The organism is Chondromyces apiculatus DSM 436, assembly GCF_000601485.1.
Classification (GTDB): Bacteria; Myxococcota_A; Polyangia; order Polyangiales; family Polyangiaceae; genus Chondromyces; species Chondromyces apiculatus.
Map to the genome: position 1 here is coordinate 57672 of NZ_ASRX01000031.1, position 57671 is coordinate 115342.

42 protein-coding genes and 1 pseudogene (2 of these 43 cut by a window edge) are annotated in these 57671 nt (G+C 70.3%); 17 read left to right on the forward strand and 26 right to left on the reverse strand.

Features of this window, described 5'->3' with window-relative positions; genetic code table 11:
- A protein-coding gene (locus CAP_RS20850) for an AgmX/PglI C-terminal domain-containing protein (protein WP_044243832.1) crosses the window boundary here: on the forward strand, positions 1-1710 show its 3' portion. 360 nt of this gene lie to the left of the window's left edge; 1710 of the gene's 2070 nt are visible here — the last part of the coding sequence; its start codon lies beyond the left edge, outside the window; its stop codon occupies positions 1708-1710.
- 156 nt (positions 1711-1866) lie between these two features.
- Here CAP_RS20850 and CAP_RS20855 read toward each other — a convergent pair whose 3' ends face one another.
- From CAP_RS20855 to CAP_RS20870, 4 genes are all read right to left on the reverse strand, one after another.
- Complete coding sequence (locus tag CAP_RS20855; RefSeq protein WP_044243834.1) at positions 1867-2091, reverse strand: hypothetical protein; 225 nt, start codon at positions 2089-2091, stop codon at positions 1867-1869.
- Between the two features lie 75 nt (positions 2092-2166).
- Positions 2167-2706, reverse strand: coding sequence for a hypothetical protein (locus CAP_RS20860; RefSeq protein WP_156040992.1), 540 nt, complete (start codon positions 2704-2706; stop codon positions 2167-2169).
- A gap of 66 nt (positions 2707-2772) precedes the next feature.
- Positions 2773-3393 carry an SAM-dependent methyltransferase gene (locus tag CAP_RS20865; protein WP_044243838.1) on the reverse strand — a complete coding sequence of 207 codons (621 nt, stop codon included), beginning with the start codon at positions 3391-3393 and terminating at the stop codon, positions 2773-2775.
- Between the two features lie 51 nt (positions 3394-3444).
- On the reverse strand, positions 3445-4638 hold the full coding sequence (locus CAP_RS20870) for a M57 family metalloprotease (protein ID WP_197041280.1): 1194 nt from the start codon (positions 4636-4638) through the stop codon (positions 3445-3447).
- A gap of 476 nt (positions 4639-5114) precedes the next feature.
- On the opposite strand from CAP_RS20870, the gene CAP_RS20875 reads away from it, so the two are divergent.
- Positions 5115-5906: a class I SAM-dependent methyltransferase gene (locus CAP_RS20875; RefSeq protein ID WP_044243841.1), complete on the forward strand. Its 792-nt coding sequence runs from the start codon at positions 5115-5117 to the stop codon at positions 5904-5906.
- Positions 5907-6187: 281 nt separating this feature from the next.
- On the opposite strand, the gene CAP_RS20880 is transcribed toward CAP_RS20875, so the two are convergent.
- From CAP_RS20880 to CAP_RS20890, 3 genes are all read right to left on the reverse strand, one after another.
- A complete protein-coding gene (locus CAP_RS20880) occupies positions 6188-7372 on the reverse strand; it encodes a two-component system sensor histidine kinase NtrB (RefSeq protein ID WP_052375591.1) in 1185 nt (394 codons plus the stop codon).
- A 431-nt stretch (positions 7373-7803) separates the two neighbouring features.
- Entirely contained in the window at positions 7804-9021 is a 1218-nt protein-coding gene (locus tag CAP_RS20885) for a putative porin (protein WP_044243843.1), read from the reverse strand.
- A gap of 67 nt (positions 9022-9088) precedes the next feature.
- Positions 9089-9991 (reverse strand): SMP-30/gluconolactonase/LRE family protein, encoded by a 903-nt coding sequence (locus CAP_RS20890; RefSeq protein WP_044243844.1) that lies wholly within the window; start codon positions 9989-9991, stop codon positions 9089-9091.
- Positions 9992-10163: 172 nt separating this feature from the next.
- On the opposite strand from CAP_RS20890, the gene CAP_RS20895 reads away from it, so the two are divergent.
- Complete coding sequence (locus CAP_RS20895) at positions 10164-11135, forward strand: hypothetical protein (protein WP_044243846.1); 972 nt, start codon at positions 10164-10166, stop codon at positions 11133-11135.
- 56 nt (positions 11136-11191) lie between these two features.
- Here CAP_RS20895 and CAP_RS20900 read toward each other — a convergent pair whose 3' ends face one another.
- The 4 genes from CAP_RS20900 to pyk all read right to left on the reverse strand — a co-directional run bounded on the left by CAP_RS20900 (position 11192) and on the right by pyk (position 16923).
- Positions 11192-12208: an SIMPL domain-containing protein gene (locus tag CAP_RS20900; RefSeq protein ID WP_052375592.1), complete on the reverse strand. Its 1017-nt coding sequence runs from the start codon at positions 12206-12208 to the stop codon at positions 11192-11194.
- 58 nt (positions 12209-12266) lie between these two features.
- The gene (locus tag CAP_RS20905) at positions 12267-13298 is read right to left on the reverse strand and encodes a hypothetical protein (RefSeq protein ID WP_044243849.1); all 1032 of its coding nucleotides are present in this window, start codon (positions 13296-13298) and stop codon (positions 12267-12269) included.
- 74 nt (positions 13299-13372) lie between these two features.
- Positions 13373-15244, reverse strand: coding sequence for a serine/threonine-protein kinase (locus CAP_RS45145; protein ID WP_156040994.1), 1872 nt, complete (start codon positions 15242-15244; stop codon positions 13373-13375).
- Between the two features lie 251 nt (positions 15245-15495).
- Positions 15496-16923: a pyruvate kinase gene (gene pyk / locus CAP_RS20915; RefSeq protein ID WP_044243851.1), complete on the reverse strand. Its 1428-nt coding sequence runs from the start codon at positions 16921-16923 to the stop codon at positions 15496-15498.
- Between the two features lie 373 nt (positions 16924-17296).
- On the opposite strand from pyk, the gene CAP_RS20920 reads away from it, so the two are divergent.
- Both CAP_RS20920 and lysA read left to right on the forward strand, forming a co-directional pair.
- Complete coding sequence (locus tag CAP_RS20920; RefSeq protein ID WP_052375594.1) at positions 17297-18235, forward strand: hypothetical protein; 939 nt, start codon at positions 17297-17299, stop codon at positions 18233-18235.
- A 44-nt stretch (positions 18236-18279) separates the two neighbouring features.
- Positions 18280-19587: a diaminopimelate decarboxylase gene (gene lysA / locus CAP_RS20925; RefSeq protein WP_044243853.1), complete on the forward strand. Its 1308-nt coding sequence runs from the start codon at positions 18280-18282 to the stop codon at positions 19585-19587.
- 748 nt (positions 19588-20335) lie between these two features.
- On the opposite strand, the pseudogene pnp reads toward lysA, so the two are convergent.
- Together pnp and rpsO are read right to left on the reverse strand one after the other, a co-directional pair.
- Positions 20336-22429: pseudogene (gene pnp / locus CAP_RS20930) on the reverse strand (polyribonucleotide nucleotidyltransferase); the annotation flags it as partial.
- A gap of 487 nt (positions 22430-22916) precedes the next feature.
- Entirely contained in the window at positions 22917-23183 is a 267-nt protein-coding gene (rpsO, locus tag CAP_RS20935) for a 30S ribosomal protein S15 (RefSeq protein ID WP_044243856.1), read from the reverse strand.
- A gap of 306 nt (positions 23184-23489) precedes the next feature.
- On the opposite strand from rpsO, the gene CAP_RS45150 reads away from it, so the two are divergent.
- Positions 23490-25124, forward strand: a complete 1635-nt coding sequence (locus tag CAP_RS45150; RefSeq protein ID WP_052375595.1) for a serine/threonine-protein kinase — start codon at positions 23490-23492, stop codon at positions 25122-25124.
- 35 nt (positions 25125-25159) lie between these two features.
- Here the strand turns inward: CAP_RS45150 and ruvX are convergent, their stop codons facing one another.
- Entirely contained in the window at positions 25160-25570 is a 411-nt protein-coding gene (ruvX, locus tag CAP_RS20945) for a Holliday junction resolvase RuvX (protein ID WP_231511596.1), read from the reverse strand.
- Positions 25571-25806: 236 nt separating this feature from the next.
- Here ruvX and hisS point away from each other — a divergent pair, with 236 nt between their 5' ends.
- The 3 genes from hisS (at position 25807) to CAP_RS20960 (ending at position 29791) form a co-directional block, all read left to right on the forward strand.
- Positions 25807-27075 (forward strand): histidine--tRNA ligase, encoded by a 1269-nt coding sequence (gene hisS, locus CAP_RS20950; protein WP_231511597.1) that lies wholly within the window; start codon positions 25807-25809, stop codon positions 27073-27075.
- A gap of 107 nt (positions 27076-27182) precedes the next feature.
- Positions 27183-28949: a hypothetical protein gene (locus CAP_RS20955; protein WP_044243930.1), complete on the forward strand. Its 1767-nt coding sequence runs from the start codon at positions 27183-27185 to the stop codon at positions 28947-28949.
- Positions 28946-29791 (forward strand): exodeoxyribonuclease III, encoded by an 846-nt coding sequence (locus CAP_RS20960; protein ID WP_081865102.1) that lies wholly within the window; start codon positions 28946-28948, stop codon positions 29789-29791. Before CAP_RS20955 ends, CAP_RS20960 begins: the two co-directional genes overlap by 4 nt.
- A gap of 47 nt (positions 29792-29838) precedes the next feature.
- Here CAP_RS20960 and CAP_RS20965 read toward each other — a convergent pair whose 3' ends face one another.
- The 4 genes from CAP_RS20965 to CAP_RS20980 form a co-directional block, all read right to left on the reverse strand.
- Positions 29839-31560 carry a hybrid sensor histidine kinase/response regulator gene (locus CAP_RS20965; RefSeq protein ID WP_231511598.1) on the reverse strand — a complete coding sequence of 574 codons (1722 nt, stop codon included), beginning with the start codon at positions 31558-31560 and terminating at the stop codon, positions 29839-29841.
- 93 nt (positions 31561-31653) lie between these two features.
- Positions 31654-33960 (reverse strand): tetratricopeptide repeat protein, encoded by a 2307-nt coding sequence (locus tag CAP_RS20970; protein WP_052375597.1) that lies wholly within the window; start codon positions 33958-33960, stop codon positions 31654-31656.
- 140 nt (positions 33961-34100) lie between these two features.
- Positions 34101-35324 (reverse strand): glycoside hydrolase family 18 protein, encoded by a 1224-nt coding sequence (locus CAP_RS20975; protein WP_156040995.1) that lies wholly within the window; start codon positions 35322-35324, stop codon positions 34101-34103.
- A 103-nt stretch (positions 35325-35427) separates the two neighbouring features.
- Positions 35428-36381 (reverse strand): LysR family transcriptional regulator, encoded by a 954-nt coding sequence (locus CAP_RS20980; protein ID WP_044243864.1) that lies wholly within the window; start codon positions 36379-36381, stop codon positions 35428-35430.
- Between the two features lie 139 nt (positions 36382-36520).
- Between CAP_RS20980 and CAP_RS20985 the strand changes: the two genes are divergently transcribed.
- Together CAP_RS20985 and CAP_RS20990 are read left to right on the forward strand one after the other, a co-directional pair.
- A complete protein-coding gene (locus CAP_RS20985) occupies positions 36521-37759 on the forward strand; it encodes a Bcr/CflA family multidrug efflux MFS transporter (RefSeq protein ID WP_081865104.1) in 1239 nt (412 codons plus the stop codon).
- A gap of 197 nt (positions 37760-37956) precedes the next feature.
- Positions 37957-38739, forward strand: a complete 783-nt coding sequence (locus CAP_RS20990) for a class I SAM-dependent methyltransferase (protein WP_044243866.1) — start codon at positions 37957-37959, stop codon at positions 38737-38739.
- Between the two features lie 93 nt (positions 38740-38832).
- Here CAP_RS20990 and CAP_RS20995 read toward each other — a convergent pair whose 3' ends face one another.
- A complete protein-coding gene (locus CAP_RS20995) occupies positions 38833-39750 on the reverse strand; it encodes a hypothetical protein (RefSeq protein WP_052375599.1) in 918 nt (305 codons plus the stop codon).
- Positions 39747-41144, reverse strand: a complete 1398-nt coding sequence (locus CAP_RS21000) for an aminotransferase class III-fold pyridoxal phosphate-dependent enzyme (protein ID WP_044243868.1) — start codon at positions 41142-41144, stop codon at positions 39747-39749. The genes CAP_RS20995 and CAP_RS21000 overlap by 4 nt, the downstream gene beginning before the upstream one ends.
- A gap of 177 nt (positions 41145-41321) precedes the next feature.
- Here CAP_RS21000 and CAP_RS45155 point away from each other — a divergent pair, with 177 nt between their 5' ends.
- A complete protein-coding gene (locus CAP_RS45155; protein WP_197041281.1) occupies positions 41322-43283 on the forward strand; it encodes a serine/threonine-protein kinase in 1962 nt (653 codons plus the stop codon).
- A gap of 39 nt (positions 43284-43322) precedes the next feature.
- Here the strand turns inward: CAP_RS45155 and CAP_RS21010 are convergent, their stop codons facing one another.
- Entirely contained in the window at positions 43323-44132 is an 810-nt protein-coding gene (locus CAP_RS21010; protein ID WP_063748728.1) for a sensor histidine kinase, read from the reverse strand.
- 140 nt (positions 44133-44272) lie between these two features.
- Between CAP_RS21010 and CAP_RS53825 the strand changes: the two genes are divergently transcribed.
- Positions 44273-44500: a hypothetical protein gene (locus CAP_RS53825; RefSeq protein ID WP_231511599.1), complete on the forward strand. Its 228-nt coding sequence runs from the start codon at positions 44273-44275 to the stop codon at positions 44498-44500.
- A gap of 117 nt (positions 44501-44617) precedes the next feature.
- Here CAP_RS53825 and lon read toward each other — a convergent pair whose 3' ends face one another.
- The 5 genes from lon to CAP_RS45165 all read right to left on the reverse strand — a co-directional run bounded on the left by lon (position 44618) and on the right by CAP_RS45165 (position 52384).
- Positions 44618-47041 (reverse strand): endopeptidase La, encoded by a 2424-nt coding sequence (lon, locus tag CAP_RS21015; RefSeq protein ID WP_044243870.1) that lies wholly within the window; start codon positions 47039-47041, stop codon positions 44618-44620.
- A gap of 232 nt (positions 47042-47273) precedes the next feature.
- Positions 47274-48035, reverse strand: coding sequence for a nuclear transport factor 2 family protein (locus CAP_RS21020; protein ID WP_156040998.1), 762 nt, complete (start codon positions 48033-48035; stop codon positions 47274-47276).
- 142 nt (positions 48036-48177) lie between these two features.
- On the reverse strand, positions 48178-49482 hold the full coding sequence (locus CAP_RS45160) for a PAS domain-containing protein (RefSeq protein WP_052375601.1): 1305 nt from the start codon (positions 49480-49482) through the stop codon (positions 48178-48180).
- A gap of 103 nt (positions 49483-49585) precedes the next feature.
- Complete coding sequence (locus CAP_RS21030; RefSeq protein ID WP_052375602.1) at positions 49586-50884, reverse strand: PAS domain S-box protein; 1299 nt, start codon at positions 50882-50884, stop codon at positions 49586-49588.
- Positions 50885-51043: 159 nt separating this feature from the next.
- Positions 51044-52384: a PAS domain-containing protein gene (locus CAP_RS45165; RefSeq protein ID WP_052375603.1), complete on the reverse strand. Its 1341-nt coding sequence runs from the start codon at positions 52382-52384 to the stop codon at positions 51044-51046.
- Positions 52385-52610: 226 nt separating this feature from the next.
- On the opposite strand from CAP_RS45165, the gene CAP_RS53830 reads away from it, so the two are divergent.
- The 4 genes from CAP_RS53830 to CAP_RS45175 all read left to right on the forward strand — a co-directional run.
- Positions 52611-55148 (forward strand): tetratricopeptide repeat protein, encoded by a 2538-nt coding sequence (locus tag CAP_RS53830; protein ID WP_052375604.1) that lies wholly within the window; start codon positions 52611-52613, stop codon positions 55146-55148.
- On the forward strand, positions 55138-55806 hold the full coding sequence (gene pgsA / locus CAP_RS21045) for a CDP-diacylglycerol--glycerol-3-phosphate 3-phosphatidyltransferase (protein ID WP_044243875.1): 669 nt from the start codon (positions 55138-55140) through the stop codon (positions 55804-55806). The genes CAP_RS53830 and pgsA overlap by 11 nt, the downstream gene beginning before the upstream one ends.
- Before the next feature lie 48 nt (positions 55807-55854).
- Positions 55855-56178 (forward strand): hypothetical protein, encoded by a 324-nt coding sequence (locus CAP_RS21050; RefSeq protein WP_044243878.1) that lies wholly within the window; start codon positions 55855-55857, stop codon positions 56176-56178.
- Positions 56179-56354: 176 nt separating this feature from the next.
- Positions 56355-57671: the beginning of a DUF4215 domain-containing protein gene (locus CAP_RS45175; protein ID WP_052375605.1), read on the forward strand. It continues 1926 nt past the right edge of the window; only the first 1317 of its 3243 coding nucleotides appear in the window; the start codon lies at positions 56355-56357; the stop codon falls past the right edge of the window.

Genomic DNA, 57671 nt, shown 5'->3' on the forward strand with positions numbered 1-57671 from the left:
ACGAACCCCTTCGCGGCCGCCCCCAGCGCGAACCCGTTCGGCCCCGCTGCGCCCGCAGCCAACCCGTTCGGCGGCAATCCCTTCGGCGGCGCGCCGGCGAGCCCGTTCGCGTCGGCGAACCCCTTCGCCGCGGGCGGCGCGGATCCCTTCGGCATGGCGAACCCCTTCGCGGCGGCGCCCCCGGCCGATGAGGTCCCCCACGACGCCCCCGAGGGCTCGTACACGTACACGCTCGTCAAGGCGGGCCCCGACGTCCCCAACGAGGAAGTCGAGACCAACGCGGCGACCGTCGAGGTGATGATCCTCTGGGATCAGGCTGTCCTCAACGTGCAGCACCTGACGCCTCCCCGCTCGTTCTACGTCGGCGAGGAGGAGAGCAAGACCTTCAAGTGCGACTACTTCGTCCCCTCCGAGAAGCTCGGGACGACGCGCGCGCCCATCGTGCTCGCGGATCGTGGCGGCTCGGTCAGCGTGGTGCTCCTGCCCCGCGCGACGGGCACCATCGAGCTCCCCGGCCAGCCGAAGCTCACGCTCCAGCAGGCGATCGACACCGGCAAGGCGCAGCCCTGCTCCGAGCTGTCCGGCGCCTACCAGGTCGCGCTCCCCAGCGGCAGCAAGGCGCGCGTCGAACTCGACAGCCTCGTCTTCCAGGTGACGACGGGCAACGCGGGCCGCGTCGTGGCTGGCCACTTCACCGTCGACACCCAGGGCCTGCTCTACCAGGGCCTGTCCTTCGCGGTGCACGCGGGCCTGCTCCTCGCGATGGCGTTCTTCATGCCGCCGCTCGGTGGCACGGAGGACGGCGGCATCTCGGCCGATCAGCAGTACCTCATCCAGCAGTACCTGCAGGCCGCTGCCGAGAAGGAGATGGAGGAGAAGGAGACCGAGCAGGTCGCCGAGAACTCCGCCGACAACAAGGAAGGCGGCACCGGTACCCGCGCGAAGGGTGAAGAGGGTTCCATGGGCAACCCGAACACCAAGGCGACCGGCAACCGCTACGGCGTGAAGGGCCCTGCCGACAACCCCGATCCCCACATCGCGCGCCAGGCAGCGCTGCGTGACGCGTCGGAGTTCGGCATGATCGGTCTGCTCAACAGCGGCGCCGGCGGCGATCCCAACGCCCCGACCGCGCCCTGGGGACGCGACGACTCGCTAGGCAGCGACGCCCTCAGCGCGCGCGGCAACATGTGGGGCGGCGAGATCGGCGACTCCTTCGGCGCCGGTGGCCTCGGCCTCTCCGGCATCGGTGAAGGCGGCGGTGGTCGCGGCGAGGGTATCGGCCTCGGCAACATCGGCACCATCGGCCACGGCGCCGGCACCGGCACGGGCCAGGGCTTCGGTTCGGGCCACGGCCGCCTCGGCGGCTCTCACCGCACCAAGCCCCCGCAGGTGCGCATGGGCGCCACCAGCGTGAGCGGCCGCCTGCCCCCCGAGGTCATCCAGCGCATCGTGCGCCAGAACTTCGGCCGCTTCCGCCTCTGCTACGAGAACGGCCTGCGCAACAACCCGAACCTGCAGGGCCGCGTCGGCGTGCGCTTCGTCATCGGCCGTGACGGCGCGGTGTCGAACGTGGGCAACGGCGGCTCGGACATGGCGGACGGGAGCGTCGTCTCCTGCGTGGTGCGTGCCTTCTACGGTCTGTCGTTCCCGCAGCCCGAAGGCGGCATCGTCACCGTCGTGTACCCGATCATGTTCAGCCCTGGTAGCTGACGCACGCGATGGCGGGGGCCCGCGCCCCCGCCGCCCCGTCGAGCCCCGCTCGACGGCCCCCCTCCCCGACACGCTCAGCTCCTCTCCGGAACCAACGCGCTCCGATGTGCACGCGCGACGTCGCTCGCCGCGCGCGGACGTCTCACAGCGCGCGGTTCACGTGATGCCCATCGGGCCCCCGCCCGCGTCCACGAAGCGATCGGCGATGTCGACGAGCAGGGTCTCATCCGCCTGCTTCTTGTCCTTCACCGTGACGTCCGTCTCTCGCGGCTTCAGCACGAACGTGCCGACCACGACCCCGTCGCGACGCACCTCGTGCGTCCCTCCGGGCGGTGCGGTGCTGACTTCGTAGACCTTCCCATCCCGCGCTTTGATCTGCATGGGAAAGGGATAGCACAGGCCGCGGCGCCGGGCGGCTCGGCGCCGGGCGGCTCGGCTACGCGGCGCCGCGCAGGCTCACTGGGCGTTGCGGATCGCCTCCGGCAGCCGGTGCATGGCGCCATGCACCGCCCCCTCCAGGGCGCCGCGCTCCACGCTGGCGAGCGCCGAGCCCTCCTCCTCGGCGCGCACGCGCCCCTCGACGATCACGAGGAGCGCTCCCCGCTCATCCCGCACCGCGGCGGAGACCGCGCACGACGCCCGCAGCGTGCGGCCCTCGCGGACGCTCTCCAGCCGGGTCACGGCCGCCGAGACCTTGTAGCCGCGGCGCAGACGTTCCTTGCCCCAGTCGATGGCCCGGAGCTCTGTCTCGGCCGACTGACGCAGGAGATCGGTGAGGTCCGGCAGGTGCGTGGCCGCCGGGTCCACCATGGTGTTCACCTCGGCCAGCGTGACCTGAGGTGAGGAAGCCCCCGCCGCGACCGGGCCCAGCGCAGCCGCCCGGGGGGCAGCGACGCTCGGCGCTGGGAGCGCGAGGGCAGAGACGACGAGAAGGGCTGCCGCGGGCGTGAACGCGCGAGCGCTCCGCAAACGCGGCGCCGCATGGAATCGATCCACAAGGCGCATGCTCGGCGGGTATCAGGCGCTCCTCGGCCGGGCCAAGAAGCCCGCGCTGCGTGGGCCTCAGCCGGGCGTGACGGCGCGCGGGGCGAGCACGCAGAACAGCGCGCGCGGCGCCGGATCGCGCTGACCCAGGTACACCGTCTCGTCGATCGACTGCACCTCGAAGTGGTTGCCGAACAGGCTCTGGATCTGAGCGGCGTCGAACTGGTAGGGCCCCAGATCCCCCGGCTGCCGGGTACTGAAGCATTTCAGGAAGAAGTGGCCCCCCGGCGCGGTGAGCCCGTGCACCACGCGCACGTACTCACCGCGTCGCTCCGGAGGCAGCACGTGGAAGCAGCCGCGATCGAAGATCACCTCGAACGGCCCCTCGATCTGGCTGTTCAGGATGTCATCCTGGACGAAGCGCACCGACAGACCGCGCTCCCGCGCCAGCGCCTCCGCCTTGTCCACCGCGGAGGTCGACAGGTCCGAACCGGTCACCTCGAACCCCCGCTCCGCGAGCGAAAGCGCCTGGGTCCCCGGTCCGGTACCGAGATCCAGCGCCTTGCCCGAGGTGATCCCGAGCCGCTTCAGGGCGCTCTCGAGATCACCGTCGAGCTCCGGGTGATACCAGGGCATCTCCGTGACTGCGCCGTCACGGTACAGGGACTCCCACTCGGGAAACTGTCGGCTCTCGCTCATGGAGGCAGCGTACCTCAACGCGCGGTGGTGCGCTGGGGATCGAGCGGTCCGTCAGTTGCAGTTCTTGCCGGCGATGGAGGCGACCTCGGCGACGCAGATGCTGTCCCAGTACGTCGAGCAGCAGTAAGGATCCGCCGCGCAGATGGCCGCCACGACGCCGTTCGAATCGCAGCCGTTGGTCAGCGCCGGCCCCTGGCCGCAGACCCCGTGCGAGCAGGACCCGAGATCGCAGGTGACGCTGCCACAGATGCTGTAGACCTCGTTCACGCAGATGCTGTCCCAGTACGTCGAGCAGCAGTAGGGGTCCGCCGCGCAGACGCTCTGCACGCAGGTCCCGCAGGCGGCCCCGTTGAGCGCGGGCCCCTGCGAGCACTTGTCGTGCCCGCAGGCCGGGGTCGAGCCGGACGCTCCGTAGAGGCTCGCGGCGCCCTGCTGATCCAGGGCGGTGATCACCAGATCACCGGTCTGGCTACCGTTGCACTGCGGGTAGTGCATCACCGACGCCGAGTCGTAGGCGGTGAGCGCGCGCCAGTTGTTGTCCTCGAAGCACGTCCCGGCCTCGGGGCGGGTGTGCTCGTGCCGGAAGCCGAGGGTGTGCCCCAGCTCGTGGCGCAGCACGCCGGTCAGCGTCCACGGGGGGATGCTCCCGAACGAGCTGGAGTCGATGATCACGTTGCGCGATGACCGCGGGTAGTCGGGGAAGAAGGCCCGCGCGAGGTAGGGCTGGCCGGAGCTCGGGTTGACGTCGAAGACCACATTGTTGTTGCTGGACGTACAGCTCCCATCCTGGCCGCTCACGTGGATGAAGTTCACGTTGGCCGCCGCTTCCCAGGCCCCCGCGGCCGCGTTCATCGCGCTCACCACGGTCGCGTAGTTCCCCCCGAAGCTGGTGCTCACGCAGTAGGTGAGGTTCAGCTTCTGCGTGTCGTCCCACCGCGCATCCACGCCCCCGGGGCGGTGCAGGATCAGCCCCCCTTGCTGGACCATCTCCACGTAGAGCTGCTCGAGCTCCCGGATGCTGGCGACGGGCTCGTCACCATTGATGATGTACAGCCCGGTCTCAGGCTCCTGGTAGACGAGATCCATGAATTCGTCGAAGGACATGCCCACTTCGTCGAGGCGCTCCTCGTCCAGCCCCCCCGGGAGGGCGGACCCGGAAGAACACCCCGCCGCGGAGAGGGCGATCAGCAAAGAGATCGCCACGCCAGACATCACGGCACCACGACGCACGAATCCCGATCGCATGCTGCTCATACGTACTGTCCCCATTGAATGCATGGCCATCCCATTGCGACGAGATCCGGCTGATCGCGCCACCGAGAGGTCCGACCTCGTTGTCCCCCGAAACCCGCCGACGCCGCGCGTCGCCGCTCCCTGCGGCGTCCCCGGGAGGGACAAAAAGTCCCACGTCGGGTATCCGCGGATGCACGGAGCGCACAGCCACCGAGCGTCTCGGTAGAGACGTATAAGCAATCGCGCAATCAAATGAAATACGAAATGACGGACGTTGATCTCATCCACCCGACATTTCCCCACGGGTTTCTTCTATCGGCAGTGAAATTTCAATGAATGGCCATCTCTCCAAATGGCCGGCACCGGCCAGAGGCCACCGAATGGCCGGCCAGCGGCCAGACGAATGGACGGCACACACCACACACCACACACCACACGCCCCGCAGCACTGCGAGACACGCGCCCCCGATCGCGTTACACCAGCCGCGATGGGCTCGCCTTCCACTCCCCGGCCAGGACCGCACCCCGCTTCACCCCCGTCCCCCTCGGCGGACCCCCACCTCGACGCCACGCGGGCCTACTACGACGAGTTCGCGGCGCGCTACGAGGACCGGCGCGGGGGGCGTGACCCCGGCGGCTACCACGACCTCCTCGACGACCTGGAGGTCGACTTCGTCGCGCGCTACGGCACCGGCAAGGACGTGCTGGAGGTGGGGTGCGGAACGGGCCTCTTGCTCTCCCGCTTCCAGCAGTTCGCGCGCACCGCCCGCGGCGTCGACCTGTCCCCCGGCATGCTCGAACGCGCGCGGGCCCGGGGCCTCGACGTGCTGGAGGGCAGCGCCACCTCCCTCCCCTTCCCCGACGCGAGCGTCGACGTGGCCTGCTCCTTCAAGGTGCTCGCCCACGTGCAGGACATCAGCGCCGCGCTCACCGAGATGGCCCGCGTGGTGCGGCCGGGGGGTCACGTGCTCGCCGAGTTCTACAACCCCTGGAGCTTCCGCGGCCTCGCCAAGCGGCTCGGCCCCGCCGGCGCCATCAGCGCGCGCACCCGCGAGGACGCGGTGTACACCCGCTTCGACACCCCGGCCCAGGCCGCGCACCACCTGCCCCCTTCCCTGCACCTCGTGGCCGCGCGCGGCGTGCGCATCGTCACCCCCGTCGCGGCCGCCATGCGCCTGCCGATCCTGGGCGAGGTGCTCAGGCGCGCCGAGTGGGCCCTGTGCGATACGCCGCTCAACCGCTTCGGTGGCTTCTGGATCGCCGCCGCCCGCAAGGCGTGAGGCCAGCCGACAGCTCCTCGCCCCCGGCCCCTCACGCCAGGTAAGTCCGAGGGGTCGATTCACCCCGTCCGATGGGTCACCCGACCCCGTCCGCGGCATCGATCCACCCCGTCCGATGGGTCACCCGACCCCGTCCGCGGCATCGATCCACCCCGTCCGATGGGTCACCCGACCCCGTCCGCGGCATCGATCCACCCCGTCCGATGGGTCGACCCACCCTGTCCGATAGGTCGATCCACCCTGTCCGATGGGTCACCCGACCCCGTCAAGTCGGTAAGGAATCATACGTTGGAGGGGCGGGCGCAGGGGAGAAGGACCATGATCGTGGTTCCCTGGCCGGGCTGGCTGTCGACGTGGATCGCGCCGCCGTGACGGCGGACGGTGCCCACCACGGTCGCGAGACCGAGGCCGCGGCTCGCGCGCTTGGTGGTGAAGAAGGGATCGAACATCCGGAGCTGGGTGAGATCGTCCATCCCGCAGCCGGCGTCGGTGACGGTGATGCACACGTACTGACCGGGGCTCAGGGAGTCACCGAAGCGGGCGCGCGCGAGGAAGGCGGCGTCGGCGTCGAGGAAGCCTGTCTCCAGGGTCACCACGCCGCCGACGTCGCCGAGCGCGTCGGCGGCGTTGGCGACGAGGTTCATGATCACCTGCCGGATCTGCACGGCATCGCCCATGAGCGGCAAAGGCGGCGGCGCGAGGTCGTACCGGATGTGCACGTCGCGGGGCAGGCCCACTTCGAGCAAGCGCGGCAGCTCGCGCACGAGCTCCGTCAGATCGAAGCCCTTCTGCTGGAAGCGACCGCGACCTGCGTAGGTCAGCATCTGCTTGCAGAGATCTGCGGCGCGGCGGCCGGCGATCTGGATCCGCTCGATGTCGTCGCACACCGCGGCGCCCTGGGGCACGTCGGTGAGCGCGAGCTCCGCGAAGCTCAGGATGCTCATCAGCAGGTTGTTGAAGTCGTGGGCGACGCCGCCGGCCAGCATCCCCAGGCTCTCCATGCGCTGCGCCTCGTGGATGCGCTCCTCGCGCCCCCGCCGCGCGTCCTCGGCGCGCCGCCGCTCGGTGATGTCGGCGGCGATGGTGGTCACGCCGATGGTCTCACCGCGCGGGCCGTACAGCGGCTCGATGGCGAGGTCGTAGCACCTGCGCTCGCCCTCGATGGTGAGCTCCACGTCCTCGCGCACCGGAGCGCCCGAGGCGAGCACGCCGCGCTTCATCGCCAGGAGCGTCGCAGCGTCGCCTGGCTCCAGCAGCTCCTCGTCGGTGCGGCCGAGCACGGTGTTGGCGATGCCCTCGCCTGGCTCTGCGCGCGTGTAGCGGAGCGCGCTGTCCTGCTCGAGGATCAGCGTCCGCGTGTGCGCGAGGGCATAGGACAGCCGCTCCTCGGTCTCGCGCAGTCGTGCCTCGCTCTGCCGCACCGCCAGCAGCGCGCGGCGAGGCTCCTCGTGTGCCTCGCGGGACAATGGCCCCGGTGCACGTACGCTCGAGAGAACCGTTGCACCAACGATGCTGCTCATGTTTCCCCCCCTGTCTCCCCCTCGCCCCCGCCTCGCAACCTGGAGAACCAGGCAACGCGCCGACAGCGTTCCTCTAGCACACCGAGCCTACAAGAAATGGTGGAGGAGTTTCCATTTAGCGACGACTTGAGAGCACATTCCGGTTGGTCCCCTCAGGCATGACCTGATCACCGGCGGATGCGATCCTAGCTCCGCCCTCCGCGTTCGTCCCCGTCTTTGACGCAGCGATCTGGCGGCGATCATGGCGGCGATCGTGTGAAGAAGTGGGAGCAGCGGCCGTCGGGAGAGGAAGGGCCGACAGGTTCAAGATTCGAGAGTTGCAGAACACTCAGCTCGGAAGAAGCGGCGCCGGGCGCAAGGGGCGTGGGCGATCGGGTTCACTTGCGCGATCCCCGCGCGCCCGGTGGCTGCGGTCGGGGTACGGGCATGTGGAACGTGGCCCGCACGAGCCCGAGCCACGAGTCCGTGGCGTCCGGAGACTCGATGGGCGGGACGTCGTAGCCGGTCCAGTACAGAGCGGCCGAGAGCGCTGCGAAGGGCGTTGCCCACCATCGAACGGCGGCGGAAGCTGCGGTGGCACCTCCGGGTGTGACGTCCCGGGCACCGTATGCGAGGTCGATCCGCTCCAGGCGCCCTGCCACTTCGAGCGCGCCGGGCAGGATCCCCGTTCCTGACGCGGTAGGCCACGTCCCCAGGGTGCGCCAGGCGCCGACGGCCATCCACGCCACCTCCAGCATGGCGCCCGAGGAGAAGACGGGATCCTGGTCGACGCGGGGCGTCTCGGGGTTGCCGTCCGTGTCGCGCGCGCGTGACTCGCGCGCGAACGTGATCTCGGCCGTCGCCTTGACGGGGCCGACCATGCCCACCACGTGCGCCTCCATGATGCGGCGTGGGCCGTACACCGTCTGGGGTCGGTAGAAGATGAAGCCGTCGGCGGTGGTGGCGCGCACACCGGGCCGATCCTCGGCGGACTCGGCGTGGACGCCGCCGCCGACACGCAAGCCGAGGAGCTGCGTGGGATCGGCGTCCGGCAGGGCGCGGCCGAACACGGCATCCAGGCGGGCGTCGATCGCGAAGTCGCTGTTGTCGTTGCCGAGGATGTTGCCGGAGCCGTTGCCGCCGCGCACCCACACCTCGATGGGCAGGCGGGGCGACGGGAGGTGGTGCACCTCCAGGCCCACGTCGCGCGAGGGCCAGAAGGCGCGGGTGACCATGGGGCGCTCGGGGACGGGCAGCATCCACACCACGTCGTCACGCGCGGAGGCGAAGAGCGGTGTCTTGCGCGCGCCCATGCTGATTTCCCACGAATCGCTGGGGCGCAGGCTCGCGTAGGCGTCGAGCAGGACGGGCTTTTCGAGCGCCCACTCGGCCTGACCCACGGCGACGAACCAGGGCGCGAGCTGGGCGCGGGCGCCGAGGCGGAGGCGGGTGACGGAGAAGCCGTCTTCACCCTCCACGCGCGAGGCGGAGTGGAGCTTGGCGTCGACCTCTCCGACGAGCAGCGGGTAGACCTCGGGCTCGAAGGCCGAGGCCGCGCGGGCTCCGGAGAGGACGCAAGGGACGATCAGAGAGGCAGCGAGGAGAGAGGATCGCATAGAGGGAGGTACGCCTCCGTCGCGCGCGAGGCGCAGGGAGCACGTGTCGGTGAACGCGCAGCGCGCGTCAGTCGACGGGGAGGATGTGGAGGGCGTGGTTCACGCCATCGCCCTCGGTGCCGTCGTGATCGGCGACGAAGAGCCTGCGGCGCTTGGCGTCGTAGGCGACGCCCCGGACCTCCTGGAAGTCGCCCATGACCTCCGAGAACTGACCGCCGCCCTGGATCTGCCGGACGCTGCCTTGCTTGCCGCCGCTGTAGAAGGTGCCGTCGGGGCCGACGCAGAGGAGATCGGGGCCCTCGAGCTGCGCGAGGACCTCCAGCGTGGCGCCGTCGCTGGGCGGGGTGCGGAAGACGGTGTCACGGTCCTGGTCACTCACCACGAGATCGTCGCCCACCGCGACGACGCCGACGGGCTTCTGGAAGCCGGTGACGACCTCGGTCTCGGTGCCGGAGAGATCCAGGCGGGCGATGCTGCCGTTCTTCACGCCGTTGAGGGAGACGAAGAAGGTGTCGTAGAGGGTGCCGTCGGGGGCGATGGTGAGCCCGAGGCGGCGGCGCACGGGATCGAGGTTGGGCACCACGCCGGAGGTGCCGTCGGGCTTCGCGAAGACCACGGCGCCATCCGTGCCGTGGCCGAACCGGGTGGCGACCAGCGTGCCGTCTGCGGTCTTGACCACCTGGCCGAGGCCCGGGCCATCGGGGGGCGCTTCCGGCAGCTCGGCGGCGAGCGCGACACCATTCTCCTCGGTCCAGGAGAGGATGCGGTTGTTGTTGTCGTCGGCGATGTAGAGGGTGCCGCTCGCCGCGTCCCAGAACAGGCCGTTGGGATCGCCGTCGAGCGCGATGCGCTGGGCGACCACGGGCTCGTCGGGATCAGGGTTCTCGTCCGCAGCTCCCCCCCCGGAAGAGCCTCCACATGCAGCCACGATCAGGAGAGGCCACAGCCAGCGCGTGTCGAGGTATCGCATGGAGGCCCTCTACCACGCACGGCCACGCCCGGGGATAGGGGTTGAAGGCCCTGCCCGGACAGCCAGACCCGGGAACACCCGGCGTTCGTCGCTTCCTGCCCGCACCGACCCCGGCTAGGGTTGGGACGTTCCCCGTCACCGCCTGCCCAGCGGAGACCGGAAAGGAGCCGTCGTGCGACTCTCGATCCTCGCCTGGCCTCTGCTGACCTGCGCGCTCCTCGGCTGCGGCGCGCGCGCCGACATCGACCTCGGGCCCGGTGCCGAGCAGGACAGCAGCGGACAGGGAGCAGGAGGTCCTGGCCCCGGTCCAGGTCCGGATCCCGACCCCGACCCCGACCCCGACCCCGACCCCGACCCGGAGCCCGATCCCATCCCCGATCCGGAGCCGCCGCTCCAGTGCAACGACACCGGGGTGCCCATCTATGCCCTGACAAGCAGCCAGGAGCTGTACCGGTTCTGGCCCGACCAGCACACGATGGAGAAGGTCGGCGACATCTCGTGCGTGGATGACCTGAGCGGCTCCCCCAACACGATGACGATCAGCCGCGACGGGTACATGCTGGTCAACTACATCACGCACGATGCGCAGGGCGCGATGGTCGGGAGCATCCACCGGGTGGCGCTCGATGATCTGAGCTGCGCGCCGGCGGCGATCACGCTCCCGCCAGAGGCGTCGCAGGTGGCGATGTCCTTCCTGCGGGAAGGCCAGGGAGAGCGCCTGATCATCCTGGGGATGCGCGATACGAACGGCAATCCTTCACCGGTGGGGCTGCTGGAGGTCAACGTGGTGACCGGGGCGCTCACGCCGATCGGCCAGGTGGGCGCGCCGTTCACGGGGATGGACGCCGACATCCGCGCGACCGGCGATGGCCGGATGTTCGGCTTCTTCCGCACCACGCCGATGGAGGTCGCCGAGATCAGCCTGACGAGCGGCAGCATCCTGGGGTCGTTCTCGCTGGCAGGGCTGGCGCAGCCGTCGTCGTGGTCGATGGCGTCGTGGAGCGGCGACTTCTACATGTTCACGGCCGATCCGCAGGGCTCACGCATCAGCTTCTTCCGCCCCTCGGACGGCGCCTTCGTGCGCGACTACTTCGACACCGGGCTCTCCGTGGTGGGCGCCGACGCGCTGACCTGCCTGCCTTGAGCTGAGGGACGGTCGACCGGCGACGCAGGCTTGCAGCAGCGTCGCCGGTCCATGCTTCAGCGGGGCTTGATGGCGTAGACCACCCGGACCTGCATGTTGAAGGAGAGCTCGCCGGAGGAGATGGAGGCGCCGGCGCTCGAGTCCCTGGCCATGGCCATGGCCATCATCGGCACGGGAGGCGGGGGATAGGCGCCGCCGCCGAGGTCCTCGCGGATGGAGACCACCTCGCCGAGGGTGACGCCGCCGAGGCGCGCCAGGGCCTCGGCCCGCGCACGCGCGTCCTTCACCGCCTCGTCACGGGCGCGGGCGGCGACGGTGTCGGTCTTGTCGATGGCGAAGGACACGCCCCAGATGTTGTTGGCGCCGGCAGCCATGGCGGCGTCGATCACGGGGCCGACGCGGGTGAGGTCGCGCATGGTGACCTCGACCGTGTTGCTGACGCGGTAGAAGCCGACGGGCGCCGTCCCGTTCGGCGGCGGCGCGATCGGCCTGGGCGGGCTGGACGGCGCCACGGCGGGCGCCGCTGCCGGGGCGGCCTTCGCAGTCGCGGCTTTCCCCGCGCCAGCCTTGGGCGCCTTGGGGGGGGCCACCGGAGGAGGCGGGGCCACGTCGGGCGCCAGCGCGCTTCCGCCGTCCATCATGGCCGGGGCGCCCGGCATCTCCATGGGCTGCGGGTAGTAAGGCACAGGGCCGGGGTACTGGCGCTCGAAGTTGACGGAGAAGTTGCTGGTGCGGATGTCCTTCTCCGCGACGCCGAGCTGCTTCAGGGCGGTCATGATCGCCGCCATGCGCTCGTTGGCCTGACGGGTCGCCTCGCCGACGGTGGGGGCGTTGATCTCGATGCCGAGGTTGGCGCGGGCGATGTCGGGCGCCGCGGAGGCCTCGCCCTGGCCGATGACGACGATCTGGTGCTCCTCGGCGTTGGGCCCGGCGACCTGCACGACGTGGGGCGCACAGCCCGTGAGCGCGGGGGCGGCGAGGAGGAGGGCGCCTGCCAGGGTCAGGAGGCGACCGAAGCGGCGGCCGGGGCCGGGACCATAAGAAGAGAGTTTGTTCATGGTGGGAGAACGCATGGGTCGGCGGGAGCTTACAGGGTGTCGCGCGACCTCGGGCTCCCGCCGAGGAGATGCGTCAAAACGTGCCGGAGAGGCCGAGGCCGAGGCTGCCGGGGCCGGCCGAGACGGAGGGGGTGAGGGTGGGCCGCGGGGGCAGTGGCGCCTTGCGTTTCCGCACGCTGGTCCGTTCGGGGACGAAGGTGGCCTGGGCGTGGACGATGCCGGCGATGGCGAGGGCGGCCCAGCTCCCGAAGGCGATGCGGTTCACGGTGGTGGCGGTCTGGATCTGGGCGTTGAGCTGGTCGATGTCGACGCTGGCTTCCCCCGAGGCGGTGGGCGGAGAGGTGACGTCGACGCCCTCGTAGCCGGCGACGACGAAGGCCGAGGTGATGGCCGCGACGCCCGCCGCAGCCTGGCTGATCAGCAGCGTCCAGCCGAGGGAGGTGTCGCCGTTGTAGAACTGGCCCACGCCGAAGGGCATGGCCGCGACCCAGCGGGAGCGGTGCTCGACGACGCGCTCCTCGGAGGCGAGGCGCTGGATCTCGCCGATCCAGCGCAGCTCATCCTGGCGGAAGCGCTCCGCGGCGAGGCGCTTCCGCCGCAGCTTCTCGGCCTCGTTCCGGACGTTCTCCTCGATCTGGGCGCGGGTGCGCGCGCGCATGGCGATGAAGCGGTCGATGATCTCCGGCTGGAAGGTGGCCGGGTTGGGGACGTACGCGGGGTTGGCGAGGAGGATCTGCTCGATCATCAGGTCGGCCTCGGCAGGGCGGCCGAGGGCGACGAGCAGGACGACGGAGAAGGCGCGGGCGCGCTCGATGAGATCGACGTCGGTGAGGCGGCAGGTCGTCGCAGGATCGCTCGGGCCCATGCCGCACGGGGGAGCGTTCGCGTCGAGCAGGGTCGCGAAGCGCTTCGCCGCTTCCTCGTAGTGGCCGGTGTCGAAGCGGGTCTTCGCCAGCTCGAACATCTGGATGTCGTCCGCACGCGCGGCGCGGGGGGCCACGAGGGCGAGCGTCACCAGGGCGGATGCGAGGATCCGCCGCACGAGCCTGGGCGCGGCCTGCGCGCGCCGCGTTGAGGCTGCCCCTCCTCCAGGATCAGCGATCATGCGGACGTCGAGCCGTCATGTACCGGACTTTCCACCGGACCGGGGAGATTTCGGCGCGATGGCTGGTAAATGCGTCAGTTCGAGGGCCAAAGAATGGTGTTCGGCTCCCCTGCACGCAAGATCACCTTCGCGGCGCTGGGAGCGGCGTCCGGCGTCGGTGGCGTGAACTGGCACAGGCCACTCCAGCTCTCGTCGGGCAGGATCACCGTCTTCGGGGACGTGCCGGCGAAGCCACTGAGGCCGATGCCCGGGCAGGTGTACTGCGCGTTGGCCGGAGCGCCGGAGAGGGTGACCGTGGCGGGCAAGAGATCCAGCTTGATGACGAAGAGCTGGGGTGTATCGGAGTTCGAGGAGGTGACCACCACCGAGCCGTCGTAGGGCTTGCAGCAGCGGGAGTTGGGCACGCTGACCTGCACCCGGTGGGCGCCCACGTCGAGCAGGTGGGGGCTCTGGCCGAGCCAGCGGAAGTCGTTGCCGTCGAGCTGCATGCGGGCGCCTCCGGGGATGATGGAGAAGCGCACGGGGCGTCGGGTGCCGTCCGAGGTCGGTATGGGCTCGGCTGCGCTCGCGCTCGCGGTGGGGACGTTCAGGCGCATGCCACCCCGGCCGAGGCGCCCGCGGTGCGTCGCGGAGGCGCGCGGGGTCTGCGAGGCGTCCGGCGAGGCGGTGGACTCGTCGTCGCCCTCGTCGTCCGGGAGGGCGGCAGCGGTGGCCGAGGGCCATGGCGCGGTCCGGGCAAGGGAGGGCGGGCCATGGCGAAACTGGCGCGCGATGCCGTAGGCGGCGACGCCGAGCACGGCCGAACCGGCGAGCACGATGGCCACGCGCCGCACGAGCTTCTGGCGGCCCTGCGTGGAGGTGAGGCTGCCGATCTTCTTGATGACGCCGAGATCGTCGGGGGCGAGGGCGAGCGCGCGGTTGAGATCCGCCGCGGCGCCAGGGACGTCGCCGCACCGCCTCGCGGCCTCGGCGCGGCTCACGAGGCGCGGGACGAGACGCCCGGAGTACGCAGCGAGGTACTCCTGTTCGTCGCAGAAGTAGGCGGTGAGCTCCGCGGCAGGGTCGGTGATGCCGAGGGCCGTGAGCTCCTCGCCGATGCTCTCGGCGAGGGCGCCAGGGCCGCCGATGCGCTCGGCGGGGTCGCGCGCGAGCGCGCTGGCGATGATCCGGCTCCAGCGTCCGCCGACGCTGGGGCGCTCCTGATCGGCGGGGGGGTAGACGCCTTCGAGGACGCGGCGCAAGACCTGGGCGGGGTTCTTGCCCTCGAAGGGCAGGTGGCCGACGAGGCACTCGTACATGAGGACGCCGAGGGCGAAGGCGTCGGTGCGCGCGTCGACCTCTCCCCCCTCGATCTGCTCGGGCGCCATGTGCGCCGGAGACCCGAGGACCTGGCCGGTGGAGGTGAGGCCCTGGGCGTCGAGGATCTTGGCGATGCCGAAGTCGGTGAGCTTGATGCGGACGGAGGGGATGCTCAGGCTCGCGGAGCGCTCGGGCGTCGTCTCGCGGTCGCACGGGAGTTCGACGAGCACGTTCTCGGGCTTCACGTCGCGGTGGATGATGCCGGAGGCGTGGGCGTGCTCGAGCGCGCTGCAGAGCTGGAGGACGATGGCCGCGCCGATCTCGGCGGGGAGGTCAGGGTGCTTCTGGAGGAGCTTGCGCAGGGTGCAGCCCCGCAGCAGCTCGGCGACGAGGTAGCGCTCGCCGTCGTCCTCGGTGGCGACGTCGTAGACCTCGACGATGGCAGGGTGACGAAGCTTGGCCGCAGCGCGCGCCTCGGCGACGAAGCGGTTGGCGACCTCGGTGTTCTCGCGCAGGTGCTTGTGGATGACCTTGACGGCGACCTCGCGGCCGAGCCGGGGATCGCGGGCCCGGTAGACGGTGGCCATCCCGCCGTGGCCGATCTCCTCGATCAGCTCGTACTTGTCGATGTTGGGTGCGCCGCGCATGCCGCGCGCCCCGTCAAGGAGCGAGGCCGCGGCGCCGGCGTGGGGCGTGTCCCCGGAAGGCGAGGCAGAGGGGGTGGTGCTGGACGAGGAGGCGCCAGACGAAGAGAGGGACGAGGCAGGGGTCGCGCGGGACGAAGGGTCGCGCGAGGGGGGGTCCGTGTCGGCGACGCTGTGCTGGCGCGCGGCCACCACGGCGGGATCCGGTGTCGACCGGGGTCCCGACCGCGGGGGCTCCTCGCGCGCCTGTACGGTCACTCGACGACCTTGACGCGGATGGTGTTGGTGCTGCCCGCCACGCCGACCGGGGCTCCGAACACCGCCACGAACTTGTCGCCAGGAGACACCATGCCGTTGGAGACGAGGATGGCGCTGGCATTCTCGACCATCTGATCCGCGTCGCGGAAGAGGTCGATGGGGAGCGGGACGACGCCCCAGAGCAGGGCGAGGCGGCGGCGGGTGCCGACGTTGGGTGAGAAGGCGACGATGGGCACAGTCGGGCGCGCCTTGGAGGCGAAGCGCGCGGTGAGGCCATTCTCGGTGAAGGCAACGACGAGGCGGGCGCCGATCTCCTGGGCGATGTCGCAGGCGTTGCGGGCGATGGCCTCGGCGACGCTGGCGCGCTCGCCGGGGCCCTCGCTGAAGCGGTAGCGGTAGAAGCGGCTCTGCTCGGCCTCGGTGATGATGCGGGCCATCATCCGGGCGACGAGGGAGGGGTGGTTGCCGGTGGCGGTCTCCTGCGAGAGCATCACGGCGTCGGTGCCGTCGAACACCGCCGTGGCCACGTCGCTGGACTCGGCGCGGGTGGGGCGGGTGGCGGTGACCATGGACTGGAGCATCTCGGTGGCGACGATGACCGGCTTCTGGTGGGTCCGCGCCAGGCCGAGGATCTCGCGCTGGATGATGGGGACCCGCTCGGGGTTGAACTCGACGCCGAGATCGCCGCGGGCGACCATGACGCCGTCCGTGGCGAGGATGATGGATTCGAGGTTGTCGATGGCCGAGGGGGTCTCGATCTTGGCCACGATGGGCGTGGGGCGCCCCCAGGCCTCGCAGATGTCGCGCACGAGGCGGATGTCGTCGGCCTCGCGCACGAACGAGAGCGCGACGTAGTCGACGCCATGAGAGAGTCCGAAGGCGAGGTCGGCCTTGTCTTTCTCGGTGAGGGTGGCGATGCGGACGCGGCGCGCCGGCAGGCTGACCCCGACGCGATCACGCAGCTTGCCGCCCTGGGTGACGATGGCCTGGACGCGCTCGCCATCGGTCCGGGTGACGGTGACGATGATGCGGCCGTCGTCGATGAGCACGACGTCGCCCTGCTGGAGGTCGAAGGCGAGCCCCTCGTAGAGGATGGGGATCTCGCCCGGAGGCGCCTCCGGGGTGTTCTTGGTGGCCTCCGTCAACCAGATGACGGAGTCGGTCTCGAGCTCCCAGCCGCCGCCGACGAACTTGCCGGCGCGGATCTTGGGGCCGCAGAGATCCTGGAGGATGGCGACGGGCTTGCCGCAGGCATCCGCCGCGGCGCGCACCGTGTTGAGACGTCGGCCATGCTCCTCATGGCTTCCGTGTGAAAAGTTGAGCCTGGCCACGTCCATGCCCGCCCGGATGAGCTGCTCCAGGGCAGGCTGGTCATCGCAAGAAGGGCCTATGGTGCAAACGATCTTCGCCCTGCGTACGAGCACGCGGCGAGCATGACACGAGCCGGGCCCACCACACTAGTACTGCGGTACTGCGTACGGCACTTCAGGGACCTCCGGTCCCTACGCTGTACTGGTGCTGCGTGCCCGAAATCAGGGTTCTGCGGCCCCTGTGTTAGCATCTCCCCCGGTGCTGATGCGCGCAGGATCCAGGCCGTGGAGCGGGAGCGCAGGCCTCGGCGCGGTCCTTTCGTCGGCCCTGCTCGCCGGGTGTGGGTCGCCCGCACCCGCCGGGGACGTGACTCCCGCGTTGACAGCGTCGCCGGGGGCACGCGCGGAAGCACGCGCGGAAGCACGCGCGGAAGCACGCGCGGAAGCACGCGCGGAAGCACGCGCGGAAGCACCTGGTGCGCAGGCTGTGAAGGCACCGGCGCCGCCGCGCATCACGGCCGAGGAGGCCGAGGACGTGCTCTTCCCGGAAGCGCCCTCCGAGGAGCACCGCCATGCGTGCGCGTCTCCCGACGCCGACGCGCGGACGCGCTGCCTGATCGAGCGGCGCTACGCGCAGGATCCGGGGGCGCGGGATCTGGCGCTCGCACTTTATGTGCGCTCCGGCGGGGTGGCCGGGGTGGAGCGCGCCCAGGAGATGGACGGGGGATTTCGCGGCAAGCTCCGCCTGGTGCCGGAGTTGCCGATCGGTCCGTACCGCAAGCACCTGGACTGGGTGACGCGGGCAGCGGCGGATTTCACCTGGTTCTTCGGGGAGATCGGGGCACGCGCAGGCGCGCCGGTGCAGTTCCGGTACGAGCCCGTGGCGTGGCGGTTCTTTCGCTCCGTCGGGCGCACGACGCCGAGCGCCTATGCGCAAGGGTGGACCGTGGCGTACAACGTCTCCGGCTCCCTGCTCCGCTCGGAGATCGGGGCGCGGGAGACGCTGTTCCACGAGATCTTCCACCTGAACGACGGGGCCAAGGGCTGGTCACGCCGGGTGCTCGGAGATCTGTACGACGGGATCGTGGCGCGCTGCCGGCCCGCGGAGGCGGGGAGCAAGCGAGGCGGTGGGGCGCAAGGCGCAGCGGCCGGAGAGACGGCGTGCTTCACGCCCTACGCGCCGACGGCGACGAAGGTGCGGGGTGGGACGTTCTACGCTTTCCAGGCAGACAACGGGGACGCCGTACACGAGTACGCCGCGGAGATCGCGATGCGCTACTACGTCGACACGAGGAAGCACCTCAGGGGAGAGAAGCTCGCTCACGCGCCGTTCCGGTGCGGGCCGAGAGAGAACCAGGAGGCGTGGGGCCTGGTGGTGAAGGAGTTCTTCGGGGGCGTGGATCTGCTGCCTGCCTGCGGGGGGTGACGCCGTCGCTTTACCGGCACGGCGCGCCGCGCTAGCTGAGACGCATGCCGCTCACGCGCAATGAACGCGGCGCCGCCCTGGTCGGTGGCGTGCTCCTGGAGGATCTGTTCGAGCCACCGCCCGGAGGTCACGAGGCAGCTCGGTTCAAGACGCCCGCCTACGTGTACGATCTGGACGGCCTCGCGGCGTCGGCGCGGGATCTCGCGGCCGGGTTCGGCGCCGCGCCGCACCTCGTGGCGTACGCGATGAAGGCGTGCTCGGGCGGTCCGATCCTGCGCGCGCTGCGCGACGCAGGGTGCGGCGCGACGGTGGTGTCGGGCGGGGAGCTCTCCGTGGCGCTCGCTGCCGGGATGGCGCCAGAGCAGATCGTGTTCAACGGGGTGGCGAAGCAGGCCTGGGAGATCGATCTGGCGCTCTCGTGTGGCGCGCAGGGGATCCTGGGGCTTCACCTGGAGAGCGTGGAGGAGATCGCGCTGGTGCAGGCGCGCGCGAGGGCGCTGGGCCGGACGGCCCGGGTGGCGTTCCGGGTGAACCCGGACATCGACGCGGACACGCACCACAAGGTGGCGACGGGGCACGACGAGGCGAAGTTCGGGGTGCCCCTGGAAGACCTGGGGGCAGCCTGGGAGGAGGTCATGCGTGCGCCGGAGATGCGCCTCGTGGGGCTGTCGTGTCACATCGGCTCGCAGCTCACGCGCACCGCGGAGACGCTCCGGTCTGCCGAGCTGCTGCTCGGGGTGGCGGCGGCCCGAGAGGCGTCGGGGTTCAGGTTCGAGTACCTGGATTTCGGGGGAGGGTTCGGGGTCGGGTACGGGTGGGGAGGTGAGACGCCCCCTGCGCCGCGGGTGTTCGCGGAGGTGCTCGCGCAGGCGGTGGCGTCGTCCTCGTTCGCAGGCCGGAGAATCGTCATCGAGCCGGGTCGCTGCGTGGTCGCCGAGCACGGGGTGCTGTGCGCGGGCGTGGTGCTGGTGAAGCGGACGCGGGCCAGCGCGACGCCGAGGCGGTGGCTGGTGCTGGACGCGGGGATGAACGATCTGGTGCGTCCCGCGATGTACGGCGCGCATCACCGGGTGGAGCGGATGGAAGCGGCGTCAGACGGTGCGGGCGAGGGTGAGCCGTTCCGGGTGGTGGGGCCCGTGTGCGAGAGTTCGGACGATTTCGGGGAGCACGTCTTCGGGGGGGCACCGCCGCGGCGGGTGGTGATCCGGGACGCGGGCGCCTACGGGTCCACGATGGCCAGCGAGTACAACGGTCGCCCGCTCCCCGGCGAGATCTTCCTCCGCGGAGGTGAGGTCGTCGCCGCGCGGAAGGCACGCACGCCCGAGGACTGGGTCGCGCTGCAGATGTGCTGATGCAGCAACGCGCCGCTCGGCTGGAACGCTGGCAGGGCTGGTGAGCTTGGAGGAGCGGGTGGCGGGGAGACGTGCTCCCCGCCGTCTTGATCAGGAGCGGCGGTCGCCGACGTGCTCCCCGCCGTCTTGATCAGGAGCGGCGGTCGCCGTCGTCCTGGTCGCCGGGCGTCTGCTCGGCACCCGAGGACTCGGGGCGTGAACCGCGCTCCTCGGGGGCGCCACGGCCACCTGCACCGGCATCGGGAGCCTGCTCGGCCGTCCTGCGGCTCATGGTGTCGCCACGGCGCAAGGTGGCGCGCTCAGGACGCTCGGGACGGGGACCGCGCTCGGCGCCCTCGGGACGGGGACCGCGCTCGCCGCCTTCGGGACGGGGGCCGCGCTCGGGACGCTCGAAGCCCTCACCGCGCTCGGGACGGGGGCCGCGCTCGGGGCGCTCGAAGCCCTCAGGGCGGGGACCGCGCTCGCCGCCTTCGGGACGGGGACCGCGCTCGGGACGCTCGAAGCCTTCACCGCGCTCGGGACGGGGGCCGCGCTCGCCGCCTTCGGGACGGGGGCCGCGCTCGGGGCGCTCGAAGCCCTCGGGGCGGGGACCGCGCTCGCCGCCTTCGGGACGGGGGCCGCGCTCGGGACGCTCGAAGCCTTCACCGCGCTCGGGACGGGGGCCGCGCTCGGGGCGCGCGAACCTGTCACCACCACGCTCGGGGCGATCGCGCGGGCCGCGGTCGCGAGAGGGGCGCTCGGGCATGCCCTCGGGCACCGGCAGGAGCTCCTTGCGGCTCAGCCGGATCTTGCCGTCGCGCTCGACGCTGACCACCTTCACCTCGACGGAGTCGCCCTCCTTGAAGAGGTCCTCGACGCGCTCGACGCGGTGGTGGGCCATCTCCGAGATGTGGAGGAGGCCGTCGATGTTGGGCAGGATCTCCACGAAGGCGCCGAAGTCGGCGACGCGCTTGACGGTACCCTTGTAGGTCGCGCCCACCTCGGGTTCGGCCGTGAGGCCCTTGATGATGTCGAGGGCCTTGCGCACGGCGTCGGCGTCGGCGGAGGCCACGTTGACGGTGCCGTCGTCCTCGAGATCGATCGAGACGCCCGTCTGGTCGACGATGCCTTTGATGGTCTTGCCGCCAGGGCCGATGATGAGGCGGATCTGGTCGGGCTTGACCTTGAAGGTGGTGATGCGCGGGGCGTGGGGGCTGAGATCCGGGCGGGTCGCCGGCAGGGTCTCGAGCATCTTGCCGAGGATGTGCAGGCGGCCGTCGCGGGCTTGCTCGAGCGCCTGGACGAGGATGTGTCGGCTCAGGCCGGCGATCTTGATGTCCATCTGGATGGCCGTGACACCGCGCGCGGTGCCGCAGACCTTGAAGTCCATGTCGCCGAGGTGGTCCTCGTCGCCGAGGATGTCCGAGAGGATGGCGTACTTGTCCCCCTCCATGATGAGGCCCATGGCGATGCCGGCGACCGGCGCCTTGATCGGGACACCAGCGTCCATGAGCGAGAGGCAGCCGCCGCAGACCGCTGCCATCGAGGAGGAGCCGTTCGACTCGAGCGTCTCGGAGACGATGCGGATCGTGTAGGGGAACTGGTCGGCCGGCGGCACCATGCGCGAGAGGGCGCGCTCCGCCAGGGCGCCATGGCCGATCTCACGCCGCCCCGGGCCGCGCATCGGCTTGGTCTCGCCGGTGGAGAAGGGGGGGAAGTTGTAGTGCAGGTAGAAGCGCTTCCACGACTCGCCCATCAGCGAGTCGATCTTCTGCTCGTCGGTCGAGGTGCCGAGGGTGGTGGTGACGATGGCCTGGGTCTCGCCACGCTGGAAAAGCGCGCTGCCGTGGACGCGGGGGAGCAGGCCGGCCTCGCAGGCGATGGGGCGGATGCTCCGGCCATCGCGCCCGTCGATGCGCTTGCCCTCGTCGAGGACGTAGGAGCGGACGATGTGCGCCTTGCGCTCCTCGAACTCGGCCTTCACGAGCCGCTCGGCGGCGAGGTACTTCTCGGGGCCCAGCTCGGCGAGGAGGGTCTCGCTGACCTGCTTCTTGATGGTGCTGTAGCCGTCGTAGCGGGCCTTCTTGTTGGTGACCCGGGTCGCGGACGCCAGGGGAGGATCGGCGATCTCGGAGACGCGGCGCTTGATCGCCTCGTCGAGCTGAGGCGCGACGAACTCCCGCTTCGGCTTGCCCACGGCAGCGCGGATCTTCTCGATGAGGTCGAGGATGGGCTGCGCCGTCTCGTGGGCGAACATCAGCGCGTCGATGATCTCCGTCTCCGTGGCCTCGGCAGCGCCGCCCTCGACCATCACGATGGCGTCGCGCGAGCAGGCGACCACCATGTCCATGTCGCTGTTCGTGAGCTGCTCGACGGTCGGGTAAGCGACGAACTCCCCATCAATCCGGCCCACGCGGACGCCGGCCAGGGGGCCGTTCCAGGGGATGTCGGAGAGGTGGAGCGCGGCGCTGGCGCCGGTCATGGCCAGGACGTCCGCCTTGTTGAGCTTGTCGCTCGAGAGGACGGTGGCGATGATCTGCGTGTCCTTCTTGAATCCGTCGGGGAAGAGGGGCCGGAGGGGGCGGTCCATCAGGCGGCAGGTGAGGATCTCCTCGTCGCGCTGCCGCGCCTCGCGCTTGAAGAAGCCGCCCGGGATCTTGCCCGCGGCGTAGGTCTTCTCGAAGAACTCACAGGTGAGGGGGAAGAAGTCGAGGCCGGGGCGCTCGTCCTGAGAGACGGCGGTGACCAGGACCATCGTCTCGCCGTAGGTGATGAGCACGGACCCGTGGGCCTGTTTGGCGAGGCGGCCTGTCTCCAGGGTGAGGGGGCGGCCGCCCACCATGATGGATTCACGAACGAACATGGCTCTAGGTTCCTCTCGCGCTTGCGAGGGCCGCTGCGTGCGGCCAATACGCCGGGCGCGAGGGACGTCGCTTCTTCCTCGGTTCATGGGCGCGAAAGCTGCTCGCGCCCATGAAGCGAAGATGAAGGCGCGCGTGACCGCACCCGGATGCGTGGGTTCGGGTGGGCACGGCCATCGCTGGGCATGCCCACCCCTTTTGCGTCAAGGGCGCCCGGAAGGCGTCCTCGAAGTGTCACCAGGGTGAAGAATCGACCTGCCGGTCAGGCCCTGTGGACAACTCGATTCCTAAAGGTTCTGGGGGGGCGTGGCCAGCAAATAAAGCCGCCCGTCCCGGCGTCCACGGCCGTTCAGGCAGGCACGCGTGCAGCACGCGCGCAGGAGCGTTTCGGCGGCGGACAGGCCAGAATTGGCGGCGATATGGAGGGAGCCAGGAGCACGCGCGAGGCGTGCCGGGGAGCCGTGACGGCTCAGGACCCGACGGCGGAGATCACTTGCGGAGGTTGAGGCGGCCGATGAGCTTGCGGTAGCGCTCGATGTCGATCTTCTTCAAGTAGTCGAGCTGCCGGCGGCGCTGGCTGACCAGCTTGAGGAGCCCACGGCGCGAGTGGTGGTCCTTCGGGTGCGTCTTGAAGTGGTCCTGGAGCTGGTTGATCCGTTCGCTGAGGAGCGAGATCTGCACCTCGGGCGAACCGGTGTCGCTCTCATGCGTCTGGTACTGCTGGATGAGGGTCGACTTCTGAACGGGATGAAGCATGGGGTCTGTTCTCTCTCGGGGGCATGAGCCCCCTCTGGTCTCACCGAGGTGCTGCCGAGCACCTGGACCGTGCGCTGTGCCGCACGGAAATTGACCGAGTGACGCCTGACAGCGAGCCCGCGCCCGGAGCGGCTTGGGCCCACAGGAGTCAGGCCTGTAGGCACGAAGGCGCGGGAGTATACGCAGCGCGATGGTCTGGTCAACGGTCCGTCGAGGTGTCCATGAGGACTGCACGCCGTGGACGCGGGCAGGCAGGGCAAGAAATCTCACCCTCGGGTGAGGCGCATTGGTTAGGCTGGGCAACTGATGCCCGGCACCATGCGGCCCCCCGGGGGAGCGCTACGCTCGCAGGCGGATCTGCAGCTCGCGCACGCTTCTACGACGTACCCCTCCTCGCCAGAGTCCCTCACCGGGTTCACGTCGAGTGGCTCGCTGGCGAAGGTGTGCCCGACGTGCAGCGTCCACTACCCGGCCGAGTTCAAGGTCTGCCCGCGCGACGCGTCGACCCTCCAGGACGCGGAAGACGACATCCTGCGCGACGAGTACGTCGGCAAGACCCTCAACGAGACGTACACCATCGTGCGCGTCATCGGCGAAGGCGGCATGGGGCGCGTCTACGAGGCGCGCCACACGCGCATCGGCACCAAGCGCTTCGCCATCAAGATGCTCCACCCGGAGTTCGCGCGGCAGCCCCAGGTGCTCTCCCGCTTCCACCGCGAGGCCGAGGCGGCTGCGACCGTGCAGAGCCCGTACGTGGTCGACGTGTTCGACGTCGACCGGACGCAGGACGGCCGTCCCTTCCTCGTCAGCGAGTTCCTCGACGGCAAGGAGTTCGCCGAGTTCCTCGCCGAGGGGGGACGGATGGCCGTCGGGCCGGCGGTGCGCGTGGTGCGTCAGATCTGCAACGCGCTCTCGGCGGCGCACGCGCGGGGCGTCGTCCACCGCGACATGAAGCCCGAGAACGTCTTCCTCACCGGCAACCTGGACATGCCGATCGCAAAGGTGATCGACTTCGGCATCTCCAAGGTCGACGACAACAGCGGGGGGACGGCGCTCACCAAGACCGGGATGATCATGGGGACGCCCTCGTACATGGCGCCGGAGCAGGCCCGCGGGGAGCGGGTCGATCACCGGGCCGACATCTATGCCGTGGGCGCGATCCTCTACTGCGCGCTCACCGGTCAGCGGCCCTTCGACAGAGGCGATCCGACCGCGACCCTCACCGCGGTGCTCACGGAGGACCCGCCGCGGCCACGCTCCCTCGAAGCGTCGATCCCCGCGGAGCTGGAGATGGTCATCCAGCGGGCGATGGCCAAGGCACCGCACGATCGCTACCAGAGCATGGACGACTTCGATCTGGACCTGGCTCCGTACGATACGAGCCAGCCGGAGCTCCTCGATGGGGCAGCGGCCTCCGTGCCGGGTACAGGTCGCCCGTCCATGTCGTCCCGCGCCGGCTTGACCGTGGTGGGCCGGAGCAAGACGCAGGAGGTCACGATGGCGCGCCCGCTCATCGTGCTGCTGTCGGTGCTCGGCCTGTTCGGGGTCGCCTCGGGTGTCATCACCATGGTCACGGCCATCGTGCGGCTGGCCCGCGGCGGGAAGGCGACGGACAACCTCACGAGCTTCGAGGCCGTGCTGTTGACCCTCGGCATCGCCTTCACGCTGATCACGCCGACCATCCTCGGCGTGCGCTACGTGAGCCGCTCGGTGTGGGACAACAGCATGAAGTCGGTGGCCCTCGCAGAGCGGCTGCGGGCGCCGGTGATGGTCGCGCTGTGCGGCTACGGGTTCGCGTCGCTGCTGGTGCGGAGCGTCGAGGCCGTGGTGCTGCGGCGCGCTGCCGGAATTGCCTGGCCCGTGTGGGACCTCCTGCTCTTCCTGGTCGCCGTCGGCGGTGGCGTCGGCGCCTACTACGTGACCCGCGACGAGCGCCGCTGAGAGCTGAGCGCGCGGGGTGACCGGGGGCGCCGGAGCTACCCTTGCCCCTGGCGGTCGAGCCAGGCCTGAAGGAGGACCGCCGCAGCGGCGCCGTCCACCCGCGCCCGTGCCCGGCGGCTGTTCGTCCCTCCCTCGCGCAGACGTCGCGACGCCTCGACGGTGCTGAGCCGCTCGTCGACGAGCTCCACGGCGACCCCGGCGGCGTCGGCGAGCGCCTGCGCGAAGCCCATCGCCCGCCTGGCAGCAGAGCCCTCCCGACCGTCGAGCTCAAGGGGCAGGCCCACGAGGAAGCGCGTCACGCCCTCGTCCCGGGCGAGCGCGGCGAGCGCGGCGAGGACTGCCTGCTGCCGCGCGCCGTCGAGGGGCGGGCGAGGGTGGGCGAACATCCCGAGCTCGTCGGCCACGGCCACGCCGACCCGGGCCTTGCCGAGGTCAATCGCTGCCACCCTTCCTTTGTTCTGGCCGCGCGCCATGCAGGCCGGAGTCATAGTCCCATCGGATCGTCTCCGCACGAACCATGCGCGCTCTCGGGCGCGTGCCCTGCGCGAGGGTAGGCCAGCCCGCGTGCAGGCCCGTCGCCGTGCCCGGCCTGTTTTCAGCGCCGGGACGTGCGACCAGCTTGACCCGCTCGCCCGCACCGACCATAAGCGCCCGCGCAATGGATCTCCGCGCGGTCAGGGGGATGAACGATATCCTGCCCGAGCAGGTGCGGCGCTGGCACCAGCTTGAAGCCGACTTCCGCCTCCACGCGGAGCTCTACGGCTACGCCGAGGTCCGGACTCCGCTCCTGGAGCACACGTCGCTGTTCAGCCGCCAGATGGGCGAGACGACCGACGTGGTCGAGAAGGAGATGTACTCGTTCGAGCGGCACGGCGAGCAGCTCACCGTCCGGCCCGAGGGTACGGCCAGCGCCGCACGGGCCTACGTGGAGCACTCGGTGCACGCGAAGGAGCCCATCACCCGCTGGTACTACCTCGGCCCCATGTTCCGGGGTGAACGCCCGGCCAAGGGACGCTACCGGCAGTTCTACCAGGCAGGCTGCGAGGTCCTGGGCGATGCAGGCCCCGTCTGCGACGCCGAGATGCTCGATCTCATCGCGGGGTTCCTGCGCCGGATCGGGGTCCCCGACTTCACCATCCACGTGAACAGCCTGGGCTCCGCGGGTACGCGGGGCCGCTACCGGGACAAGCTGCTCGAGTACTTCACGCCACTGCGCGACCGCCTGAGCGAGGACTCGCAGCGGCGGTTCGAGCGCAATCCGCTGCGCATCCTGGACTCGAAGGATCCGCGCGACCAGGAGGCGGCCAAGGGCGCTCCGTCCATCCTCGACCTGCTGGATGACGACGATCTCGCGCACTGGAAGGGGTTCCTGCACGCCCTCGACGTCCTCGGGCTGCCTTACGTGGTGGACCCTGGGCTCGTGCGAGGGCTCGACTACTACACGCGCACCCTCTTCGAGGTGAAGGCCGTGGGGTCGGATCTCGGCGCGCAGAGCACCCTGCTCGGGGGAGGGCGCTACGACACCATGATCGAGAGCCTGGGCGGGCCGAAGGTGCCGGCCATCGGGTTCGCCATGGGTCTGGAGCGGTTGCTCACGGTCATCCCCGAGCCACCCCCGCGCCGCGGTCCAGGGTGCTTCATCGCGCCGATCGGCGCCGCGGCGGCGGACAGGGCGCTCTTGCTGGCGCGCGAGCTGCGGTCCTTCGGGGTGAGGGTGGAGCTCGATGGACGCGGGGTGAAGCTGAAGCCGATGCTGCGCCGCGCCGACGCGCTGGGCGCACGGCTGTGCATCATCCTGGGAGACGGTGAGATCGAGCGGGGTGTGGTGACCGTCAAAGATCTGGTCGGCCACGCTCAGGACGAGATCCCGTTCGAGGGAGCGGCACGGGTGCTCGCCGATCGCGTCAGCGAGCCTTCCCCGGACATCAGTCACGCACGAGGGTTGCGTTGAGGGTGGGACGGGTCCTTTCGATCTCGTCCCCGCCGGTCGGGGCCCCGGAAGCTGGAGTGGTCGCCTCGGCACACGACACGCACGGCACGCGCGGTCGTGCGCGTGCCGTGCGGCAGGGCGACGCTGCGTTGAGGCGCGTGTCGGCGCTGGCGCTGGCGCTGGCGCTGGGCGTAGTCGCCGCCCTCGCCGCGCCTGGCCTGGCGCTGGCCCAGGGTTTCCCGCCGCCCCCCACGCCCCCCGGCTCACCACCGCCGAGCACCCCGTCACGCCCGCCAGGGCCGCAGGGGCAGCCGGGGCAACCCGGTGAGCCGGAGATGCACGCCGCGTCGACCGAGGAGGGCATACTCCAGGGGCAGACGCAGGAGCCCTCCCTGCCGGAGGATCCGCTCGCGGTGCCTCCCGCCGTGGCGCGGCGCATCGGGACCAACGACCAGCGCGAACCCGAAGTCGGTCGCGACGCCGAGATCGATCGTGACTGGTATGGCCTGTATTACCGCGAGCGCAGCGGCAGCTACCAGTTCCAGACGGTCTTTCCGCTGTGGGCCGAGCGCAGGATGCCCAACGATCGGGCCACGCTGATCTCGCCGCTCTTCTACCAGCGCCGCAGCACCGACGTCGACGCCGATGTCCTCTTCCCTTTCTTCTGGCGCCTGCGCGACGAGGACACCCACACCACGGTGGTGGGCCCCTTCATGCACCGCGAGGCGACGGGTCAGCCTGCCGCGCCCGGAAAACCCGCGCGACCGGGGCGCCACGACAACTGGCTGTTCCCGTTCTTCTTCGAGGGAAAGAGCGACGATGGGAGCGGCTACTTCCACGTCCCGCCGCTGCTCACCTTCACCCAGCACACGGCGTCGAGCGGCTTCAACCTGGCAGGTCCCCTCTTCTGCACGTGGCGCGGGGGCCCTGCCTGCGATGCGCGCACGGCCGACAAGATCGACTTCGGTATCGCGCCGCTCTACTTCTATGGCCGCGATGAGTCCTCGGAATACGAGATCATCCCGCCGCTCCTCCATTACTACAATTACAGCGATACCGGCGATCGGTGGACGAACCTCTGGGGCCCTGTCCTGCGCCAGCACGATCGGGAAGGGGATGTGTTCAACATCATGCCCTTCTACTGGCACAACTGGGGCAAGAACGAGGATCACACCACGCTCTTTCCGTTCTTCCACTATGGCTACAAGGGCAATTCGAATCTCCTCGTCACGCCCCTGTTCCTGAATGCGCGTGGAGAGAACGACGAGCACACATTCGTGACCTGGGGGTACGCGAGATACCGCGGCCGCACAGAACTCGACATGATCACGCCGCTCTACTGGCATTACCGTGATCCGGACATCAAGCTCGACCGGCGCCTGATTCTACCGTTCTATTACCGCAGCACCTCGGCGCGCAGCAGCGACATCGCCGTCTTCCCGTTCTACGGGCGCTTTCATCGCTTCGGCGTCAGCGACACCACCTGGATCACGCCGCTCATCCGACACAGCACGGATCTGACCGGGTGGGAGACCGACATCTTTCCGTTCTTCTACATGGGGCGTGAATACAGCCGCACGCACCTGATAGTGGCGCCGATCTTGTGGGACTTCGCGTCTCCGCATTCGCGACAGACGGTGATCCTCCCGTTCTTCTATCGGTTCGCCAACAAGGACGCCGGGACGGTCACGCAGCTCGCGCTCAATACCTATTACAAAGAGCAGCGCGTTCGCGGCGGCAAGGACTGGCAGTTCCACTTCTTCCCCCTCTTCTCGTACGGCGAGACGCCCGGCGGGCACTGGTGGAACCTCCTCTACGGCCTCGCCGGCTACACGCGCGACGGCTCACTCAGCAAGGTACGCGCGCTCTATCTCCCCATCACCCTGAGCGAATGAGGATCCTGAGCTGGAACGTCAACGGCCTCCGCAGTTGCTGGAACAAGGGGGGGCCGGAGCGTTCAGGAGCGTCCGCAGGCGAGACGGGCGAGCGTGTGAAGGGGTTCCGCGCCTGGCTCTCCGGTGCTCAGGCCAGCGTCGTGGGGCTGCAGGAAGTCAGGGCCCGGGAGGACCAGCTCACGGAGTGCGTGCAGGGGCTCGAGCACTGGCACCGCTCGTTTGCAGCAGCGGCGCGGCCTGGCTACAGCGGGGTGGCGCTGCTCTCGCGCACCGCACCGGATGAGGTCATCACCTCCCTCGGGGACCCGCTCTTCGATGTCGAGGGACGCTTCCAGCTCGCCCGCTTCGGGAGGCTCGTGGTGGTCAACGCCTATTTCCCGAACGGGAACGGGAAGGACCGCGATCTCTCCCGTGTCCCCTACAAGCTGGCGTTCTACCGGCGCCTCTTCGATCTCCTCGAACCCGAGAAGAAGCGCGGCGCCCCCATCGTGGTGATGGGCGATTTCAACACTGCCCACCACGAGATCGACCTGGCGAGACCCAGAGACAACGTGAGCAACAGCGGTTTCACGCCCGTCGAACGCGAGGAACACGATCGCTGGATTCGCTCGGGCTGGATCGACACCTTCCGGGTGTTCGAGCAGGGGCCAGGCCATTATTCGTGGTGGAGCCAGCGTTTCGGCGTCAGGGGGAGAAACGTGGGGTGGCGCATCGATTATGTGCTCGCCTCACCGGCCGTGCGCCCGTACCTGCACAAGGGCTTCATCCAGCACCACGTGGACGGCAGCGATCATTGCCCCGTGGGTGTGGATCTGGACGACGCAGTGCTCGGAGCCCGCTGAGCCGTTTCGGGTCTCGCGCCGCACGTGTGACGCTGACAGGGCGGCGCTCACGCCCCCCGCTTCGCGTGGACTTCGTCGATGACCTTCAGGGCCTGCTCGGCGGTGAACGGCTTCTCCAGCAGCGGCCTCCCCGAGTCCCGGAGGAACCGCTCGACGTTGTCCCCGAACCCGACGCCGGTCATGAAGATGAGCCCTTGCAGGAGCTCGGGCTTGGAGGTGGCGAGGTGCGCGTAGAAGGCCTCGCCGGACATGCCCGGCATGCGCAGGTCACACATCACGACGTCGTAGGAGCGCCCCTCGGCAAGGAGGGCAAGCGCCTCCTCGCCGTTCGAGGCAAGCGTCACGGCGTGGAAGCGGCGCAGGTGATCGGCCAGCGCGCGGGCCAGGGGAGCTTCGTCCTCGACGATGAGCAACTTGATCCGGGTGGCATGGCGCGGCTTCGCCACAGCGACCTCCGCTGGAGCGGCGTCGCTCTCCTCGACGGGCAACACGATCACGAACCTGGAGCCATGAGGCTCGCTGCTGAGCCCCCCGGAGAAGGCTGGGCTTTCCACCCGGATGGTCCCTCCTGCGCGCTCCACGATCTGCCGGCTGACGAACAGGCCGAGACCTGAACCCGTCTCGGAGCTCCTCACCGTCGACAGGGGTTCCCATAGCCGCGACATCTTCTCGGCAGGGATCGGGGCCCCCGTGTCGCTCACCTCGATCTCCACCGTCTGCCCGTCGCTGCGGGTCTCCACGGTGACCACGTGCCGGTGTGGCCCCTGCTTGGGGCCGCCCTTGGGGATGGCCTGGGTCGCGTTGATCAGGAGGTTCACCACCACCTGCGCGAGGCGTCCTTCGGCCATGAGCACCGCGGGGACCTCCAGCAGGCGCAGCTCGAGCTGGGCCCGGTCGACGATCTGACCACGGGTCAAGCTGAGGGCCGTCTCGATGCTCCTGCCTACGTCGACCGGCACCCGTCGGCTGAGATCATTCGACGAATACTTCGTGAACGATCGGAGATCGTCGCCGATGGCCACGATGCGCTGAGTGGAGGCGCGCAGGTCCAGCAAGAGGTCCTTCACGATCGTCGCCGACTTCCCCTCCATGCGTACGTCGCGCCCGTGGAGTGTGCGCTCGAGCAGGCCGATGCCGAGGGTGATGAAGGCAGCCGGGTTGTTGATCTCGTGCGCCACGCCTCCGGCGAGCGTTCCGAGCATGGCGAGCCGCTCCGCCTGCACGAGGCGCTTCTGCTGCTCCTCCTCGTCGAGGTTCCGCTCCAGGCCCTCACCCAGCGCGTCGGTGATGTCGAGGAGCAACTCGACCGGCGCTCTCGAGGCAGCCCCCCGCTCACCGTAAGCGACGACGAGCGCGCCGATGATGGCGCGGGGCTCACCCGCCGCGGCATGGCCACGTACCGGCAGCGCGAGGTGGGAGAGGAAGCCGTTTGCTGCGGCAGTTCGTTCCAGCTCGTTGCCCTGGTCGTGATCGTCGCTCAGCGAGAGCTGCCCCGCAACGAACACCTGCTCCTGGAAGTGCCTGGAGACGGTGACGCGTCCACCGGTCGAGAGCGACGGACAGGCGTCTGCAGGCCACAGGGCGCGGAGCTGGCTCTCTCCGTCGGACTCCGGGACGAGCAAGCCCAGGGCGCGCAGGGGCGAGGTGCTGGCCATTGCCTCGGCAAGCTCCTCGAAGGCCGGTGGCCTGAGGAGGTTCGCGTGCCGCACGGCAACGCGCAGGACCGCGTTCCACAGATCACTGCGAACCTGGCGATCAGGTCTGTCCACGGCCGGTCATCCCGAATGCTCCATCATCGTTCAGGTTCCCCCGGGACAGCAAGACCTAGCCACGCAGCCTGCAGCGCGCAGACGGCACTCCGGTCAGTTCTCGGTGCAGCGCTGGAGAAGGCGCCGGGCGGCGTCGAGCCTCGATGGATTCGGACCGCTCCGCTCGTAAAGGTCGAACGCACGCGTTGCCGACGCGGCATCACCGAGACCACACGCGACGACGAGCCTGAGCCGCGCCGCCTCGGCGCGGACCCGCGGCAGATCCATGGATGCGGCGAGCGCCAGATCCAGCCTCTGCGCCGCGTCGTCGAGGCGCCCGCCGCCCGTGCGCTGCCGGGCCAGGAGGTAGCTCGGGAGCCCATCTTCCGGTGTGGAGGCAGCCCAGGCCCCGAGCAGCTCGGCCGCACGCGCAGCGTCGGGATCCATGGCCCGGCTCCCGATGAGCAGCTCGACCACCGGCGCCCATGCCCGCGCGTCCACGGCTGCCTTCACCTTCACGTCCAGCGTCCTCAGCCGGTCCTCGTCCACCATCCGCGAGGCCACCTCGCCGAACAGCAGCGCTGCGCGCTCTCCCTCGTGGGCCGCGAGCGCGGCGTTGGCCAGCATCTCCAGCGCGCGATCGCGCAGGTGGCGCGGCACCTTCTCATCCCCGGCGATCGTCTCCAGCGCAGCGACGCCCTTCACGCGCTCCCCAGCCGCGAGGTCCAGCTCCGCCAGATCGATGCGCGCCGTCGGGCTCCCGTCGAGGGTGATGACCTTCTCGAGCTGCTCCCGCGCCCCCACGAAATCGCCTCGACCTTGCAGTCGCTCGGCTTCCCGCTTGCAGGCATCGACCACGCGCGGGCAGCGCCGACCGAAGATCGCCGGCCGATCGAAGCGCGCCTGTGCCTGTACCCGGGCGGCATCGGTGAGCACGATGGCGTCGAGCTTGTCGTGCCACTCGCGCTCCATCGCTTCCCATGGCGCGCCGGTGATCTCGGGGAGCGGCTGTCCGCCATACCAGGCCCGCACCGCGCCCGCACCATGACGCTCGTGCACCCACTCCACGAATGCGCCGCTCACCGTGTACGCCGTGGACGAGTTCTCCGCGAGGAACCCGAGGGCGAACAGGCGCTTCAGCCGGGGGAGCAGGCGAAGATCCTTCATCGCCTTCGCCCACTCCGACGCGGAGAGATCCCCCTCGCGCGGCGAGCCGGCGACGGCGATCCCCTCGATGAGCCCCGGATCGGGCAGGAGCCCGCCGAGCGCACCGGCGATGCGCAACGGCCCCCGCCCGAAAGCGCCGGCCATCACGTGCATGATCTCGTGACCCAGCGCCGGGTGCGGGTAGCCGCTCTCCTGAAGGTACACCTCGCGGCGCCAGGGCTTGGCGATGTACGTGCGCGCCGCCCCCATCAACGCCCCCTTCTGCTCGGCATTCGCGAACACGTAGGCGCGTATCCGGAGCGGCTGCCCATCCACCAGCGCCGGCGCTCCCAGCCACCGCTCTGCCGCCGCCACGTGCGCGTCGCAGTCCTGCACGAAGCGGCGCGCTTCGTCGGCCGGGAGCCCGCGCGGATGGACCACATCACAGCGGCGCCCCTGCGTGGTGGCCCCGAGTTCCTCGGAGATGGATGCCGCCGTCTGCCAGTGCCCGAGCGCATCTCCCCACGCGCTCACGGCCACGCTCCCCACGAAGGCCACAGCTCCGAGCACGAGCACCCCGGGTCGCCCCAGCCAGTGAACGCCGATTTGCCCTTCCTCCTCACGCCTCAGGTGCAGGGCAGCCACCGTCGCCGCCACCAGCGTGGCGCCCGTGCCCACGCGGTAGGTGATGAGGCCCGTGTACGAGACGATCGTGTCGTAGAGCGTCCCGCTGAAGAAGCCCACGAATGGGTCGTAGGCGAAGATGATCGGGCTCGTCACGAAGCGCACGACGGACACCACCACCGAGGCGACCGGCGCAGACAGCGCCAGGAGGACGGCAGCCGTGCGTCGACGCCGGACCCGCGCCGCGACTTCCCCTGCGATGGCGCCCCAGGCGCCTCCCAGCATGGCGCCGCAGAACGGCCCCAGCGCGAAGAACGCGCTCCCCGCTGGCAGGTCACAGAAGCCCACGCGCAGCCCATGGATCAGCGTGGTGAAGTACGCTACCGACGCAAGCGCCGCCCCGACGGCCACGCCGCGGCCCAGGGCATCGAGCGGTGACGGGCGGTGCCGAGAGACGTCGATCGCAGTGACGATCGCCGCAGCGCCCGGGACGAGCAGTCCTGCGGCAAGAGCGCTCTCGTAACCAGGCCCTCCGAAGAGGGGCAAGAACCCGATGAGCAGCATCGCCGTCGCGATCACTCCGGCGCCGATCCGGACCACCCTGGAGCCATGGAGCTGCGGCATCGCCCCATCCTTGAAGGCCGGACACATCACCGTCCAGTCCTTTTCGACCGCGCGTCCTGAACCTCGCAGCGCGCCTCGCGCCCCACGCGGATCAGGACGGCGCACCCTCCATCACAGACCGTCGATCCGACCCTGCCGAGGGTCACGATCCCGCGCCATTGCGCCCATCATTCATGAAGAAATGCCTCGGCCAGCGCCTGCATCAACGGGCTCCGCTGACCTTCGGGGCGGTCCGGAAGATACCCCTCGTTGATGGTCCACACGATCGCGCCGCCGAGCCCTCGCCCGCGGACGAACTCACCCTTCTCCAGGATGGACGCCTCGTCCTCGTAGGAGATGAACGTGCAGCCCTGTGCCCCCTGCGGCGACGGATAGCTCAGGTAGGGAGCTCTGGCGGTTTCATCCCAGAGGCGGCGCTCCGGCGCGTAGTAGTTGTCCATGATGCGCGTGAAGCTCATCACGTTGTCGTCCGCCACGATGGTCGCACCATCCACGGCCATCCCGGGAGCCGTGACCGGCGCAGACCAGCACGACCCGTAGAAGCCGATCCCCACCCCCAGCTTCGCGGCGGGAACACCGGCCGAAAGATATCCGTCGATCGAGCTCTCCACCGAGCTCGGCGTGGTGGGCCCATGGCCGGTGAGGGCCGACGAATGCCAGCTCTCCCACCCATCCCACGGCCCCGCCATGCTGTAGCTCATGACGTTGATCTGATCGAACAGCGGCGCGATCTCTCCGTAGAACGCCTCCACCTCGGGAGCGTTCGCGTTCACCCACCCGACCGGCAGGGTGAGCACCGCGTCCGGCGCGGCGTCGCGGAGCGCCTCTGCGAGCGCGCGAAAATCTGCCTGGTCGGCGACCTCGATCGGCTCCCAGTCGAGATCGAATCCATCGAACCCGAAGTCGGCCCTGAGCTGCAGCAGGTTCTGCACGAACGTCGCCCGGTTCGCGGCGGATGCTGCGCTCACCCACGCCTCATGCTCGCCCGCGCCCCCGAGCATCACCACGGCCGCCTTGCCGTGCTCGTGCGCGAGCTGCACCAAGTTGCGCGCGAGGTCGGGGCCCGCGTCGGGGCCGAGGTCGAGGCTCGTGTCCAGGCTGCCGTCTGCCCTGGGGACCACCCGACCGATCATCAGGTGCGTCAGCCCGGACCACGCGATCTCGCTCGGTGGATACAGATCCTGCTGGTACCCGACGTAGTACCCGCTCACCCATCGCTCGCCCGTGCCTACCGGAGGACCGCCACCGCTGCCGCCGCCGGCGCCTCCACTGCCTCCTCCAATCCCTCCCGAGCCGCCCTGGCCCCCACCATCACCATCATCCCCCCCGCAGGCAGGAGCAGCGAACAGCGCGACCAGCAGGCATCCGAGGAACGAGGTTCGCGTGAGCATGGGCAGCACCGTCGAGCGTATCTCCACCCCGCTGACCAGGTCCAGCGCCCGCCAGTCCATCGCTCGGCCACCGCTCGGCCACCGCTCAGCCGTGACCCACCCCTCACCGCGCCATGTCGCCGCGACGCTTGCGTGCTCCTCGAGGCTTCGGCGTCGCCCACGGCTCCCCTGCGATGCGCTCCGCAAGCCAGTCCACGAACACCCTCACCTTCGCAGGCTGGTGTCGCTGGTGCGGGTACACCACGAAGATCGAGAGTTCATCTCGAAAGTACGGTTCCAGAACCGCCCTTAGCCGGTCCACGGCGAGGTCAGGCCCCACCACGGAGCACGGCAGCATCGCCAGCCCCAGCCCGTCGAGGACCGCCTGCCGCAGCACCACGATGTTGTCGACCACGAGGTTGCCCGTCACCGGCACTGGCACCACCTCGGAGCCCATCTCGAAGAGCCACTCCGGGCGCCGGAGCGCGAGCCGCAGGCAGTTGTGCTTCGACAGGTCATGAGGCGACTCCGGTATCCCGCACCGGGCAAGGTAGGCGGGAGCGCCACAGATCACCCGCCGATCGACCCCGATCTTGCGGGCGACACAGGAATCCTCGAGCTGCTGCGCGAAGCGTACCCCCACATCGAACCCGTCGCCCACGACGTCCACCGGACGATCCGACAGCGACAGTTCGAGGCGCACCTTCGGGTAGCGCGCGGCGAACTCTCCGAGCAGGGGCGCGAGCTGCATCATCCCGAACCCCACCGGGACCGACACCCGCAGGATCCCCTCGGGGATCTGCCCCGCCCCGTGCAGCGCCGACGCCGCCTCGTCGGCGGCAGCCAGGAACGGCGTGCACCGATCGTAGAGCCTCGCCCCGTCCTCCGTCAGCGTCAGTCGCCGCGTGGTGCGGTGGATCAGCACCACCCCGAGCCTCTCCTCCAGCGCCGAGAGCCGCGCGCTCACCACCGACTTCGACAGCCCCAGCGCGCTCGCGGCCCCCGTGAACGACTTGTGCTCCACGACGCGCGCGAAGGTCGCCATCGCCACGAGCTCGTCGAGAGAGGCGATCACCATTGTTCTTATGACAGAACAGTGTGGTCGACGGAACCCCCCTACCCGGCCCGCCCCACGCGCCGCATAAGCGGACGATGCCTCTCTCACCCCCCCGTGGGGATGCTCCCACCGCACAGCGCGCACCGCACGCCTCCTGCCCATGACCAGCCGCACCAGCACGCTCACCTCCCCTTCCGGCAGCGCCGTCCCCCTCGGCGCACCCACCGAGCTGCGCCTCGCGCTGATCCTCGGTGCTCTCAGCGCCATCGGGCCGCTCACCATCGACATGTACCTGCCGAGCTTCCCCGACCTCGCCACGGCGCTCGGCGTGAGCATCGCATCGGTACAGCTCACCCTCGCCGCCTACCTCGCGGGCCTCGCCGTGGGTCAGATCGCGTACGGCCCCCTCGCCGACCGCTTCGGCCGACGCGCGCCTCTCCTTGCCGGGCTCACCCTCTACGTCGCCGCCTCCCTTGCCTGCTCCATGGCCACGACCCTCCCCGTGCTCGCCACCGCCCGCTTCATCCAGGCCCTCGGCGGCTGCGCCGGCATCGTCATCTCCCGCACCGTCGTCCGCGACCACTTCGACGAGCGTGGCTCCGCGCGCCTCTACTCCTCGCTGATGCTCGTCATGGGCATCGCCCCCATCCTCGCCCCCCTGATCGGCAGCCAGCTCCTCCTCGTCGCGAGCTGGCGCGCTATTTTCCTCGTGCTCGCGCTCGTCGGTGTCGCCGCGCTCCTCATGATCGCCCTCGCCCTCCCCGAGAGCCTCCCTCCCGAGGCCCGGCGGCGTCGCAGCTTGTCCGACGTCTTTCGCACCTTCGGCGGTCTGCTCCGCGAGCGACGCTTCGTTCGCCTCTCCATCGCCGGGGGCACGGCGCAGGCAGCCATGTTCGCCTACATCTCGGGCTCGCCCTTCGTGTTCATCGAGCTCTTTCACATCTCCCCGCAGCGCTATCCCCTGATCTTCGGCGCCAACGCCTTCGGCCTCATCGCTGCCTCCCAGATCAACCGCTGGCTCGTCGGCCGCCACGGCGTCATCCGCGTGTTCCGCGTCGCGATCGTCATCGCCCTCGCGGCCTACGCCGCCCTCTGGCTCTCCATCCAGTTCGACGTCGGCCTGATCGGCGTCATCCCCTCCCTCTTCGTCGGCATCGCCTCGGGTGGCCTGATCCTGCCGAACGCCACCGCGGCCGCGATGGCCCCCTACGGCGCGCAAGCCGGAAGCGCCGCCGCGCTGCTCGGCACCCTCCAGATGGCCTGCGGCGCCACAGCCGCGGCCACGGTGAGCGCCCTCGCGGACGGCACCGCACGCCCCATGGTCACGGTCATGCTCGGGTGCGCCGTGCTCGCGCTCCTGCTCGCCGCTCCCGAGCGTCCTGCCCCCCGACCGGCCTGACTGGCCCCGCCCCCTCCCGCACTCCCCTTCCGTCCCCCCTCACTGCCCCACCTCACAGCCTGCTCCGGCGCGCTCCTCACCCCGCAGGAGCGCTCCCGGTCAGCACGCGCCCCCCTCCGTCTGCCGCCGGCATGCAGGCCCTCCCTCCTCTCCCGCCTCTTGACAGTACCGAGCTCACCCAGTACTTTCTATTGAAAGTGAGTTTCAACATCAACAAACCCCCGCCTTTCCGCCGGCCCGAGCTCGCTGACGTTGCCGCGCGCGCCTATGCCGACGACGCCTTCCCTGATCTCGAGCTGCACGACCAGGGTGCCCGCGCCCTCGCGCAGGTGCTCCACGTCGAGCGCGCGGGCTTCTCGGAGCTGGAACTCCGCTCACTGGCTGCACGCACCCGGCTCGTGGACGATGTCGTGCGCGACTTCTTCCAGCGCCACCCCGAGGGGCTCGCCATCGGCCTCTTCTCGGGCCCCTGCACGCGATTCTCGCGCGTCGACAATGGCCTCCTGCACTGGGTCGACCTCGACGTGCCCTACGTCGCCGAGTGGAAAAGCCGCCACGCTCCCCAGACCTCCAGGTACACCCTCGCCGCGGGCTGCTGCGCCTGTCACCACTGGCTCGATCGGCTCGCCGAGGCCCCCGACTGGCCCACCCTGCTCATCGGTGTCGGCCGCTTCTCTCAGCTCGGCGCCGAGCCGCTCTCCAACTTTCTCACCCACGCGACCCTCCGCCTCGGCGCCGGCGTGGAAGTCCTCCTCGACGCGAGCCCCGCGCTCGATCTCCGCCCGCACAAGCAGGGCCCGGGATACCGCGTCCAGATCCACCGGGAAGACGGCGCGGTCGAGAGCTTCCCCTGGCTCAAGGTCCTCGCCGAGGATGGCTACCCTGAGCCGCTCGGCTCACGCGTCCGGGCCGAGAACCGCGCAGCGCGCACGACGTCCAGCGGAAGCACGCCTCTCCTCTGCCACCTCCGCCTCGCCTGAAGCGGTCTCTCTCACGCCCAGCACGCCTCGATCTCACCCGGCCTGCCCTCTCCAGAGACAGCGCTGCTTTCCCCATGCCCGGTCACCATCACGTCAGGCTCGGGGCGGCGTGATCAGCGGCACCACCCGGTCCTGGTGCAAACGCGTTAGTGCCTCCGCGTCTTCGGGCCGCTCCGGCAGAGGTAGCAGCGGAACTCGCGCGAGCCCCGACGTCTCCAGCCGACCGAGCGCAAAATCGCGGAGCGGGGCCAGATCCTCCGCCCGACAGTGGCTCCCGTGGATCCCGTCGTACAGGTGGGTCACGTAAGCCGCGCACAGCCGCGCGGGCAGCTCCCGCACTTTCTCCTTTCCCACCCACCGCACCACCGCCATCAGCGGCACTGGCGAAGCCTCCACCCCGAGCGCCGCCAGGTCCCGAAAATCTGGCTGCGAGTACGGTAGCACCGCCGGATCTACGACCGAGAACCCGCTCCGCCCGTAAGCGCAGAGCCGCACCACCGAGTCCATCTTCACCGGATCCACCGGCTCCTGCTCCACCGCCAGCAGCAGGTCCACCTCGTCCTGCGCGAACCCCGCCGCGTGGATCGCCGTCCGCCCGAACTGCACCGGCAGCAGCCGGAACAGCGCCGCGAGCCCGCTCCGTCGGTACGCAGGCCTCACCAGCGCATGCGCCAGGTACACCACGCATACCCGCGACTCCGCGCACAGCGCCACGGTGCAGTCCCGCGCCCCCACGACCTCTCCCGCCTCGTCCCGCGCCAGCACCAGGTGGTAGCGCATCTCGTAGGGCCCCCGCGCGTACCGCGGCGAGGCGGCGAAGCGCTCGTGCACCTCGCGGCGCTCGATCTCCCCGAGCGGCCCGAAGTATCCCTCCAGGGCCCCATAGGCCTGCGCGAACGCCGGATCCTGCGGCCCCTCGACATCTTCCAGCGAGAACCGCGCAGCCGCCGCCCGCGCCTTCTCCCCGGCCTCTCCCTCGAAGAGGCCGGCGAAGTCCACCTCGAGCTTCACCCCGCCATCTCGCGCGCCACCGCGTCGAGCACTCCGAGGGCCTCGTCCACCTCGTCGCGGCTCAGGATCAGGTGGGGCCGCATCCGCACCGACCGGCTCCCCGTGTACGTCGCGAACACCCCGCGCCGCAGCGCCCGCTTCAGGAAATCGTCACGCTGCGCTGTGGTCGGCAGATCGAGCGCCAGCAGGAACCCCTTCCCCCGCGGCTCGCTCAGGATCGTCGGGTAGCGCTCCGCCAGCGCCTCCAGCCCCGCCAGGAAGTGCGCGCCCACCTCCCGCACGTGCGCGAGCAGCCCTTCTTCCTCCACGACCCGCAGCGTCTCCAGCGCCAGCATCGCCCGCGCCCGGTCGCCGTTCCGCGTCTGGTACATCCGCCCGAACTGCCGGATCGTGTAGTCGTCCGTCGCGAAGAAGCCCCCCATCTGCAGCTTCTTCCCGAACACCACCAGGTTCGGGGCGTGCTCCAGCCCGAACTGCTCGTGGGTCCACATCGTCCCCGAGATCCCGCCCCCCGTCTGCACCTCGTCCAGGATCAGCGCACACCCCGCCTTCTTGCAGAGTGCCTGCACGCCCCGGAAGAACTCCGCGCTCGCATGCCGGTCTCCCCCCTCGCTCTGAACGGGCTCCACCAGCACCCCCGCCACCCGCGGGCCGTACTCGTCGAGGATCTGCTCGAGCGCCGACAGCGCCTCCGCCTCCCGCGCCGCGTTCTCGTCCGCGTACCGCGCGAGCGGGAACCGATTCGCCGGGAACGGCGCGATGGGCCACCGGAACGCCGGGATGTCCGCCTTGTGAATGGTCTTCGAGTGGGTGCACGACAAAGACCCCATGGTCCTGCCGTGGAATGCCCCCGAGAAGCTCACGATCACCGCGTCCGACCCGGCATTCGCCAGGATCGCCTCCTGCTCCTCCGCGGGCAGTTCCAGCGGGTTCGCCGGCCCCCCCGCCGCCACCCGCCGCCGCTCCCCGTGCACGATGAAAGCGGCTTTCAACGCGTTCTCGATACCCTCCGTCCCGGCATCGACGCAGAAGATCCGCTGCATCCCCTTCGGCGCGTAGGCCTTCAGGCCTTCCAGCACGTCGAACCAGCTCGACGCCGGACAGAAGGGCGACGAGGTGGGATTGATCGACCCTCGCACGAACTCGTCGGAACGCGCCACCGCGAGGAGCCGCGGGTGGTTGTACCCAAGGCACCCAAGGGCGAAATGGGAGAACAGGTCCAGGTAGACGTTCCCATCCACATCCACCAGCGACGAGCCCTGGCTTTTTGCATCATCCACCACGAGCAGCCGGTAAATCGACTGCATGTCGAGCGTCCCGGTCGCCATCACCTCCCGGGCGCGCGGACCAGGAACCTCAGTGAGCACACCTCGGGTCAGGACATTGGAGTTCACACGGGCCTTCTACCACGCAACGCCGCGCACACACCACGAGGTAGGCGCTCCTCCCCCTCCCTCACCCGCACGGCGTCCATTGTACGCAGGGGCTCACCCTGCGCGCGCATCCTCCACGATGCAACGCACAGGCTTTGACATGAGCGCTCCGACGCTGGAGAGTTCCCCGGGTCACCCGTGAGCGATCCCCCGTCCCCTGCACCTCCCAGCAAACCCCCGCCTGCCTCGGGGGGACACAGCCTGGGACAGGTGATCTCCGACCGATATCGCCTCGTCGAGCTGCTCGCGCGCGGGGGCATGGGGGCCGTCTACAAGGCCGAGCACCTCCTCCTGCGCAAGTGGGTCGCGGTCAAGCTGCTCCACCCGCACACCCGCGGCCTCGCCGAGCACGTCCAGCGCTTCGAGCGCGAAGCCATCGCGGGCGCGCACCTCCAGCACCCGAACATCGCCACCGCCACCGACTTCGGGAAGCTCCCGGACGGCGCCTACTTCCTCGTCCTCGAATACGTGCGCGGCATCTCCCTGCGCGACCTCATGCGCAACGGGCCCATCGACCCCGCCCGCGCCGCCCGCATCGCCCGCCAGATCGCCTCGGCCCTCGCCGCCGCCCACCAGCACGGCATCATCCACCGCGACCTCAAGCCCAACAACGTCATGCTCGATCCGGCCCAGGGCGACCTCGTCAAGGTCGTCGACTTCGGCCTGGCCAAGGTCCCCCTCGACCGCCTCGACATGACCGACAGGAACACCGAAGGCCGCCCTGCCCACCGCGCCATCACCCAGAAGAACATGGTCTTCGGAACCGTCGCCTACATGGCGCCCGAAGCAGGCGGCGGCATGGACAAGGTCGACGAGCGCTCCGACCTCTACGCCCTCGGCATCATCCTCTACGAGATGCTCACCGGCAGGCATCCCTTCGACGCCACCGAGCGCTTCGAGCTCTTCCAGCAGCATTGCACCACCCCGCCTCCGCCCTTTCGCGAGCGCGCCCCTCAGCTCGAGATCGCCCCCGAGCTTGAGGCCATCGTCATGCGCCTCCTCCGCAAGGAGCCGCCCCAGCGCTTCGCCATCGCCCACGACCTCGTCGACGCCCTCGACGCCGCCGTCCCCCAGCTCCGCCCCGCCTCGCGCTCGGGCTCCTCTCCGGACCTCGGCGACATCAAGGACCTCGCGCCTTCCTCGGTGCGCAGCGTCCTCGTCGCCCCCTCCAGCTCCCGCCCCGACGAAGGCGCCCTCCGCGACCTCATCCCGCCCGCTCCTCCCCCGCTCTCGGTGCGCACCCCGGCCGCGCTCGCGGCCATGGCGCCCCCGCTCCCCGCAGCGGCCAGGGGCTCCTCCCCCGTCCTCCCCACCGCCTCCACCCTCGCCTCGCTCTCGGCGCAGCCCGCGGCCTCCACCTCGCAGGCCTTCCCTGCGCCGCAGAAGCGCGGCACGTCCCGCGCCCTCATCGCCGGCATCGCCGTCGCCGCGGCGGCCATCGGCCTCGTGCTCGTTTTCGTCCTCCCCTCGTCGAGCACCACCACCACGGCCACCGACCCTGCCACGGCCCAGAGCGGCGCTCCCACCAGCGTCCCCACCGCGGCCACCCCGCCCCCTGCGCAGGATCGCGATCGCCTCATCAACGCCGCCAAGCACCAGGAGTGGGCGTCCGGCGAAGAGTCCCTCATCCGCCTGATCCAGACCGCCCCCGAGAGCCTCCGCGACCCCGCGCTCCGGCAGGCGATCCCCGTCATCGCCTCCAAGATCCTCGGCCGCGACGACGAGCGCGCCACCCTGGTCCTGAACACCCTCGACAAGCAGCTCGCCCCCGAGGGCTACGAGATGCTCTACGACATCGCGGCCAGCGAACGCAGCGAGCGCGCCACCGAGCGCGCCATGGACGTCCTGCACCGCCCCGACGTCCTCCCCCGCCTCTCCCCGGCCATCAAGATCGCTCTCGAGCTGCGCGAGGCGCCTTGCAAGAAGAAGCCGAAGCTCTTCGAGCGCGCCGTGAGCGAGGGAGACGCCCGCCTCATCCCCGTGCTCGAAGGCCTCCGCGCCTCTTCCTGCAAGACGCGCGGCGACAGGTGTTGCCTCAACACCAATCCCTCCCTCGTCCGCAGCCTCAAAGCCCTCCGCGCCCGCGTCGTAACGCCCTGATCGCGCCCGGCGCGCGTCGAGAACCCCGTGCTGTGCGCCTCAAGCGGCGACAGGGAGCACCTCGACGCGCGCGCTCAATGGCAGCTCCTCGCTCTCCTCGCGGAGGGGCAGCTCCACCGTGAACACCGATCCCTCTCCTGGCTCGCTCTCCACCCGGATCGATCCCCCGTGCGCCTGCGCCACGGCCCGCGCGATGTAGAGCCCCAGCCCGAGCCCCCCGAAGTGCCGCACCGGCACCGCCCGCTCGAACCGCTCGAAGATCCGCGCCTGGTCCTCCTTCGCGATCCCGATCCCTCGATCACGCACCGCGATCCGCGCGCCGCTCGCTGTCGCCCGCGCCGACACCACGATCGGCTGCCCCTTCCCGAACGTCGCCGCGTTTTTCACCAGGTGCAGGACGAGCCGCTCCACCTGCGCCCGATCCACGCACCCCCACAGCCCCTCGTCGGTCTCCACCACGATCGCTCCGGCCAGGGACGGCTGCTGCGCCGCCGCCCGCGCCGCTGCCCCCCGCACCAGCGCGCCGAGATCCACGCGCTCGCGCGTCACCGAGAGCTGCCCCGCCTGGATGCACGACGCCTGCACCAGCTCGTCGCAGAGCACCCCGAGCCTCCCGAGCTGCCTGTCGAACACCTCCAGCATCGCCGCCACCCGCTCGGGCGTCGCCACCTGCTGGTCGGCGATCGCGCGCCGGATGAGCTGCGCCTGCAGGGTGAGCGACGTCAGTGGCGTGAGCAGCTCGTGTGAAGCGAGCGAAAGAAACTCATCACGCAACCGCGCTTCCTCCGCATGGACCGAAGCCCTGCGCTCCTCGTGGTTCATCAGCCTGTTTGTGTGGATCGCCGCCATGGGGAACTCTCGGCCGCCTCCAAGGCGACCCTCCGCGCTCCCACCAAGCATCCATTGTGCCACTCCCCACACTGTGGCCGCCGGGTGCGCAACCCCCTGAAACACCGGAACCGCATGCGCCGTGCCCGGACGGACGCCGCATGCCCGCGTCGCAGCGCTCCGCCACCCACGACCGCCCCGAGCAACCAGCCGTGCTGCGGCCTCCCCCGGCCTGGAGCCCCCGTTCTCACGACCTCCGCGCGGAGCCTCCCCCGGCGCGCCACGTGAGCAGGCACACCTCACCGACGGCACCTGCCGCATCCATGCGCGCCCATCCCCAGCGCGCGCTCCGCGCCCATCGGTTCCCGAGCATCCCCGGCATCCTCTGACAGGAGAGTGACAGGAGAGGAGCCGACCTCGAGCGCCGAACGCACAGCCCCCCTACGCCGCCGCGCGAGGTCCCCCCCCGAGGCCGCCCTCCCTCCAGAGGCCTCACGCCGCACGCATCACGCCCCGGGCTGCCCCTCGATCTCGTCTTCCCCGTCGCCCCCCGCGCGCGTCTCCGGCGGACGCGACGGCGCCTGCAGCACGATGGGCAGGATCTCCTCCATCGTGGAGATCAGGGTGATCTTCATCTGCTCGCGGACGTCCTGGGGCACGTCGTCCAGGTCGCGCCGGTTCTTCGCGGGGATCAGCACCTCGCGCATCCCTGCCCGGTGCGCTGCCAGGAGCTTCTCCTTGATCCCGCCCACCGGCAGCACCCGGCCCCGCAGCGAGATCTCTCCCGTCATTGCCACGTCGCTCCGCACTGGCGCCCCGAGCAGGAGCGACGCCACCGCCGTGAACATCGTCACCCCGGCGCTCGGGCCGTCCTTGGGCGTACCGTGCTTCGGCACGTGCACGTGCAGATCGATCTCCTTCAGCCAGAGCGGATCCAGCATCAGCCGCTCCGCCTTGCTCCGCACGAAGCTCACCGCCGTTGTTGCCGACTCCTGCATCACGTTCCGCATGTTGCCCGTCAGCACCACGTTGCCGCGGCCGGGCATCTTCGAGGTCTCGATGAACAGGATGTCGCCGCCGGCCGGCGTCCAGGCCAGGCCCGTCGCCACGCCCGGGTCCAGCGACCGCTCCGCCATCTCCGGCCGGTAGCGGTGCGCGCCGAGCACCCGCTCGACGTGCTCGGGCCCTGCCACCTCGTGCACGTCCTCGCCCTCGGCCACCTTCACGGCCGTCGCCCGGCACACCGCCGCGATGGTCCGCTCGAGGCCGCGCACCCCTGCCTCGCGCGTGTAGTGGTCGACGATCGACTCCACCCCTTGCTCGGTGAACTCCAGCCGCTCGTCCGTGAGCCCGTGCGCACTGAGCTGCTTCGGCACCAGGAACTCCCGCGCGATCCCGAGCTTGTCCTTGCGGGTGTAGCCCGGCACGTCGATGACCTCCATGCGGTCGAGGAGCGGCTCCGGGATCCCGTCGTAGTTGTTCGCCGTCGCCAGGAACGTCACCTGCGACAGATCGAAGGGCAGGTCCAGGTAGTGGTCCTGGAACGTCGAGTTCTGCTCCGGGTCCAGCACCTCCAGGAGCGCCGCCGCCGGATCCCCGCGCATGTCGACGCCCATCTTGTCGACCTCGTCGAGCACGAGCACCGGGTTCTTCGTCCCCGCCTTCTTGAGCGCCTGCAGGATGCGCCCTGGCAGCGCGCCCACGTACGTCCGCCGGTGCCCACGGATCTCCGCCTCGTCGCGCACGCCCCCGAGCGCGATCCGCTCGTAGCGCCGCCCCATGCTCCGCGCGATCGACTTCCCGAGCGAGGTCTTCCCCACGCCCGGCGGCCCGATGAACAGCAGGATCGGCCCCTTCTTGTCGGCCCGGAGCTGCCGCACCGCCGTGAACTCCACGATGCGCTTCTTCACCTTCTCCAGGCCCAGGTGATCCTCGTCGAGGCAGCGCCGCACGTCATCCACGCTGATCTTGTCGACCGTCGTCTTCGACCACGGCAGGTCCGCGATCCACTCCAGGTACGTCTTCGTGACGTTGAACTCCGCGGATTGCTGCGCCATCGACCGGAGCCGGCTGATCTGCTTGCGGACCACCTTCTCCACCTCCGCCGGCACCTTCTGCCGGCGGATGCGCTCGCGCAGCTCGTCGATCTCGTCCTCGTCGCCGCCCTCTCCGAGTTCCTCCCGGATCGACTTCATCTGCTGCCGCAGGATGTACTCGCGCTGCGACTTGCCCATCTCCTCCTGCACCATGGAGGAGATCTCCTTCTTCACCCGCAGCACCTCGAGCTGGCGCCCCACCATCGCCAGCACCAGCCGCACACGCGCCTTCACGTCGAAGGCCTCGAGGATCTCCTGCTTGTCGCCCACCGACGCCTGCGCCTGCGGGAAGTTCGAGGCGATGAGGTCCGCGAGCGCCCCTGGCTCCCGCACGTTGTCGAGGATCCCCGCCGTGTCGCGCGGCAGGTTCGGCATCAGCCCCAGCACCTCGCGCGTCGCCTCCCGGAGGCCCGCCCCGAGCGCCTCCAGCTCCACGTCGCGCACCAGCGACTCCGGGATGCGCTCGATCTTCGACCGCATGTACGGCTCCAGCGCCACCGTCGACTTCACCCGGAACCGCCCGAGCCCGTTCAGCACCACCGAGTAGTTGCTCGGCCCGAGCCGGATCACCTTCACCACCCGGGCCAGTGTCCCGATGGTGTAGAGTTCCTTGAACGTCGGCTCGTCCACGTCCGGCGAGCGCTGGCTCAGCACGCCCACCATCGCCCGCTCTCGCCCGAGCAGATCCTCCACGAGCCGCACGCTCCGCGGCCTGCCGACGTTGATCGGCACCACCGACATCGGGAACAGCACGGAGTTGCGCAGCGGCAGGATCGGAACCGTATCCGGGTCACTCTGAGGAGGCGTCTTCGAGCTCGGCTCGCCGGTCGACATGCCAGCAACCCTAGTACAGCGCGGTCAGAGAGGCCACGCCCCCCGCCGATCTCACCGTGAGGGCAGCGGGGCTCCGACCGCGCTCCCCAGGTGACGGATCCGCCACCCTCGGCTCCGCGCCGCTCCCGGATGCATCCCCCGCTCGTACCGAGGCGCTCTGCGCAGCGTCAGAGGGTAGCGACCAACGGGAGCGTAGGGGCCGACAGGCCCCTGATTCAAGGTACGTAGTACCCTAGAAGTCGCGGATCTTCCAGACGCCGTGCTCGCGCAGGAAGGCCACCGTCCCGCCGGCGCCGTATGCCATCGACGCACTGTCCCCGGTCTCCTCGATGGTCGCCGTCGGCAGCGCTGCCTTGATGGCCTGAACGATCCGCTGCATCTGCTCCTTCTGTGCCCCCTCCCACGCCGCCTTCAGCTTCGCCGGCGTGAGCTGCGCCGCATCCGCGCGCTTGCTCCCTGCCGCGCCCTCGCCCGCCGCGCCCTCGCCTGGCGCGCTCCCCTCCCCCGCGCCGCCCCCGAGCCCACCGAGCCCTTCCTTCTCCGCGTCGGGCACGTACCGCAGGATCACGTCGTACCGCTTCCGCTCGAACGCCCTCAGGAACCCCACCAGGGCCTGCCGCGGCGTCGACTGCCCGTACAGGTCCACCGCTGCCGCATCGAGCCGCCACTTTCCCCCCTCGAAGACCAGCTCTATCTCCTCCCCGTTCGGCACCGTCACCGTCGCCGTCACCACCGGATCCGCCGCTGGCCGCGCGATGGCTCTGCCTATCTCCTGCACGTCCTCGGGGTTCTCCTTCACGGCGCGCCGGAACGCCTCCAGCGACATCGACCGCCGCGCCTCGTCGGAGAGGAGCCGGTACGCTTCGTCGACCCGTCCTTCCTGGAGCGCCCGCGCATAAGCCCGCAGCGCATCGCTCGGCCCCTGCTGCACGTACGCGCCCGAACCGCAGGCCGAGAGAAGCAGCAACGCGACCAGAGCCAGCCGGAATCTCACGGCCGCCCCATACCACAGCATCCCCACGGCGGGGTCCCGCACCCGGCTCCCTGGAGTGCGCACCCGGTTCCCTGGAGTGCGCACCCGGCTCCCTGGACTGCTCACCCGGCTCCCTGGACCGCGCCTTCTGGTCTCACGCCTGTCATCCCTGCTCCGCGGCCGCGGCCTGACGCTTCCGGCGCAGCGCGAAGGTGATGCCGTCCTTCAGCGAGCGCAGCGTCACCACAGCGCCCACATCCACCCCGAGCGTCACCAGCGTCTGCGCCACGTGCGGCTGGATCCCCGTCAGCACCACCTCGGCCCCGAGGAGACGCACAGCCTTCGCGGTCCGCATCAGCACGTCGGCGACGTGCGAATCCATGATCCCCACCCCGGTCACGTCGATCAGCACCGTGCTCGCCTGGTGCTCCACCACCCCGTTCAGCAGCGTGTCCAGCACCACCGCCGCCCGCCGGTTGTCCATCATCCCGATCAGCGGCAGCGCCAGCACCTGCTCGGCGAGCGGCAGGAGTGGCGTCGACAGCTCCCGGATCATCGCGTCCTGCGCCTCGATCACCCTCGCCTGCAGCGACTCCCGCTCCACCTCTGCCTTCCGCTCCGCGCTCACGTCGCGCAGCACCATGCCCAGGACTCCCCCGGAGCCGGAGGCGCCCTCGATGGTCACCAGCGTCGCGATCACCACGAGCTGCCCTCGCTCCTTGCAGGGCAGGAGCAGCTCGCCCTGCCAGAAGCCCGAGCGCTGTACCTGCCGCATCGCCTCCACGAGCGTCTCCTGCACCTCCGGGTACACCTCCACCACCCGCTTGCCCACGGGCGCCTCGCTGTTCCCCGCGAGCCGCACGTACGCCGGGTTCGCGTAGAAGATCACCCCCTCCCCGTCGACCAGCGCCACCGCGTCCGGCACGGACTCGGTGAGCGTGTAGAAGTTGCGGAGCTGCGCCGCGCGCTCCACGGCCGCGCGCTCGAGCTGCTCGTTCTGCTTCCGCATCGCCTCCGCGGCCTCGCGCGCCTCGGTGACGTCGGTCCCTACCCCCTGGAACTCGACGACCTCCCCGGCCTCGTCGAGGATCACGTAGTCCGTCCACCGATGCCAGCCGAGGCTCCCGTCAGGCCGGTGAACCCGCTGCTCGCTGATCCAGACCGGATTGTCCTTGCCGAGCTTCCCGATCTCCATCTCCACACGCGCGCGCTCTTCCTCGGCCAGCACGGGCACGATCGAGGTGCCGATGAACGACTCCGCGGCCTCCCCGAAGTACCGGCAGTAGGCGCCGTTCACGTACGTGAGGCGCTGGTCCCGGGTGAACCGGACCACGAGCTCTTGCTGCGCGTCGAGGATCCCCCGGTAGCGCGCCTCGCGCTGCTGGCACGCCGCGAGTTCCTGGGTCAGCGCCTCGTTCCTGCGCGTGAGTGCCTCGATCTCCGCTTTCAACGCTGCGACGTCGCTCATCCGTGAACTCCTCCCCTTCGCCGGCCCCCCCCTTCGCCGACCCCCCCCTTCGCCGACCCCCCCTTCGCCGACCCCCTTCGCTAGCCCCCTTGCCTCTCCGCCGTCATCCCCTACCTGTCGCCTGACGCCTCCTGCGCATCGCGAACGCGATGCCATCCTTCAACGAGCGCAAGGTCACCGTGGCGCCCACGTCCACCCCGAGCGTCATCAGCGTCTGCGCCACGTGCGGCTGGATCCCCGTCAGCACCACCTCGGCCCCGAGAAGCCGCACCGCCTTTGCCGTCCGCATCAGCACATCGGCGACGTGCGAATCCATGATGCTCACCCCGGTCACGTCGATCAGCACCGTGCTCGCCTGGTGCTCCACCACCCCGTTCAGCAGCGTGTCCAGCACCACCGCTGCCCGCCGGTTGTCAATCACCCCGATCAGCGGCAGCGCCAGCACCTGATCCGCGAGCGGCAGGAGCGGCGTCGACAGCTCCCGGATCATGGTCTCCTGCGCCTCGATCACCTTCGCCTGCAGCGCCGCCCGCTCCGCCTCCGCCTCCCGCTCCGCGCTCACGTCGCGCAGCACCATGCCCACCACACCCCCAGCGTCGCTCCCGCTCTCGATCTTCACGAGCGTCGCCAGCGCCACGATCTGCCCCCGCTCCGCCGGCAGGAGGAGCAGCTCGCTCTGCCAGAAGCCCGCAAGCCTCGCCTGGCGCATCGCCTCCTCGAGGATGTCCTGCACCTCGGAGTGCACCTCCACTGCGCGCTTGCCCACGGGAGAGTCGCTGCCCCCCGCGAGCCGCACGTAGGCCGGGTTCGCGTAGAAGATCACCCCCTCGCTGTCGATCAGCGCCACCGCGTCCGGCACGCACTCGGTGAGGGTGTGGAAGTTGCGGAGCTGCGCCGAGCGCTCCACGGCTGCCCGCTCGAGCTGGTCGTTCTGACGACGTACCGCCTCCTCGGCCTCACGCCCCTCGGTGATGTCGATCCCCACCGCCTGCATCTCGGCGACCTCTCCCGCCTCGTCGAAGAGCACGTGATCCGCCCACCGCTGCCACGCGATCCGCCCGTCGGGGCGGATGACCCGGTGCTCGGTCACCATGAATGGCTTGTCCTTGCCGAGGCTCCCGAACACCCCTTCCACGTACGCGCGATCCTCCTCGGGCACGAGGGGCGTGAAGGTGTTGCCGAGGAGCGACTCCCGCGTGCGCTCGAAGTAGCGGCAGTAAGCGTCGTTCACGTAGGTGAGCCGCCCGTCGGGCAGGAGCCGGCAAATGAGTTCGTGCTGCGCATCGAGGATCCCCCGGTGACGCGCGTCGCTCTCCCGGGACGCTGCCAGCTCCCGGGTCAGTGCTTCAGTGCGGCGCGTGAGCGCTTCGATCTCTGCCTTCAAGCCCGCGACGTCGCTCATGCGTGAACTCCCCTGTGCCCATAGCCCCCCCTTCCGCAGTTGCCGCGCGGCACCCTGGCGATCACGCCGCCCAGTCCCGCATCCATGAAGATCGCGAGAGTGGCGCGCGATGTCCACCGCGCAATGCGTCATTCCCCAGTTGGTGAGATACCATGCCGCTCACGCCCCAGTCGAGAGCTCACGCTTCCGGCGCATCGCGAACGCGATACCGTCCTTCAGCGACCGCAGCGTCACCATGGCGCCCACGTCCACCCCGAGCGTCACCAGCGTCTGCGCCACGTGCGGCTGGATCCCTGTCAGCACCACCTCGGCCCCGAGGAGCCGAACCGCCTTCGCGGTCCGCATCAGCACGTCGGCGACATGGGAATCCATGATCCCCACCCCGGTCACGTCGATCAGCACCGTGCTCGCCTGATGCTCCACCACCCCGTTCAGCAGCGTGTCCAGCACCACCGCTGCCCGCCGGTTGTCGATCACCCCGATCAGCGGCAGCGCCAGCACCTGCTCCGCGAGCGGCAGGAGCGGCGTCGACAGCTCCCGGATCATCGCGTCCTGTGACGCGATCACCTTCGCCTGCAGCGCCGCCCGCTCCGCCTCCGCCTTCCGCTCCGCGCTCACGTCGCGCAGCACCATCCCCAGGGACCCGTCCAGACCAGCAGGTCCCTCAATCTTCACGAGTGTCATGCACACCGCGAGCTGCCCCCGCTCCTCGGAGAGGAGGAGCAGCTCGCTCTGCCAGACGCCCGCGGACTTCGCCTCGCGCACCGCCTCCTCGAAGACGGCCTGCACCTCCGGGAACATCTCCGCCACGCGCTTGCCCACGGGCGACGCACCGGCCTCGGCGAGCCGCACGCAGGCCGGGTTCGCGTAGTGGATCGAGCCCTGGTCATCGATCAGCGCCACCGCGTCCGGCACGGACTCGGTGAGCGTGTAAAAGTTGCGGAGCTGCGCCGCGCGCTCCACGGCTGCGCGCTCGAGCTGCTCGTTCTGACGCCGCATCGCCGCCTCGGCCTCGCGCCCCTCGGTGATATTGGCCCCGACCCCCTGAAGCTCCACCACCTCCCCGGCCTCGTCGAAGATCACGTAGTTCGCCCACCGCTGCCACACCCGCTGCCCGTCGGGCCGGATGATCGGCAGCTCCGTGAGCACGAACGGGTTGTCCTTTCCGAGGCTCTCCATCCGCTCGCCCACGTACGCGCGATCCTCCTCAAGCAGCACCGGCGAGAAGGTGTTGCCGAGGAGCGACTCCCGGGTCCTGCCGAAATACTGACAGTAGGCGTCGTTCACGTAGCTGAGCCGCCCATCGGGCGTGAAACGGCAAATGAACTCGTGCTGCGCGTCGAGAATCCCCCGGTAGCGCACCTCGCGCTCACGGCACCCGGTGAGCTCCCGCGTCAGCTCCTCGTTGCGACGCCCGAGCTCCTCATTGCGACGCCCGAGTTCCTCGACGCGACGCGTGAGCGCCTCGACCTCTGCCTTCAGCCCCGCGACGTTGCTCATCCGTGAACTCCCCCTTCGTCTTCATCCTGGCGTGTGGCGCGCCGGAAGGCGCGCCCTCGGCGCCGCATCGGCCACGGCGGACACAAGCCTCATCCGAAGGTGAGCGCGAGAGTGACTCCCGAGGCGCTCGCTGTCCACACGCGCGAGGGCGCCCTCCGTCCGGGAGGGACGCCACTTTTCTCGGTGGTCAGCGGCGACACGAGAATTTTCGTGTACCCTCTTGCATGTGGTCGACCGTGATGAGCATCGCCCCGCACCCACCGACGAGGTGAGCGCGGAGGACTTTCTGTTTCACCTCCACCGCGGCACCGAGCTCCTCGAGGACAACCGGGTCCACGCCGCCAAAGCGGAGCTGGAGCAAGCGCTCTCGCTCCAGCCCAGCGATCCGAAGGGACAAGATCTCCTCGGCATCGTGTACTTCCGCCTGGGGCTCTACCCCCGCGCGATCACCATCTACGAGCGGCTCGTCTACGAGCACCCCGATGCCGTCGAGCCGCGCATCAACCTCGCGCTCTGCTACCTGAAGACCGGCCAGCCCGCCCAGGCCCGCAGCGAGCTGGAGAAGGTCCTGGAGCACGCCCCGAACCACCAGCGTGCCTGGGGGTATCTCGGCCTCGCCCACCAGCGCCTCGGCGACAACCAGCGGGCCATCAACGCCTTCGCCGTCGGCGGCCACGACGCCATGGCGCGCCGCCTCACCCAGACGACCGTAGCTCCCCCGGCGCACCCCTCCGGCCTCGCCCACGCCGTGGTGTCCGCTGGCCCCGGCTCGAAGCGCCCGCTGCTGCTCGCTTCCTCTGCAGCGAGCGCAGCGAGCGCGCCGCTCACCGTCGGCGCCGAGCCCGATGCCGCGCCCGATGCCGCGCTCGATGCCGCGCCCTACGCCCCCTCCGACGCCACGCCCGACGTCGCGCCCCACATCGCGCCCGATCCCCTGCGCGATCTGCTCCGCGAGCCCATGAAGGACGAGGTGCGCCAGGCCATGAATGAAGCCGCCCAGGCCCTCGATCAGCGCGGCTTCACGCGCGACTCCGACCTGCCGCGCATCCCCACGGGCACCTGGTCGGCGCTCGAACCTGGCCGCGAGGAGTTCGGCGCCCTGCCCACCCTGCGCGAGCCCCTGGAGCTCAGCTTGCGCGCGCCGCCGCTGCCCGATCTTCCGAGCACGCTGTCGGCGCCCCTCCCCGAGATACCGCCGGCGGACGCCGTGCCCGCCGCCGCTCCAGCCGCCCCAGCGCAGGCTGCCCTCGGGCGCTCCCCCGTGCCTGCCGCACCCGCCGCGCCCGCGGCCCGCACAGCACAGGCGACGCAGGCTGCCCCCGGGCGCTCCCCCGTGCCTGCTGCGCATGCCGCGCATGCGGCCCACACCGCGCAGCCGGCGCCCCCCGCGGAAGCGACGCACGCGAGGCAAACGCTGCAGGCGCCGAGACCTGCTGCGGGATCGCCCGTGCCACCACCTCTCCGCGCTCCCCCGGCCCCGCCGCCGCCACCTCCGCCGCCCGGCTTCGGTCCCGTCGTGCGCCCGGCGCCGATCTCCATGCCGGCGACGCGCCCCACGAACCACACCGGGGTGCACCGGAAGACGCTCCCGCCGCCGCCGTACACGGGAGCGCCGAGTGGCGCGTCCTCCGGCGGTGAGGTCTCGCCGCCCATCGTCAGCCAGCCTCCCCTCGGCCTGCGTGGCAGCGCCCTCGCCAGCACCACGAGCGCCGACACTGCCGCCATCCCCACCCTGAACACCTCGGCCTCCCTGCCGCCGCCCGCGCCTGCCGCTGCCGCACCCCGCGCGGGCGCCGTGGGCACCGCGGGCCACAGCGCGGCGCCTCCCCGCGTCGCGTCACCGCCGGTGGCCCCGCACCCCGCGCCTGCCGCGCCTGCCGCGCCCCCCGCACACGCCACGGATCCAGCGCATGCGCCCGCTGCTGCGGCGCGCCCGAGCGTGGCGCCCGGCCAGCACACGGCGTCGAACCATCACGTGACCCAGGGCCACCACACTGTGCAGACCTTCAGCGCGGCGCCGCCCCCGTTCGCCGCGCCCGGCCCTGGCACTGCGCAGGCGCACCAGGCGGGAAAGATGCCGAGCGTGGCGCCGGATCCCGAGTCCGCGCGCACCGTGTTCGCGCAGCCTCCCGGCACACCGCTCGCCTTCGCCCGCGAGCGGCTCCTCGTGTTCCCGCGCGATCTGCCGCTCGCCCAGCACGCCTCGGGCCTCGTGCTCGTCCAGGCCCAGAAGGGGTTCGCCACCCGCCTCAACGCCGTCCGCACCCTGACCACCGCGCTCGGCGTGCCCACCAAGGTGCTCACCCGGAGGAGCCGGGGCCGCGATCAGGACGAGCCGCTCGGGGGGGCGACGGCCTCGATCCACGAGATCGGAGGGCGCTGCGAGCTGGTCCTCGTGCCGCCCGACGGGCTGCGCCTGTTCCCCCTCGATCTCGCCGACGACCCCCTTTACCTCCGCGAGGACGCGCTGATCGGCTTCGAGCTGTCGGTCACCTACGAGAACGGCCGCCTCCCCACGGGTGACGGAGAGGCGGTCCCCCTGATCCAGCTCCGGGGGCGGGGGGGCGTGGTTTGCGCCCTCTCCGAGCGCTCGGCGACCATCGAGATCCAGGGAGGCCGCACCACGGTGGTGCACGCGGGCGTGGTGCGCGGCTGGATCGGGCGTATCCTGCCGCGGGCGCTGTCCACGAGCGAGGCCCCGGCGGGCCTGCGCGGCATGGTCGCGTTCTCCGGAGAAGGCATGGTGATCGTCGATGGGCACTGAGGTGGTGGGCGAGGTCCTGGAGAAGGGCGCCATCCGCCGCATCAAGCGCGAGCGGCGGCGCACGCTCTGGGAGGACGCGAAGAACCTGCCCAACCTGCTCACCTTCGCCCGCATCCTGATGATCCCCCTCGTGCTCGTGCTCCTCAGCCGGGGGGCCCCGCGCGACTGCTTCTGGGCCGCGGGCGTGTACTCGCTCGCCGCGCTCACCGACATGCTCGACGGCTACCTCGCGCGCCGCCAGGGGCTGGTCAGCGTGCTCGGCAAGTTCCTCGACCCCCTCGCCGACAAGCTCATCGTCTCCGGCACCCTGGTGTGGCTGGTCCCCATGGGCCGCATCCCGGCCTGGGCCGTGGTGCTCCTGATCTCCCGGGAGATCACCATCACTGCCCTCCGCTCCATCGCCTCCACCGAGGGCCTGGTTATCGCCGCGGGCGACGGCGGCAAGGTGAAGACGGCGCTCCAGATGGTGGGCATCCTCTGCCTCATCCTCGGCTACCCGTACCACGTGCATTTCGGCATCGATTTCGGAGTCGTGGACCTGATCCACGTGGGCCGCCTGCTCGTGTACCTGTCGCTGGTCTTCTCCATCACCAGCGCCGCCAAGTACATGGGGCTGTTCATCGACGCCATCGACGCAAAGAACCGCGGCACGGCGTGAACACGGCGCGGTGGGCAAGGCCGCCGCTTTCTGCTAAGGACCGTCCCCGTGAAGGTGCTCGTGCTCGCGGTCGCAGCGGCTCTCGCGTCGTTTACCCTCCTCGGTTGCAGTCTGCAGCAGGAGGGTGAGCGCTGTAGCCCCCTCGCCGCGGAGGACTGCGACTCGGGCCTGCTCTGCACCCAGGTGATCGGCGACGTCTACGTCTGCTGCCCCGAGACCGGCGGCACGGACCCGTACTGCCGCGAGGGAGGCGTCTCCACCACCTCCACGACGACCACCACGACCACCACGACCACCACGACCACCACCGGCGTTGGCGGCGCGGGCGGCTCGGACGGAGCGGGCGGCGCAGGCGGCACCGGCGGGAGCTGAACGGACGGGGACGACGGACGGGGGGCCGATCGGCGGCGACGGTAGGTGACAGGCGCCGAGGCGCAGCACTCCTCGCACCCTTCCTTTCTCGCCCGACCGCTTCCGCTGCCTCTTGGCGCGGGCCGATCCTTCGGGGATAACTCAGGGTTGCTTTCCAAAGCACCGGAGGTGTCCCCTTGCGCCGTCTTCTCTTTGCCCTGCTCACAGCCGTGCTCTGCGTGGTCTGTCTGCCGCGCCTCGCCCTGGCCCAGACCACCGTCGCCGGCGGGAACGTCATCAACCAGACCTGGACCCCCGCGGGGAGCCCCTACCTCGTCCAGGGGGACATCACCATCCCGAGCGGCGCCACGCTGACCATCGAGGCGGGCACCACCGTCAGGCTGGCCAACACCGACGGCCAGGTCTCGGGCCTCGACACGACCAGGGTCGAGGTGACCGTGAACGGCACCCTGACGGTCAACGGGACGGCGTCGAACCAGGTCACCTTCCAGGCGCAGAACGGCTCTTCGTCGACTTCCTGGTACGGCATCGTGGTCAGCGCGAGCGCCGCCACCGTGTCGCTCAACGGCGCCATCCTCCAGCACGCGTACTACGGCGTACGGAACAGCTCGCCGGGGACCCAGCTCCAGATCCAGGGCTCGACGATCCAGAACAACAGCACGGGGATGCAGATCCTCGCCGGCACGCCGACCGTCACCGGGTCGACATTCCTGAGCAACGGCACGGGGATCACCGTGACCAGCAACGCCTCGCTGAACCTCACGGGCTCGGTGATCCGCGGGAGCAGCGGCAACGGACTCAACATCAACACGTCGAGCGGCTCGGCGACCATCAACGTCACGGGCTGCACCATCTACGGCAACGGCAGCGCCGGCATCCACGGCGAGTCCTCGTCGGGCACCTCGACGACGATCAACGTCAAGAACGCGGTCATCACCAGCAACTCGGGGTACGGCATCCGCCGCTTCTCCGGCGGCGGGACGACGACCTTCAACATCACCTACTCCAACATCTGGGGGAACGCCTCCGGGAACCTGACCGGCGCCACCGCGGGCACGGGCAGCCTCATGGCGAACCCGCTCTTCGTGAACGCGCCGACGAACCTGCGGCTGACCTCCAACTCCCCGGCGCGCTTCGCCGGGGAGACGGGCCAGGACATCGGCGCGCTCCCGTACGGCGGCGACGCGACGAACGGCTTGCACGGCACGCTCTGGGTCGACACCACGCTGACGACCAGCCAGTCCCCCTACACGGTGGCGGGAGATCTCACGGTCCCTCCGGGTGTCACGCTGACCATCCCGCCGGGCGTGACCCTCAACTTCGCCACGAACGACCTGATGGCCGCCGGTGCCGACACCGCGCGCAGCGAGCTGCGGGTGGAAGGCGTGCTCGACGCCGAGGGCACCCTCGCCGCTCCGGTCGTCCTGACGAGCGCGGGCACGTCCTCGACCTCCTGGTACGGGGTGCATTTCCTGCCTAGCGCCGCGGGCTCC

What these genes read in the sequence shown, in the direction of transcription:
- CAP_RS20855 (WP_044243834.1), bottom strand. Translation starts at nt 2,091, where the DNA reads ATGCAGATCAAAGCGCGGGATGGGAAGGTCTACGAAGTCAGCACCGCA.
- CAP_RS20865 (WP_044243838.1), bottom strand. Translation starts at nt 3,393, where the DNA reads ATGAGCGAGAGCCGACAGTTTCCCGAGTGGGAGTCCCTGTACCGTGAC.
- CAP_RS20870 (WP_197041280.1), bottom strand. Translation starts at nt 4,638, where the DNA reads ATGCGATCGGGATTCGTGCGTCGTGGTGCCGTGATGTCTGGCGTGGCG.
- CAP_RS20875 (WP_044243841.1), top strand. Translation starts at nt 5,115, where the DNA reads ATGGGCTCGCCTTCCACTCCCCGGCCAGGACCGCACCCCGCTTCACCC.
- CAP_RS20885 (WP_044243843.1), bottom strand. Translation starts at nt 9,021, where the DNA reads ATGCGATCCTCTCTCCTCGCTGCCTCTCTGATCGTCCCTTGCGTCCTC.
- CAP_RS20890 (WP_044243844.1), bottom strand. Translation starts at nt 9,991, where the DNA reads ATGCGATACCTCGACACGCGCTGGCTGTGGCCTCTCCTGATCGTGGCT.
- CAP_RS20900 (WP_052375592.1), bottom strand. Translation starts at nt 12,208, where the DNA reads ATGCGTTCTCCCACCATGAACAAACTCTCTTCTTATGGTCCCGGCCCC.
- CAP_RS20905 (WP_044243849.1), bottom strand. Translation starts at nt 13,298, where the DNA reads ATGATCGCTGATCCTGGAGGAGGGGCAGCCTCAACGCGGCGCGCGCAG.
- CAP_RS45145 (WP_156040994.1), bottom strand. Translation starts at nt 15,244, where the DNA reads ATGCGCGGCGCACCCAACATCGACAAGTACGAGCTGATCGAGGAGATC.
- lysA (WP_044243853.1), top strand. Translation starts at nt 18,280, where the DNA reads ATGCCGCTCACGCGCAATGAACGCGGCGCCGCCCTGGTCGGTGGCGTG.
- rpsO (WP_044243856.1), bottom strand. Translation starts at nt 23,183, where the DNA reads ATGCTTCATCCCGTTCAGAAGTCGACCCTCATCCAGCAGTACCAGACG.
- CAP_RS45150 (WP_052375595.1), top strand. Translation starts at nt 23,490, where the DNA reads ATGCCCGGCACCATGCGGCCCCCCGGGGGAGCGCTACGCTCGCAGGCG.
- hisS (WP_231511597.1), top strand. Translation starts at nt 25,807, where the DNA reads ATGAACGATATCCTGCCCGAGCAGGTGCGGCGCTGGCACCAGCTTGAA.
- CAP_RS20960 (WP_081865102.1), top strand. Translation starts at nt 28,946, where the DNA reads ATGAGGATCCTGAGCTGGAACGTCAACGGCCTCCGCAGTTGCTGGAAC.
- CAP_RS20970 (WP_052375597.1), bottom strand. Translation starts at nt 33,960, where the DNA reads ATGTGTCCGGCCTTCAAGGATGGGGCGATGCCGCAGCTCCATGGCTCC.
- CAP_RS20975 (WP_156040995.1), bottom strand. Translation starts at nt 35,324, where the DNA reads ATGCTCACGCGAACCTCGTTCCTCGGATGCCTGCTGGTCGCGCTGTTC.
- CAP_RS20980 (WP_044243864.1), bottom strand. Translation starts at nt 36,381, where the DNA reads ATGGTGATCGCCTCTCTCGACGAGCTCGTGGCGATGGCGACCTTCGCG.
- CAP_RS20985 (WP_081865104.1), top strand. Translation starts at nt 36,521, where the DNA reads ATGACCAGCCGCACCAGCACGCTCACCTCCCCTTCCGGCAGCGCCGTC.
- CAP_RS21010 (WP_063748728.1), bottom strand. Translation starts at nt 44,132, where the DNA reads ATGGCGGCGATCCACACAAACAGGCTGATGAACCACGAGGAGCGCAGG.
- CAP_RS53825 (WP_231511599.1), top strand. Translation starts at nt 44,273, where the DNA reads ATGCCCGCGTCGCAGCGCTCCGCCACCCACGACCGCCCCGAGCAACCA.
- lon (WP_044243870.1), bottom strand. Translation starts at nt 47,041, where the DNA reads ATGTCGACCGGCGAGCCGAGCTCGAAGACGCCTCCTCAGAGTGACCCG.
- CAP_RS45160 (WP_052375601.1), bottom strand. Translation starts at nt 49,482, where the DNA reads ATGAGCGACGTCGCAGCGTTGAAAGCGGAGATCGAGGCACTCACGCGC.
- CAP_RS21030 (WP_052375602.1), bottom strand. Translation starts at nt 50,884, where the DNA reads ATGAGCGACGTCGCGGGCTTGAAGGCAGAGATCGAAGCGCTCACGCGC.
- CAP_RS45165 (WP_052375603.1), bottom strand. Translation starts at nt 52,384, where the DNA reads ATGAGCAACGTCGCGGGGCTGAAGGCAGAGGTCGAGGCGCTCACGCGT.
- pgsA (WP_044243875.1), top strand. Translation starts at nt 55,138, where the DNA reads ATGGGCACTGAGGTGGTGGGCGAGGTCCTGGAGAAGGGCGCCATCCGC.